The organism is Streptomyces griseus, from assembly GCF_900460065.1.
In the GTDB taxonomy this organism is placed as follows: domain Bacteria; phylum Actinomycetota; class Actinomycetes; order Streptomycetales; family Streptomycetaceae; genus Streptomyces; species Streptomyces griseus.
This window is the reverse complement of record NZ_UAVD01000033.1, coordinates 55622-113292: the sequence shown is the minus strand read 5'-3', so window position 1 is coordinate 113292 and position 57671 is coordinate 55622. Positions and strand designations below refer to the sequence as shown.

At 72.7% G+C, this 57671-nt stretch carries 41 protein-coding genes and 1 pseudogene (2 of these 42 running past the window's edge); 15 read left to right on the top strand and 27 right to left on the bottom strand.

The window, feature by feature from the left end:
* From DTB53_RS24875 to DTB53_RS24840, 8 genes are all read right to left on the bottom strand, one after another.
* A protein-coding gene (locus tag DTB53_RS24875) for an ABC transporter ATP-binding protein (protein WP_012382154.1) crosses the window boundary here: on the bottom strand, positions 1-140 show its beginning. It extends 1561 nt beyond the left edge of the window; only the first 140 of its 1701 coding nucleotides appear in the window; it begins with the start codon at positions 138-140; its stop codon lies beyond the left edge, outside the window.
* A gap of 5 nt (positions 141-145) precedes the next feature.
* Positions 146-11044 (bottom strand): non-ribosomal peptide synthetase, encoded by a 10899-nt coding sequence (locus DTB53_RS24870; RefSeq protein WP_012382153.1) that lies wholly within the window; start codon positions 11042-11044, stop codon positions 146-148.
* Positions 11045-11103: 59 nt separating this feature from the next.
* Positions 11104-12891, bottom strand: a complete 1788-nt coding sequence (locus DTB53_RS24865; RefSeq protein ID WP_012382152.1) for an ABC transporter ATP-binding protein — start codon at positions 12889-12891, stop codon at positions 11104-11106.
* A 49-nt stretch (positions 12892-12940) separates the two neighbouring features.
* Positions 12941-13990: an iron-siderophore ABC transporter substrate-binding protein gene (locus tag DTB53_RS24860; protein WP_012382151.1), complete on the bottom strand. Its 1050-nt coding sequence runs from the start codon at positions 13988-13990 to the stop codon at positions 12941-12943.
* A 145-nt stretch (positions 13991-14135) separates the two neighbouring features.
* On the bottom strand, positions 14136-14996 hold the full coding sequence (locus tag DTB53_RS24855) for an ABC transporter ATP-binding protein (RefSeq protein WP_003971031.1): 861 nt from the start codon (positions 14994-14996) through the stop codon (positions 14136-14138).
* A gap of 37 nt (positions 14997-15033) precedes the next feature.
* Positions 15034-16116 carry a FecCD family ABC transporter permease gene (locus DTB53_RS24850; RefSeq protein ID WP_236586349.1) on the bottom strand — a complete coding sequence of 361 codons (1083 nt, stop codon included), beginning with the start codon at positions 16114-16116 and terminating at the stop codon, positions 15034-15036.
* Positions 16117-16133: 17 nt separating this feature from the next.
* The gene (locus DTB53_RS24845; protein ID WP_012382149.1) at positions 16134-17192 is read right to left on the bottom strand and encodes a FecCD family ABC transporter permease; all 1059 of its coding nucleotides are present in this window, start codon (positions 17190-17192) and stop codon (positions 16134-16136) included.
* Between the two features lie 103 nt (positions 17193-17295).
* Positions 17296-18654: a lysine N(6)-hydroxylase/L-ornithine N(5)-oxygenase family protein gene (locus tag DTB53_RS24840; protein ID WP_012382148.1), complete on the bottom strand. Its 1359-nt coding sequence runs from the start codon at positions 18652-18654 to the stop codon at positions 17296-17298.
* Between the two features lie 247 nt (positions 18655-18901).
* Here DTB53_RS24840 and DTB53_RS24835 point away from each other — a divergent pair, with 247 nt between their 5' ends.
* Positions 18902-19849, top strand: coding sequence for a methionyl-tRNA formyltransferase (locus DTB53_RS24835; RefSeq protein ID WP_012382147.1), 948 nt, complete (start codon positions 18902-18904; stop codon positions 19847-19849).
* A gap of 22 nt (positions 19850-19871) precedes the next feature.
* Here the strand turns inward: DTB53_RS24835 and DTB53_RS24830 are convergent, their stop codons facing one another.
* Both DTB53_RS24830 and DTB53_RS24825 read right to left on the bottom strand, forming a co-directional pair.
* Positions 19872-20471 (bottom strand): hypothetical protein, encoded by a 600-nt coding sequence (locus tag DTB53_RS24830; RefSeq protein ID WP_012382146.1) that lies wholly within the window; start codon positions 20469-20471, stop codon positions 19872-19874.
* A 126-nt stretch (positions 20472-20597) separates the two neighbouring features.
* The gene (locus DTB53_RS24825; RefSeq protein ID WP_012382145.1) at positions 20598-21128 is read right to left on the bottom strand and encodes a MarR family winged helix-turn-helix transcriptional regulator; all 531 of its coding nucleotides are present in this window, start codon (positions 21126-21128) and stop codon (positions 20598-20600) included.
* Positions 21129-21285: 157 nt separating this feature from the next.
* On the opposite strand from DTB53_RS24825, the gene DTB53_RS24820 reads away from it, so the two are divergent.
* The 5 genes from DTB53_RS24820 to DTB53_RS24800 all read left to right on the top strand — a co-directional run bounded on the left by DTB53_RS24820 (position 21286) and on the right by DTB53_RS24800 (position 25847).
* Complete coding sequence (locus DTB53_RS24820; protein WP_012382144.1) at positions 21286-21798, top strand: nitroreductase family deazaflavin-dependent oxidoreductase; 513 nt, start codon at positions 21286-21288, stop codon at positions 21796-21798.
* Positions 21799-21885: 87 nt separating this feature from the next.
* Positions 21886-23004 carry an NAD-dependent epimerase/dehydratase family protein gene (locus DTB53_RS24815; RefSeq protein ID WP_012382143.1) on the top strand — a complete coding sequence of 373 codons (1119 nt, stop codon included), beginning with the start codon at positions 21886-21888 and terminating at the stop codon, positions 23002-23004.
* 517 nt (positions 23005-23521) lie between these two features.
* The gene (locus DTB53_RS24810; protein ID WP_042497777.1) at positions 23522-24325 is read left to right on the top strand and encodes a glycosyltransferase family 2 protein; all 804 of its coding nucleotides are present in this window, start codon (positions 23522-23524) and stop codon (positions 24323-24325) included.
* On the top strand, positions 24322-24969 hold the full coding sequence (locus tag DTB53_RS24805) for a TIGR04282 family arsenosugar biosynthesis glycosyltransferase (RefSeq protein ID WP_012382141.1): 648 nt from the start codon (positions 24322-24324) through the stop codon (positions 24967-24969). The genes DTB53_RS24810 and DTB53_RS24805 overlap by 4 nt, the downstream gene beginning before the upstream one ends.
* Positions 24966-25847 (top strand): class I SAM-dependent methyltransferase, encoded by an 882-nt coding sequence (locus DTB53_RS24800; RefSeq protein WP_012382140.1) that lies wholly within the window; start codon positions 24966-24968, stop codon positions 25845-25847. Before DTB53_RS24805 ends, DTB53_RS24800 begins: the two co-directional genes overlap by 4 nt.
* Positions 25848-26232: 385 nt before the next feature.
* Here DTB53_RS24800 and DTB53_RS24790 read toward each other — a convergent pair whose 3' ends face one another.
* On the bottom strand, positions 26233-27504 hold the full coding sequence (locus DTB53_RS24790; RefSeq protein ID WP_012382138.1) for a molybdopterin-dependent oxidoreductase: 1272 nt from the start codon (positions 27502-27504) through the stop codon (positions 26233-26235).
* A gap of 197 nt (positions 27505-27701) precedes the next feature.
* Here DTB53_RS24790 and DTB53_RS24785 point away from each other — a divergent pair, with 197 nt between their 5' ends.
* Positions 27702-29141, top strand: a complete 1440-nt coding sequence (locus DTB53_RS24785; RefSeq protein WP_012382137.1) for a hypothetical protein — start codon at positions 27702-27704, stop codon at positions 29139-29141.
* A gap of 28 nt (positions 29142-29169) precedes the next feature.
* Here DTB53_RS24785 and DTB53_RS24780 read toward each other — a convergent pair whose 3' ends face one another.
* Together DTB53_RS24780 and DTB53_RS24775 are read right to left on the bottom strand one after the other, a co-directional pair.
* The gene (locus DTB53_RS24780) at positions 29170-30831 is read right to left on the bottom strand and encodes an ABC transporter permease (RefSeq protein WP_012382136.1); all 1662 of its coding nucleotides are present in this window, start codon (positions 30829-30831) and stop codon (positions 29170-29172) included.
* Entirely contained in the window at positions 30828-31808 is a 981-nt protein-coding gene (locus DTB53_RS24775) for an ABC transporter ATP-binding protein (RefSeq protein WP_012382135.1), read from the bottom strand. Before DTB53_RS24775 ends, DTB53_RS24780 begins: the two co-directional genes overlap by 4 nt.
* A gap of 123 nt (positions 31809-31931) precedes the next feature.
* Here DTB53_RS24775 and DTB53_RS24770 point away from each other — a divergent pair, with 123 nt between their 5' ends.
* Positions 31932-32441, top strand: coding sequence for a GbsR/MarR family transcriptional regulator (locus DTB53_RS24770; protein WP_012382134.1), 510 nt, complete (start codon positions 31932-31934; stop codon positions 32439-32441).
* A 42-nt stretch (positions 32442-32483) separates the two neighbouring features.
* Here DTB53_RS24770 and DTB53_RS24765 read toward each other — a convergent pair whose 3' ends face one another.
* The 7 genes from DTB53_RS24765 to DTB53_RS24735 form a co-directional block, all read right to left on the bottom strand.
* Complete coding sequence (locus DTB53_RS24765) at positions 32484-33362, bottom strand: phosphotransferase (protein WP_236586348.1); 879 nt, start codon at positions 33360-33362, stop codon at positions 32484-32486.
* Positions 33363-33444: 82 nt separating this feature from the next.
* Positions 33445-34653, bottom strand: a complete 1209-nt coding sequence (locus DTB53_RS24760) for an esterase/lipase family protein (protein ID WP_012382132.1) — start codon at positions 34651-34653, stop codon at positions 33445-33447.
* A 260-nt stretch (positions 34654-34913) separates the two neighbouring features.
* Positions 34914-35921, bottom strand: a complete 1008-nt coding sequence (locus tag DTB53_RS24755; RefSeq protein WP_012382130.1) for a DNA polymerase Y family protein — start codon at positions 35919-35921, stop codon at positions 34914-34916.
* Positions 35918-39385 (bottom strand): DNA polymerase III subunit alpha, encoded by a 3468-nt coding sequence (locus DTB53_RS24750; RefSeq protein ID WP_012382129.1) that lies wholly within the window; start codon positions 39383-39385, stop codon positions 35918-35920. The genes DTB53_RS24755 and DTB53_RS24750 overlap by 4 nt, the downstream gene beginning before the upstream one ends.
* A 558-nt stretch (positions 39386-39943) precedes the next feature.
* The gene (gene ligD / locus DTB53_RS24745; protein WP_003971009.1) at positions 39944-40906 is read right to left on the bottom strand and encodes a non-homologous end-joining DNA ligase; all 963 of its coding nucleotides are present in this window, start codon (positions 40904-40906) and stop codon (positions 39944-39946) included.
* 20 nt (positions 40907-40926) lie between these two features.
* A complete protein-coding gene (gene ku, locus DTB53_RS24740; protein WP_012382128.1) occupies positions 40927-41925 on the bottom strand; it encodes a non-homologous end joining protein Ku in 999 nt (332 codons plus the stop codon).
* A gap of 170 nt (positions 41926-42095) precedes the next feature.
* A complete protein-coding gene (locus tag DTB53_RS24735) occupies positions 42096-42842 on the bottom strand; it encodes a phosphotransferase family protein (RefSeq protein WP_012382127.1) in 747 nt (248 codons plus the stop codon).
* 201 nt (positions 42843-43043) lie between these two features.
* Between DTB53_RS24735 and DTB53_RS24730 the strand changes: the two genes are divergently transcribed.
* The 4 genes from DTB53_RS24730 (at position 43044) to DTB53_RS36925 (ending at position 45687) form a co-directional block, all read left to right on the top strand.
* Positions 43044-43880, top strand: coding sequence for an AraC family transcriptional regulator (locus DTB53_RS24730; RefSeq protein WP_012382126.1), 837 nt, complete (start codon positions 43044-43046; stop codon positions 43878-43880).
* A gap of 82 nt (positions 43881-43962) precedes the next feature.
* Complete coding sequence (locus DTB53_RS24725) at positions 43963-44430, top strand: cupin domain-containing protein (protein WP_042498942.1); 468 nt, start codon at positions 43963-43965, stop codon at positions 44428-44430.
* A gap of 330 nt (positions 44431-44760) precedes the next feature.
* Positions 44761-45417, top strand: coding sequence for a snapalysin (gene snpA / locus DTB53_RS24720; RefSeq protein WP_012382124.1), 657 nt, complete (start codon positions 44761-44763; stop codon positions 45415-45417).
* Between the two features lie 123 nt (positions 45418-45540).
* Positions 45541-45687, top strand: coding sequence for a hypothetical protein (locus DTB53_RS36925; protein WP_003971003.1), 147 nt, complete (start codon positions 45541-45543; stop codon positions 45685-45687).
* 122 nt (positions 45688-45809) lie between these two features.
* On the opposite strand, the gene DTB53_RS24715 is transcribed toward DTB53_RS36925, so the two are convergent.
* Positions 45810-47015 carry a PP2C family protein-serine/threonine phosphatase gene (locus DTB53_RS24715; protein WP_012382123.1) on the bottom strand — a complete coding sequence of 402 codons (1206 nt, stop codon included), beginning with the start codon at positions 47013-47015 and terminating at the stop codon, positions 45810-45812.
* The gene (locus DTB53_RS24710) at positions 47012-48619 is read right to left on the bottom strand and encodes a sensor histidine kinase (RefSeq protein WP_012382122.1); all 1608 of its coding nucleotides are present in this window, start codon (positions 48617-48619) and stop codon (positions 47012-47014) included. Before DTB53_RS24710 ends, DTB53_RS24715 begins: the two co-directional genes overlap by 4 nt.
* A 113-nt stretch (positions 48620-48732) precedes the next feature.
* Between DTB53_RS24710 and DTB53_RS24705 the strand changes: the two genes are divergently transcribed.
* Complete coding sequence (locus DTB53_RS24705; RefSeq protein ID WP_172595291.1) at positions 48733-49503, top strand: response regulator; 771 nt, start codon at positions 48733-48735, stop codon at positions 49501-49503.
* 181 nt (positions 49504-49684) lie between these two features.
* Here the strand turns inward: DTB53_RS24705 and DTB53_RS24700 are convergent, their stop codons facing one another.
* Positions 49685-50566: an alpha/beta hydrolase gene (locus DTB53_RS24700; RefSeq protein ID WP_012382120.1), complete on the bottom strand. Its 882-nt coding sequence runs from the start codon at positions 50564-50566 to the stop codon at positions 49685-49687.
* A gap of 167 nt (positions 50567-50733) precedes the next feature.
* Here DTB53_RS24700 and DTB53_RS24695 point away from each other — a divergent pair, with 167 nt between their 5' ends.
* Both DTB53_RS24695 and DTB53_RS24690 read left to right on the top strand, forming a co-directional pair.
* Positions 50734-52815, top strand: a complete 2082-nt coding sequence (locus tag DTB53_RS24695) for an AfsR/SARP family transcriptional regulator (protein ID WP_012382119.1) — start codon at positions 50734-50736, stop codon at positions 52813-52815.
* An 87-nt stretch (positions 52816-52902) separates the two neighbouring features.
* On the top strand, positions 52903-53217 hold the full coding sequence (locus tag DTB53_RS24690; protein WP_106431737.1) for a hypothetical protein: 315 nt from the start codon (positions 52903-52905) through the stop codon (positions 53215-53217).
* Positions 53218-53399: 182 nt separating this feature from the next.
* Here DTB53_RS24690 and DTB53_RS24685 read toward each other — a convergent pair whose 3' ends face one another.
* The 4 genes and pseudogenes from DTB53_RS24685 to DTB53_RS24665 form a co-directional block, all read right to left on the bottom strand.
* On the bottom strand, positions 53400-54437 hold the full coding sequence (locus DTB53_RS24685; RefSeq protein ID WP_042497771.1) for an RICIN domain-containing protein: 1038 nt from the start codon (positions 54435-54437) through the stop codon (positions 53400-53402).
* A gap of 563 nt (positions 54438-55000) precedes the next feature.
* Positions 55001-55600: a flavodoxin family protein gene (locus DTB53_RS24675; RefSeq protein ID WP_003970995.1), complete on the bottom strand. Its 600-nt coding sequence runs from the start codon at positions 55598-55600 to the stop codon at positions 55001-55003.
* A gap of 46 nt (positions 55601-55646) precedes the next feature.
* Positions 55647-57155, bottom strand: a pseudogene (locus DTB53_RS24670) (aminotransferase class I/II-fold pyridoxal phosphate-dependent enzyme).
* A gap of 64 nt (positions 57156-57219) precedes the next feature.
* A protein-coding gene (locus tag DTB53_RS24665; protein ID WP_012382114.1) for a TIGR03557 family F420-dependent LLM class oxidoreductase crosses the window boundary here: on the bottom strand, positions 57220-57671 show its final stretch. The gene runs 529 nt beyond the window's last position; only the last 452 of its 981 coding nucleotides appear in the window; the start codon falls outside the window, past its right edge — the gene reads right to left on this strand; the stop codon is at positions 57220-57222.

The following is a 57671-nucleotide window of genomic DNA, read 5'->3' as shown; positions in this document are numbered from 1 at the left end:
GCGATGGGGAACGCGGTCTCGGCCGCCTGGTACAGGCCCATGAGGACGGTGCCCGCGATCATGGCGCCGACGTTGCGGCGCAGTGCCGTCCGCAGGATGGCGGCCCCCGGGCGGGGGCTCTCGGTGTCAGGAGTGTTCATCGGTTTCAGGAGTTCTCATCGAGGTGGCGGGCGACGGCTTCCGGGGTGCGCAGGGTGAACAGGTCGCGGATGGTGATGACAGGACCGTACTCGCGTCGGAGGAGTCCGATCAGCCGCACCGCCAGCATGGAGTGCCCGCCGAGGGAGACGAAGTCGCCGACCGCGCTGACCTCGTCGTCGTCGAGGTCGAGCGCCTCGGCGAAGAACTCGCAGACGGCGATCTCCGTCCCGGTCTCCGGGCCGCGCTCCCCCGCCGTGGTCAGCGCGCCCAGCGGCCTGGCCTCCGGCAGCGCCTTCGTGTCGGCCTTGCCGTTCACGGTCAGCGGGATGCCGTCCACCCGGGCGTAGTGCGTGGGGCGCAGGAAGTCCGGCAGCCCGCCGCCCACCTCCTCGGCGACCCGCGCCAGGTCCGCGGAGTCGGCGAGGACCAGATAGGCGGCCAGGCGGTGGGCGCCGTCCACCCCCGGGTCGGGCTGGGCGACGGCCGCGACGAAGCGGACCGCCGGGTGGGCCGCGAACACCGCCTCGACCTCGCCGAGTTCGACCCGGTGGCCGCGGATCTTGACCTGTTGGTCGGTGCGGCCGAGGTAGGCGATGTTCCCGTCGGGCCGGCGGATCACCAGGTCCCCGGTGCGGTACATGCGCTCCCCGGGGCGGCCGAAGGGACAGGCGACGAAGCGGTGCGCGGTCTGGGCGCTCCGGCCCAGGTAGCCGCGGGCGATGCCGACGCCGGCCACGTACAGTTCGCCGGGCACTCCGGCGGGCAGTGGACGCAGCCAGGGGTCCAGGACGTACACGTCGGTGTTGTCGATGGCCACGCCGACCACCGGGTCCTGGCATTCGAAGGTGCCGACGCCGAGGGTGTTGATGGTGTACTCGGTCGGCCCGTACAGGTTGTAGCCGACCGTGCCGTCGGTCTCCGCGAGCCGTTGCCACAGCGTCGGGGTGACCGCCTCACCGCCCAGCAGGACCAGTGCGGGCCGCCTCCCGGGGTCGTCCAGCAGCCCCTCCGCCACCAACTGCTGGGCGTAGGTCGGCGTCACGTTGACGACGTCGATGCCGTGCTCGACGCAGTACGCGACCAGCCGGGGGGCGTCACGGCGCAACTCCTCGTCGCAGATGTGTACTTCATGGCCGTCGGCCAGCCACAGCAGCTCCTCCCACGACATGTCGAACGCGAAGGACACGGTGTGCGCGATCCGGAACACCCGGTGACCGTGTTCGGCGAGGACGGGCGCGAAGATCCGTCGCTGATGGTTGATCAGCATGTTGGTGAGGCCGGCGTACTCGGTCACCACGCCCTTGGGCTTCCCGGTCGAACCGGAGGTGTAGATCGTGTACGCGGGATGGCGCAGCCGGTCCGGGTCGTCCGGCGCGAACGTGGTGTACGGCTCGGCCTCCGGCAGCGGACGGTCCAGTTCGATCAGTTCGCCGTCGAGCCGGGGCGACACCGCGCTCACGGTGAGGATCACCTCGGGGCGGGCGTCCTCGACGATGGCGGCGATCCGCTCGTCCGGGTGGTCCAGTTCCAGCGGCACGTAGGCGGCCCCGACGCGCAGCACCGCGAACAGGGCCGCGATCCAGTCGAGGGAGCGCGGGATCGCCAGACCCACGGTCGTCTCGGGTCCGATACCGCGCCGGGCGAGGACGCCCGCCACGGCCCGGCTGCGCTCCCGGAGTTCGGCGAAGGTCATGGTGGCGCCGTCGGCGACGAGCGCGACACGGCCCGGGTCACGCTCGGCCGCCAGGTCGAATCGGTCGACGACGGTGTCCGTGCCGACCTCGGTGCGCACGGCCGGTTCGGGGTCCGGGCCCAGGCCGCGCAGCGCGCCCAGCGGCCCGGTGGCCCGCGCGAGGTCCTCCAGGACGCGCAGGTAGTCCTCCAGGAGTCGGTGTGCGCCGTCGGGGTCGCCGTGGCGGTGCTCCAGCTTGACCGTGAGCCGGTCGCCGGGGGTGATGACCCAGGTGTAGGGGTAGTGCGTGGAGTCGTCGGCCCGGACCTCGGTGATGCCGTGGCGGGCGTTCATCTCGGCGAACGCTTCCGGGTCCAGGAAGTTCTGGAGGACGAACAGGTTGTCGAACAGGGTGTCGTGCCCGCCGGCCCGCTGGATCTCGCCGAGCCCCAGGTGCTCATGGTCCATCGCCGCCACCCGCGCAGCCTGTACGGACGCGAGGTAGGCGTCGACCGAGTCGTCGGGCCGGGCCCGGGTCCACAGGGGGACGGTGTTCAGCAGGACGCCGACGATGTCGCCGTGCCCCTCGCCCTCGCGGCCCGACACGGTCACGCCGAAGACGGCGTCGCCGCGGCCGGTTCGGGCGCCGAGGAGGAGGCCGAAGGCGCCGGTCAGGACCGTGTTCAGCGTGACGCCCCGGGTCCGCGCCGCTTCGCGCAGCAGCTCGGAGAGTTCGGCGGACAGGGTGCGTACGAGCGGTCGCGGCAGTTCCTCGGTGAGGTCCGGGGCCGGTCCGGCGAGCAGCGTCGGTCCCGGCAGGCCCGCCAGGTGCTCGGCCCAGAAGCGCTCGGAGGGCGCCGGGTCCCTCGCGGCGAGCGCGCGGGCGTACTCCTCGAAGCCCGGCGCGGCCGGCGTCGTGTCCCACGGCCGGCCCGCCACCACCGCCTCGTACGCGTCGAACAGGTCGCGCAGCAGGATCTCGCGGGACCAGCCGTCCCAGAGCAGCAGGTGGTAGCTGAGCAGCAGGCCGTCGCGGCCGTCGGGCAGCCTGACGACGGTCAGCCGGAGGAGCGGCGGCTCGCCCGGGTCGAAGCCCTGCTCGCGGTCCCGGGTGCGCAGGGCCTCGGTCTCGGCCTCGGTCGCCGGCTCGACGGTGCGGACGGCGACCCGCCGGCCGGCCCGGAGGACCTGGACCGGGTTGCCGTCGTCGTCCGTGGTGAAGCCGGCGCCGACGACGGGGTGGCGGGTGATGACGTACGCCATCGCCTCGGCCAGCGCGTCGGCGTCCAGGCGCCGGTCGAAGGCGAAGTAGCTCTGGGCGACGTAGTGTCCCGCCGGTCCGGCCAGTTGGGCCTGGAAGAACAGGCCCCGCTGGAGCGGGGTGACCGGTGCGGTGCGCTCGGCCGTCCCGGAGGCGTTCCCGATCTGTTCGAGTGCGGCGAGCCAGTGCTCGGTGATCGCGTCCGGGATGCCGTCGGCGAGGGTGAAGGCCGCGTGGAGGCGGCCGGTGGCCGCATCGGTCCAGGCGTTGACCTCGACGGCGTAGGGGCTGCTCCGGTCGCCCACGGTGATCGGCAGGGCGTCCGACTCGCCGCCCCGGCCGAGGTAGTTGAACAGGACCTGCGGCTGGGCGGTGAGCAGGGGTGAGGTCTGCGGGTTGAGGTACCTGAGGCGGCCGTAGGCGACGTGGCCGTCCTCGTCCGGCTGGCGTTCGGTGATCTCGCGCGCCGCGGCGACGGGGTCGGTGTGGGCGGTGAGGCGTACGGGGGCGATGGAGGTGAACCAGCCGACGGTGCGGGAGTAGTCGTGGTGCTCGGCGGCCGGGACCCGGCCGTGCCGCTCCAGTTCGACGGCGAGGTCGGTGGGTTCGGTCTGGATGCGGGTCAGCGCGGTGCGCAGGGCTCCGCACAGCAGCTCGGTGAGTCCGAGACCGAGCGCGCCGGGTGCGTCGCGGGTCACCCGGTCGCTCGCGTCGGGCCGGAGGACGGCCGTCCGCTCACGGTGGCCGCGGACGGTGCCCAGCAGGGCCGGGGCCCGGAGGGCGGTGATCCAGTGGCCGAGGTCGTCGGTCTGTTCGGCGGTCCGTACGGCGAGGGCTTCGGCGTAGGCGGCGTAGGGGGTGGTCGGCTCCGGCAGGGCCGCCCCGGTCAGGGCGGTGGCCAGGTCGTCCAGGAGGATCAGCCAGGACACCGTGTCCACGGCGATGTGGTGGACGGTGACGACCAGGGTGCGGTGCGCCGCCAGCCAGGAGAACGCGATGACGTCCCCGGTCTCCGGGTCGAGCCGCCCGGCGGCCTCGTTCGCCGCGGTGGCGGCGTCGGAGGCGTCCGGGGTGTCGACGCCTGCCTCGCGGGCGGGTTCGGTGCGCAGGGCCCACACGCCGTGCTCGACGCGCAACCGCAGACGCAGGGCCGGGTGCGCTGCCACGAGGGCGTTCGCCGCGCGCCGGATGTCGTCGAGTCGGGTGCCCGCGGCGACCGTCACGGCCCTGGCCTGGGCGAAACCGGAGAGCGGTGCGCCCAGCTCCCGCCGGCGCAGGATGATCGGCGTGGGCGGCAGGGGTCCGTCCGCAGGGCGGGACGGCGGCGTCGGCACGGCCGGGGAGTGGTCGGCCACCCGGCCGGCGAGGGCGCGGGGCGTCCGGAGCAGGAAGACGTCCCGGGGTGTGATCCGCAGGCCGAGCGCCCGGGCCCGGTTGATCACGGTGATGGCGACGATGCTGTCGCCGCCCGCGCCGAAGAAGTCGGTGTCGGCGTCCACGGTGGCGCCGGGGAGCGTTTCGGCGAAGATGCCGGTCAGGGTGGTGAGTGTGGAGCCGTCGGTGGGCCGCGGAAGCTCCCGCGGGCGATCGGCGTGCTGTGCGGCCCGCTCTCTCAGCGCCCCGCGGTCCAGTTTGCCGTTGACGGTCAGCGGCAGGGTGTCTGTCGGCAGCACCAGGCCCGGCACCATGTGCGCGGGCAGCTTGGCGGCGAGCAGCCGGGTGAGGTCGGCGGGCGGGACGCCGACGACGTGGGCGACCAGGTGGTCGCCGCCGTCCGCCACGGTGACGGCCGCGTCGACGACGCCGTCGAGCTCCCGTACCGCGCTCTCCACTTCGCCCGGCTCGATCCGGAAGCCCTTCAGCTGCACCTGGTCGTCGGCGCGCCCGACGAACTCCAGCTCGCCGTCGAGCGTGCGGCGGGCGAGGTCGCCCGTGTGGTACATGCGGGAGCCGTCGGAGGCGAACGGGTCGGCCACGAACCGCTCCGCGGTGAGTCCGGGGCGCCCGAGGTAGCCGAGGGAGAGTTGCCCGCCCGCGACGTAGATGGCGCCCACCCGGCCCGGGGGCACCGGTCGCAGCCGGTCGTCGAGCAGATGGACGGTCAGGCCGGGGACCGGTCGTCCGATGGGGCCCGCGTCGTCGCCCCGGGTGAAGTCCTCGTCCGTCAGGACCCGGTGGGTGACGTGGACGGTGGTCTCGGTGATGCCGTACATGTTGACCAGTTCGGGCGCGCTTGTCCCGTGCCGCTCCACCCAGCCGCGGAGCCGGCCGAGGTCGAGCGGCTCGCCGCCGAAGATGACGCGGCGCAGCGTCGTGACCGGCTCGTCCGCGTGCAGGTCGGCCTCGATGAACCGGTGGAAGGCGGACGGGGTCTGGTTGAGCACGGTCACGCCGCGTTCGCGGACCAGCCGGTGGAAGTCGACCGGCGAGCGGGTCAGCGCGTAGTCGGGGACCAGCAGTTCGCCGCCGTGCACGAGGGTGCCCCACAGCTCCCAGACGGCGAAGTCGAAGGAGAAGGAGTGGAACTGGACCCCGACGTCGTGCGGTCCGAACTCCACGTCGTCACGCGTGTTGGCGAGCAGCGTCGTCACCGCGGAGTGCGGGACGACGACTCCCTTGGGCCGCCCCGTGGAGCCGGATGTGTAGATGACGTAGGCGGGGTCCCCGGGAGCGACGGCGGGGAGGCTGCCGGTGTCCAGGGGGTGCTGGTCGCCCTGGACGAGCACCCGGGCGCGCACGCCCGCCCGGTCCAGCAGCCGGGTGAAGCGGGCCCGCTGCTCCGGGTCCACGAGGACGACCTGCGGGGCGGAGTCGGCGAGGACGTACTCCAGTCGCTCGTCCGGATAGGCGGGGTCCAACGGTACGTAGGCGCTTCCGGCGGTGACCGCGGCGAGCAGGGCGACGACCTGTTCCAGCGACGGCGGGACGGCGACGGCGACCCGGTGCCCGGGTCCGGCCCCGGCCGCGCGCAGTACGGCGGCCAGTTCGTCCTTGGCGTGGGCGAGTTCGCCGTAGTCGAGGGAGCGGGTGGTGCCGTCCAGCGCGCACTGGGTGACGGCGGTGGCCGTCGGGTCCCCGAGCGCGGCGGCGTCGAACAGCTCGACCAGGGTCGTCGATCCCTCGTGCGCCGGGGCGTTGCCGGGGGCGGCGACCAGCAGGTCGACCGGGTCGTCCGGGCGCCCGAGCAGCCCGGTGAGGTTCCGGGTGAACGTGTCGAGGATCGCCTCGGCGCCCTCGGAGCGCAGGAGGCCGGCGTCGTGGATCAGGTTGAAGCGCGTTCGGCCCTCCGGAGCGCGCTCCACGACGAGTGTCAACGGGTAGTGCGGAGCGCCCTCGTTGACGATCTCGGCGATGGTGAGGGTGTCGTCCGGGCGGCGCAGGGCGGCCACGTCGGTCGCGATGTCGAAGACGACCAGCGTGTCGAAGATCGGGCCCGTGCCGACCAGCCGGCTGATCCGGGCGAGGGAGACGTGCTGGTGCGGCAGGACCGCCCCCTGGTGACGCTTCACGGCGTCGAGCAGGTCGTACGCCGTGTCGTTCGTGGTCCAACGGGCGCGCACGGGAATGGTGTTGATGAGGAGGCCGACCATGTCGCGGATGCCGGGGACCTCGGCGTCCCGTCCGGAGACGGTGGAGCCGAAGACGACGTCCCTGCTGTGCAGGATGGACCCGAGGGTCGCCGCCCAGGCGCTGTGCACGGCGACGCTCAGGGACGTTCCGGCCGAACGTGCGGCGGCGTCGATGTCGTCGGCGGGTTCGGCCGAGACGTCGGCGAACCGCTCGGAGGGGGTGTGTCCCTCGGCGACCAGGGAGGGACCCGGCAGTCGGGCGAGTTCCTCACGCCATACGCGGTCGCTCTCGTCCTGGTCGCGTCCGCGGAGCCAAGCCACGTAGTCGCGGTAGCCGCCGATCGGGTACACCGATCCCGGCGCGTGGTACTCGGCGAGCAGGGTGCGGAGCATCGGCGGCACCGACCAGCCGTCGGCGATGATGTGGTGCACGGTCTGCACCAGGACGGTGCGGCGGTCTCCGGCGCGGACGAGCGTGTAGCGCGTCAGTGGCCCGGCGGCGAGGTCGAACCCGGCCCTGCGGTCCTGTTCGGCGAGGTCGCGGATCTCCTCGTCGGTGAGTCCGGGGCGGTCCAGGGTGGTGAAGGGCGCGGTCCTGCCGGTCTCGACGACGGAGACGACCCGGCCGTCGGCGAGCGCCGTGAAGCGGGCGGCCAGGTTGGGGAAGAGGGCGAGGAGCCGGGTGGCGGCCGCGGCGAGGCGGTCGGCGTCCACGTCGCCGTCCAGGGTCAGCACCTGCTGCTCGACGTAGGCGCCCGTGGCGTCGTCGTCGTAGACGGTGTGGAAGTAGAAGCCCTCCTGCAACGGGGTCAGCGGCAGGATGTCGTGGAGCGCCGGCCCGTCGAGGGCGTCGACGTCGGCCTGGGTCAGTGGCACCAGCGGGAAGTCGCTGGGCGTGTGGCCACCGTCGTCGAGCGCGGCGAGCGAGGTGAGGGCGGAGTGGAAGTGGTCGCCGAGTGCGGTGATGTCCTCCTCGGTGAAGAGGCCGTCGGGCCAGGAGATGGTGGTGACCAGTTCATAGGCGCCGCTCGCGTCGGGTTCGGCGATCGCGTTGAACTCCAGGGCGCGCGGCAGCCGCATCGACGGGTCGCGCCTCTCGCCCAACTGCGCTTCGGAGGTGCTGCGTTGCCAGTCGTCGGAGGCCCCGGCGGCGAAGCGGCCCAGGTAGTTGAAGAGGACCTGCGGCGCGGGGCCGACCGGCCCGTCCCCGGCCAGGTGGCGCAGGGCGCCGTAGGAGACTCCGTTGCTCGGTACGCGGGCGAGGTCCTCCTTGACCGCTTTGAGGGCGGCGGACAGGTAGGCGGGGTCGGTGGGGTCGGGCGCCGGTCCGGGATCCACGACCACCGGGAACAGGGTGGTGAACCACCCCACGGTGCGCGACAGGTCGGGATCGAATCCGGCGGCGGCCGCCACGGACTGTCCCTCGCGGCCGTGCCCTTCCAGCTCGATGTGGGCGAACGTCTGGTCCTGCCCCCGGTCGCGGCGCAGGCGGGCGAGGGCGACGGCGAGGGCGGTCAGCAGGACGTCGTTGACCCCGGCGTGGAACTTCGCGGGGATCTCGCCCAGCAGCGCGGCGGTGGTCTGGGGGCCGACGGTGACGGTGCGGGTCCGCTCCCGTGCGACGGTGTCGGCAGCCGTGAGCGCACGCCTGCCGATGGGCGCGTCGGCGGCGGGCAGCGGTGCGGCGTAGTGCGCGCGGTCGGTGTCGAAGGACGTGCGGCCCAGCAGCTGGGTCCAGCGCCGGAACGATGTGCCGACCGGGGGCAGGTCGACGGGTGCGCCGGTGGAGTGCTGCTGCCAGGCCGTGGCCAGGTCGTCCATCAGGATGCGCCAGGAGACCCCGTCGATGACCACGTGGTGGGCGACCAGCACGAGTTGGCGTGCCGCGCGGCGCCAGACGGCGCGGAGCATGACGCCGTTGTCCGGGTCGAGCGCTTCGGTGGCCAGGGCGACGCACTCCGTCGGCGGGGCGTCGCTCTCCTCCCAGCAGGGCGGTGTCTTCCCGGCCGGCGGGATGTCGAAGCCCCAGCGTTCGCCGCGGACCAGCTTGGCACGGAGCATGTCGTGCCGGGTGAGCACGGCGGTGAGCATGGTGTCGAGGGCGTCGGCGGTCAGCTCCGCCGGGGTGTTGAGGACGACCGACTGGACGAAGCCGTCGATCGCGTCGGTGGTCCGGCCCAGCCACTGCACGATGGGCGAACCGACGACGGTGCCGGTCGCGACGTCCCCGTGGTCGACGGCGGCGACGGACTCGGCGCTCGCCACCGCCGCCAGCGCGCCGACGACGGTGTGGGTGAAGATCTGTCGCGCGCTCACATGGAGGCCGGCCTCGCGCAGGGCGCTGAGGAGGGAGATCGCCAGGATGCTGTCTCCGCCGAGCTGGAAGAAGTCGTCGTCCGCGCCGACGCTGTCCAGCCGCAGCACCTGGGCGACCGCCTCACGGACCAGGCGCTCGTTCTCGGTGGCGGGCGCCACGAAGGCCCCGGTGCCGACGGCGGGTTCCGGCAGCGCCCTCCGGTCGATCTTGCCGTTCGCGGTGAGCGGGAACTCCGTCAGTACGACGAGGTGGGCCGGCACCATGTACTCGACCATGGCCTCCGCGGCCCACGCCTTGACGTCGTCCGCGCTCAGGTCCTGGTGGCCGCCGGACGGGATGACGTATCCGATCAGGTAGGTGCCGCCCACCGAGTTCTTCCTCGCGACGACACAGGTGTGCCGTACGCCGGGGTGTTCGGCGAGGGAGGCCTCGACGTCCTCCAGCTCCAGCCGCATGCCGCGGATCTTGACCTGGTTGTCGGCGCGGCCCAGGAAGTCCAGCGAACCGTCCGGGGCGTAGCGGGCCAGGTCGCCCGTCCGGTACAGCCGGGAACCGTCCGACGCGAAGGGGTTGGCGACGAAACGGGAGGCGGTGAGGCCCGGCGCGTTCACGTATCCGCGGCCCAGGAGGAATCCGCCCGCGTACAGCTCGCCGCCGACGCCGACCGGCACGGGCCGCAGTTCGTCGTCGAGCACGTACAGCTGGGTGTTGGGGTTGGCCCTGCCGATGGAGGTCGACAGGCGTGTCGCGACCCCCCGGTAGATGACGTGGGAGACGCCGATGGTCGTCTCCGCGGGGCCGTAGCCGTGGTAGAGGGGGATGCCGAGGCGGTCGCGGAACCGCTCGTACAGCTCGGGGGTGAGCACCTCGCCGCCGCACCACACGTGCCGCAGGCAGTCGAGGCGGCCGGAGTCGCCCGCGATCTCCAGGAGGACGTCCAGCATGGACGAGACCAGGTAGGTGAAGGTGACGCGCTGCTCGGCGATGACGGAGAGCAGGTGGTGCGGGTCGCGTTCGCCGCCGGGGCGCAGGACCACGAGCCTGCCGCCGGTGACGAGGGGCAGGAAGATCTCGTTGACGGAGATGTCGAAGGAGAGCGGGGCCTTGAACAGCGACGCGTCGTCATGGCCGAAGTGCAGGATCTCGGCGGACTGCCACAACAGGCGTTCGCTGATCGCCTCGTGCCGGATCATGGCGCCCTTGGGCCGCCCGGTGGAGCCGGACGTGAAGATCACGTAGGCCAGGGAGGCCCCGGGGACGCTCACCTCGGGCGCGTCCCCGGGGTGGGCCCCGTACGTCCAGTCGCCGAGGTCGACGCGGACGGCGTCCGGCTCCCCCGCTTCGGCCTTGCCGGTGGAGTTGAGCTGCAGCACGGCCCGGGCGTCCTCGACGACGACGCTCCTGCGGGTCGCGGGCCACTGGGGGTCGAGGGGCACGAACGCGCCCCGGGCCTGGAGCACGGCGAGGAGGCCGACGACCATCTCGGCGGATCGGCCGAGGGAGATGCCGACGACCTGTTCGGCGCTCAGGCCCCGTTCGATGAGATGGTGCGCCAACTGGGCGGACAGCCGGGCCGCTTCGCGGTAGGTCAGCGTTCGGTGCTCGTCGACGACGGCGACGGCGTCGGGCCGCAGGCGCGCCTGTTCGCGGAACATCTCCATGACGGTCGGTCGGACCCGGTCGGCCCGGGTGTCGTTCCAGCGGGCCAGTTCCTCGGCCCGGGCACGGGGGTCCGACGGGCCTATGGTGCCGAGGGGCCGGTCGGGGAAGTCGGCCAGGTCGTCGAGGGCCCGCTGGGCGCCGGCCGGGTCGGCCCCGGCCGGCAGGACGACCGCCGGACCCGCGGTGTCCGCGGGCCCGCCGCTCCTCGGACCGGTCCTGTGGTGGATCCGTTCGAGGACGTCGGGAAAGGGCGTGGCGGGTGTCAGCTCCAGGTCGTCCGGGGCGATGCCGGCCGCCCAGTACGCGAGGGCGACGGTGCACGCTTCGACGATGGTCGGGTCGCTGTAGTCGCCGAGCCTTCGGCGTACGGCGGCCAGCCGGGTGGGGGAAAGTTCCAGGCGAGAACCGTTCGGTTCGGACATCGAAGTCTCAGCACCCTTCCGCGGTATGCGAATCGACCCGGCTCCCGGCCGGAATGCGCTCAACTGCCCTCTCGCCAGGCACGCCACAGCCGGGCGTACTGGCCGCCCAGCTCGACCAGTTCGCTGTGCGTTCCCTCCTCCACCACGCGCCCCGCGTCCAGCACGGCGATCCGGTCCGCCGCCATCGCCTGGGTCAGCCGGTGGGCCACGAACAGCGTGGTCCGGCCGGAGCAGGCGGCCAGTACGGCGCGTTCCAGTTCGGCAGCGCCCTCGCTGCCCGCCTCCGCGGTCGACTCGTCGAGCACGACCACGGGCGACCGGCCGAGCACCAGCCGGGCCAGGGCGATCTGGGCGACCTTGGTGACGTCCAGGCGTTCGCCGCCCTCGCCGACCGTGGTCTCCAGCCCGTCGGGGAGCTGGTCCAGCCATCCCCCGGCGCCGACCGTGCGCAGCGCGTTCCGCAGTTCGTCGTCGCTCGCGTCGGGTGCGGCGAGCCGCAGGTCGTCGGCGAGCGGTCCGGAGAAGACATGGGTCTCCTGGGTCAGGATGCTGACCAGGGCGCGCGCGCCGGCCTCGTCCGTCGCCGCGAGGTCGTGCGTCCCGATGCGCACCGACCCCGCCTGTGGCCTCCCGATGCCGGCGACGAGCGCGGCCAGGGTCGACTTGCCGGCGCCCGTCGCCCCGACCAGGGCGAGGGAGCCGCCGGCCGGGATGGTCAGGGAGACGCCCCGCAGGACCGGGTCCTCGGCCCCCGGGTAGGTGAACGTCAGGTCCCGCACGGCGACGGCGTGGGGCGCGTCGCCGGCCGCGGCCACCGAACCGTCGCCCACCAGCCGGGGCTCGGAGGGCTCCGAGAACACGCCGACCAGCCGGGTGAGGCTGGCGCCGGACTTCTGGGCCTCGTCGAAGGTGAACATGATGGCGCCGAGCGGGGTGAACAGGCGGTGGAACATCAGCGGGGCGGCCGACACCTCGCCCAGCGTGGCGGCGTCCGCCTCCAGCAGGGCGTAGCCGACGACCAGGATGAGGACGAGGCCGATGAACTCGGCCCGGTTCTCCCGGCCGACGAACCGTCCGAAGAAGCGGAACACCTCGACGCCGAGATTCCGCACCCGCCACGACTGGCTGGTGACCTGCTCGCGTACGGAGTCCTCCATGCGGTAGGCCCGGACCGTGTCGATGCCGTTCAGTCCGCTGATCAGGGCCTGCGCGCGATCGGCCTGGGCCACCCGCTGCTCGCGGTAGAGCGGCGCCGAGCGGGGCAGGTACCAGCGGAGCGCCAGCGCGTAGGCGGGGAGGGCGCCGGCTCCCGCGAGGCCCAGCCGCCAGTCGAGACCGAACATGCCGATCGTCGCGATGACCACCAGGACCCCGGCCGAGAACACCGTGGGGATGGCCGTGCGGATGCCTTTGGAGATCACGGCCACGTCGTCGCCGACGCGCGAGAGCACGTCCCCCCGCCCCACCTGCTCCACGCGTGCGCTCGGCATGCCCAGAACCGCTCGCACGGCTTCCTCGCGGAGGCCTGCGAGCAGCTCGGCGCCGAGTCTCCCGATCAGGTAGGTGGAGGCCGCGGAGGCCGCCGCGCCCAGGAGCGCCGCCCCCACCATCAGCACCCCGACGGTGAGCAGTATCGAGCGTGGCTCTCCCCCGACCACCCCGTCGACGACCCGGCCGAGGAGCAGCACCGGGAGGACCTGGAGCGCGGCCCCCGCCACCGTGGTGAGCACGGTGGCGGCGGTCAGCCACGGCGCCCGCCGGCAGTGCTCGACCACCCAGTGGGCGGCCTGGCGTCCGGTGGCCGTGCGCAGGGTCGTCCCGGCGACGGGGGTTGCGGTGACCGTCACCCGGATACCACCGGTCCGCGTCGGGGAAGGGAGCCTCGGATCGTCATCGCTACTTGACCGAGGCGACGAGTTCGTCGATCGCGTACGGCAGCGAGAGCAGGGTGCCCTGGGACATCGCCGCGCCGATCGCCGGGCCCTCGCTGTCCAGCAGGTAGGAGACCTTGCCGTTCTTGACGGCCGGGAGGTTGTTGAACAGCTCGAACTTCTTCAGCGCTTCGGTGTCGGCCTTGTCGTTGATGACGAAGATCCGGTCGACGTCGATGAGGTCGATGCGCTCGGGCGAGAGCTCGGTGGAGAATCCGCCGTCCGCGATCTTGTCGATCTCGCCCTGGTAGGTGAATCCGGTGCCCGTGATCAGGCGGCCGCGCACGTCCGTTGAGGTGAACGCGGAGATCGAGTCCTTGTACCAGGACAGGGCGACGGCCTTCTGTCCGCCGAACTCGGGGTGCGCCTTCTTGGCGGCGTCCAGCTTGGTCTGGATGCCCTTGACCAGTTCGGCGCCCTCCTTCTCCTTGCCGAGCGCCTTGGCGATGTGCACCGCGTTGTCCTGCCACGGGGCGCTGAAGAGTTCCTTCTCGCCCTTGGTGCGGCCCACGGTCGGGGCGATCTTGGAGAGCTTCTCGTAGGCCGCCTTGTCGACCTCGGAGTAGACCGCGATGATCAGGTCCGGCCGCAGGGAGGCGATCTTCTCGAAGTTGGGGCCCGCGTCGCCGTTCTTCATGACGACCTCGGGACGGGTGTCGCCCCACTGGTCCTTCACCCAGGGCCACTGGGTGTTGATGTCGGGTGTCTGACCGGCCGGGTTCGGGTACTGGTCGACCATGCCGACCGGCTTGACGCCGAACGCCAGGACGGCCTGGTCGTCGGTGTAGCCGACGGTGACGACCCGCTCGGGGGCCTTGCTGACCTCGGTGGATCCGAACGCGTGCTCCACCGTGACGGGGAACGCGCCCCCGGCGGCGGGGGTGTCGTCGTTCTTCTTCTCGTCCGCCGCATCGGTACCGCAGCCCGCGAGGAGAGCCACGCCGAGGGTCGCGGCGGTCACGGTCGCGGCCAGCCGCTGCCACGGCTTCACCAGCGTCGTTCGATGGAGAGACATCCGGATTCCCTTGCTTTCGCACTGTCCACTGCGCCCCGGTTCGAGGGCAGCCAGACTGTACCCCGAGCAAGTGAGGCCAGCCTAGCCTAACCGTCTAACTTTCCACCGGTCAGGACGAGTTGTGTCCGTCGGCCGGTCAGCGGCCCTACCGGGCAGGCCCGTTGCACGGATCGTGCCGCACATGTGTGCGGCCGATCGGCACGATGAGCGGGCGGTCCCCCACCGGATCCTCGATCACCTCGGCCCGCAGCCCGAACGCCTCGTGGAGCAGTTCGGCGGTGATCACGTCCCGGGGGTGTCCCTGCGCCAGGACGGCTCCCGCCCGCATGACGACGAGGTTGTCGCTGTAGCGCGTGGCCAGGTTGAGGTCGTGCAGGACCATGACCACGGTGCGCCCGGACTCGTGCAGGTCGTCGACCAGGTCGAGTACGTCGATGGCGTGGGCCAGGTCCAGGTAGGTGGTCGGCTCGTCGAGCAGCAGCAGGTCGGTGCCCTGAGCGAGGGTCATCGATATCCACACGCGCTGGCGCTGGCCGCCGGACAGCGAGTCGACGGGCCGGTCGGCCAGCTCCGCCACCCCGGTCATGGCCAGCGCGCGCCGCACCACGTCCGCGTCGTCCGACGACCACTGCCGCAGCCAGCTCTGGTGCGGGTGGCGCCCCCGGGCGACCAGGTCGGCGACGGTCAGCCCCTCCGGCGCGACCGGCGCCTGCGGCAGCAGTCCGAGCTTCTTCGCCACGTCCCTGGTACGGAGCCTGCCGATGTCCTCGCCGTCCAGCACGACGGAGCCGCCGGCCGGTTTGAGCAGCCGGCTCAGGGTCCGGAGCAGGGTGGACTTCCCGCACCCGTTGGGGCCGATGATCGTGGTGATCACCCCGGGGGGAACGGTGACGTCGAGCTGGTCGATGACCGTGCGGTCCCCGTACCCGACGGTGATGCCCCTGGCCGCCAGCCGGGGGACGTCCTCGACGCCCGCTGCGGTCCGGGCGGTGAACTGAGCTGCCACTGGGCCCCCTTGTTGAGGTCAGCCTTACTTCTACCATCTACCGGAGGTTCGCCCGTACCAACAGGTAGACGAGGAAGGGCCCCCCGATCACCGCGGTGACCACCCCGACCGGCAGACCGATCGGCAGCGCCGCGCGGGCGATCAGGTCGGAGCCGATCAGCAGCAGCGCGCCCACCAGGCCGGAGGCGATCAACGGGGGTGTGGGCCAGCGCGCCAGACGCATCGCCACCTGGGGTGCCACCAGGGCGACGAACGGCACCGGACCCGCCGCGCTCACGCCCACCGCGGCCAGCAGGACGGCGCTGAGCAGCAGGACGGCCCGGACCCGCGCGAACCGTACGCCCAGCCCGGCGGCGACGTCGTCCCCGAGGTGCATGGGCTTGAACGGGAAGGCCACCGCGGCCACGACGGCCAGCAGGACGAGCGTGCCCCAGAACGCCACCCGGACCTCGTCCCAGCTCCGGGCGTCCAACGAGCCGATCAGCCACACCTGGGCGCGCGCCACGTCCCGGATGTCGGCGGAGGCCAGCAGCCAGACCGTGACGGCCTGCATCATCGCGGTGACCGAGATGCCGATGAGGATGAGCCGGAAGCCGTCGATCCCGCGCCGCCAGGCGAGGAAGTACACCAGCAGCCCCGTGCCGAGACCGCCCAGGAGGGCCGCCGAGGACAGCCCGAGCGAACCGGCGATCGCCGCGGCGGTCCCGCCCGTGGTCGTCACCAGGAACACCGCGACGGCGCCGGCGCCGCTGGTGATCCCCAGGATGTCCGGGCTGGCGAGCGGATTGCGCGCCACGGACTGGGTGATGGCCCCGGAGACGCCCAGGGCGATGCCCACGATGAGGCCGGCCAGCGCCCGGGGCAACCGGAGATCCATGATCACGAACTCGTCGACCTGTTCGCCCCGGCCGAAGAGGGTGGCGACGACCCGGGAGAGTCCGATGGGGAAGTCGCCGACGGCGATGGAGAGGCAGAAGACCAGGAAGGCCGCCGCCGCGAGCACCAGCGTGACCAGGACGAGCCAGGGGCGCCAGACGAACGACACCTGGCCGAGCCGTACGCCCGGCGGCATCGACGCCCGCACGTCGGTTCCGCGCCCGGGCTCCTGGACTTTCCTCATGCGCTCATCGACCCGCCTCATGCGTTCCTGAACTTTCCCCGCCACACCAGGATCGCGAAGAACGGGGCTCCGAGCAGGGCGACGACGACGCCCGACTCCAGCTCCGCCGGCCGCACGACCAGGCGGCCCACGATGTCGCAGACCAGCAGTACGCCGGCGCCGAGCAGCCCCGCGTACGGCACCAGCCAGCGGTAGTCGGGCCCGGTCAGATAGCGGGCCACGTGCGCCACCATGAGCCCGAGGAAGGCGATGGGGCCACTGGCCGCCGTGGCGGCCCCCGCCAGCAGCGTGATGGCGACGATGCCGATGGTCCGGCTCACCGCGATGTTCACCCCCAGGCCGCGCGCCACGTCGTCGCCCAGGTTGAGCAGGTTGAGGGCGGGCAGCACGATCAGCGCCAGGACCAGCCCGACGGCGATGAACCCCGACACCGGGCCGATGACGTCGAAGCCGACGCCGGCGACGGAACCGGCGTTCCAGAAGCGCAGCGCGTTCAGCGACTTCTGGTCGGACAGGGCCACCGCCGTGGTCATCGCCGCGAGGAACACCGTGACGCCCTGCCCGGCCAGGGCGAGGGTCAGCGGATTGCCCGCGCCCCTGCCGATGCTGGCCAGGCCGAAGACGACGACGCCGGCGATCCCCGCGCCCACGAAGGCGAACCAGACGTACTGCAACGGGTCGGCGAACCCGAACAGGGCGATGACCGACACCACGGCGAAGGAGGCTCCGGCGTTCACACCCAGCAGCCCCGTGTCGGCGATCGGGTTGCGCGTGTACCCCTGGATCAGCGCGCCGCCCACGCCCAGGGCCAGGCCCGCCACGATCGCGAGGACCGTGCGGGGCACCCGCACGGTCTGCACGATGAGCCGGATCTCGGTGAGCTTCTGGTCCGGCTCGGGGTCCGCGAACAGCCCGTGCCAGACCTCGCCGGGGCTCAACGCGCGCGCCCCGACGGCCAAGGACATCGCTGCCGCGATCACCAGCGCCGCCGCGAGGACGCCCAGCCCGACGACCCGCCGTCGGCGGGTGTCGCTCGTCCCCCCGGGCACGGGGCGCTCCACCTCAGTCGTGAACATGTCGAGGAACGATATCCCTTTGATCGGAGCGGTTCGGCGGGGCCCGCCCGGCAGGCCGCCGGGCGGGCGGAACGCCGAACTCCTGGCGTTTCGAGGACAGTCCTCAGCGGGGGGCGGCCCCGCCGGAGCCCTCGGCCACCGGCCGGGACTCGTCGGAGGTGGACTTGACCCGGCGGTCCAGCAGGGAGTCCAGGATCTCGCCGACCCGTATCGCGGTGTTGGAGAGCAGCGAGGTGGTGATGCCGTGCGTGTGCTCCGTACCGCCCTGGAGGTAGATGCCGCAGCGCAAAGCGGGGTCGGTCACGATCCGGTAGTCGCGCTCGACCCGCACGCGGCCGGCCTCGTCACGCCGGCAGCTCCCACCGACCTCGCCGAGGACGCCGAGCGGGTCGGCGGGGCTGTATCCGGTGGCGAACACCACGACGTCGGCGTCCAGTTCGGACTCCTCGTCGGTCACCAGGGATCTCACGGTCGCCCGGACCCCGTCGGCCGTCTCCTCGACCCCGGTGACCCGGGACACGTTGAGGAAGCGCAGCCGTTCGGTCCCCAGGACCTTCTCGCGGTACATCTGGCGGTAGAGGTCGTCGATCAGATCGATGTCCACCACGGAGTAGTTGGTGTTGCCGTGGTAGGCCATCAGGCGGCTCTTGACCTCCTCGGGGGCGGCGAAGTAGTCGTCGACCGCGTCGGGGTCGAAGATCCGGTTGGCGAAGCTGCTGTCGTCGGCGGGGCTGTAGCCGTAGCGGGAGAAGACCGCGCAGACCTCCGCGTCCGGGAAGCGGCGGTGCAGGTAGGCGACGTTCTCGGCGGCGCTCTGGCCGGCGCCGACGACGACGAACCGCGAGGGCGAGCCGCTCTCCAGGCCGTCGACCTTCCGCAGCAGGTCGGAGTTGTGCCAGACGCGTTCGCCGCGTTCCACGCCCTCGGGCATGAGGGGGCGCAGACCGGTTCCGATGACGAGGTTGCGGGCCCGGTGGACAGCCACTCCCGCGCCCGACCGGACGGTCACGTCGAGGTACTCCACCGTCCCGTCGTGCACGTACGGTGCGACGGCGACGACCTCGTGGTCGTAGGAGACCAGGTCGTCGACCTTGGCCGCGGCCCACTCGAAGTAGTCGTGGAACTCCACCCGCAGCGGGAAGAGGTTCTTGTGGTTGATGAAGTCGATCAGCCGGCCCTTGCTCTGCAGGTAGCAGAGGAAGCTGAACTCGCTGGCCGGGTTCCGCAGCGTCACCAGGTCCTTGAGGAAGGAGACCTGCATGGTGGCGTCGTCGATGAGCATGCCGCGGTGCCAGCCGAAGCTCGACTGCTGCTCGAAGAAGTGGGCGGTGACCGAATCCTGCCTGCCGACTTTGCTGTTGTGCTCGCTGAGCGCGATCGCCATGGCCACATTCGACGGGCCGAAGCCGATGCCGATGAGGTCGTGGACCAGTGGTGTGTCGCCAGGAAGAACCTGTGACATGTCACTCCCATTCGTCTGGGAAAGTCGCCTGTCAGGCGTGTGGTTGATGGCGGAAGGAGGGCAGGCCGACGGAACTGCCCTCCTCGACTTAGGTGAGCCTAAGCTGGCCAACAAGCCTTGTCGATAGGGCAAATGAGGTGACTGATTACTGACGGCACGTCATGCATGGCCGACGGTATGCGGTGTTGCCGACTCAGGTGAGGCTTGCTTTACTTGCCCGGCCCATCCCTGCCCCGAGGAGGAACCCATGCGGGTCGTCATGTTCGGTTACCAGACCTGGGGACACCGCACCCTGCAGGCCCTCCTCGATTCCGAGCACACGGTGGTGCTCGTCGTGACGCACCCCAGGAGCGAGCACGCCTACGAGAAGATCTGGAGCGACTCCGTCGCCGATCTCGCCGAGGAGCACGGGGTCCCCGTCCTCACCCGCGAACGGCCGGACGACGAGGAGCTGTTCGAGCGTCTCAAGGAAGCGGACGCCGACATCATCGTGGCCAACAACTGGCGGACCTGGATACCGCCGCGCATCTTCGGCCTCCCCCGCCACGGCACCCTGAACGTCCATGACTCGCTGCTGCCGAAGTACGCCGGATTCTCACCGCTGATCTGGGCGCTGATCAACGGCGAGAGCGAGGTCGGCGTCACCGCGCACCTGATGGACGAGGAGCTCGACGCCGGGGACATCGTCCGCCAGGAGGCCATCGCCGTCGGTCCGACGGACACGGCCACCGACCTCTTCCACCGGACCGTCGACCTCATCGCCCCGGTGACCATCGGCGCCCTCGACCTCATCGCCTCCGGACAGACGGAGTTCACCCCGCAGGACCGGTCGCGGGCGACCTTCTTCCACAAGCGGGCCGCCGAGGACATCCGCATCGACTGGAACTGGCCCGCCGAGGATCTCGAACGGCTGATCCGCGCCCAGTCCGCCCCCTACCCCAGCGCCTTCACCTTCCACCGGGGCCGGAGGCTGGAAGTCCTCTCCGCCGTCGTCTCCCAGAACCGCTACGGCGGCACGCCCGGCCGGGTGTTCTACCGGGAGGGCGAGGGCGTGGTGATCGTCGCCGGCGCCGACGCCCGCACCGGCCGCAACCACGGTCTCGCGATCACGCGCGTACGGACCGAGGACGGCCGCGAGCTGCCCGCGACCGAGTACTTCACCTCGATGGGCGGCTACCTCACCGCCCGCCCCTGATCCGGGGGACGGCTGCCGCCGCTCAGCGGACCGGGTCGGAGCGCCGAACCGCCGGGGAATCGAGACGGACCAGCCGGTACCCCTTGAGCTCGGCCTTCTTCTTCCGGCCCGGCGACGTGGTCCGACGCCGCGCGTTCTGCGCCGCGCCGAACAGCGCGCCGAGCCGGGGGTTACCGCGCCTGAGGCGGTAGAAGGCGTCCCGCTTCGCCCCCACCAGAGCACCCACCGCGACGAACGGCACCCCGTCCAGGATGGCGTCCAGCGCCATCCTGAGCACGGCCGGGTTGGCCGTGACGTCCGGCACCACGTCATGCACGTGCGCCAGGGACCTGGCGGCCGAGAGTGCGGCGTCGAAGACCGGGTCCTCGGCCCGCCAGGACGCGAGCAGCCGCTCGGAGATCCCGGCCGCGGCGGCGCAGCCCTCGGCTCCGAGCCCCATGGCCGCGGCCCGGACCGCCTCGGCCCGCCGTTGCGCCTTCTCCTCCTTCAGGGACATGCCCGGCCGCAGGGCCTCCCCGAGAGCACGCTCCGCGGCCCGCGCGGCTTCCAGCCCGGCCACCACGGTCTCGGCCCAGCCATCCGGCCGCTCGCCCGCCATGTCGCCCACCGGTCGATCGCTCAAGGGACCGCTCCTCTCTCACGACATGAGTTGTTTAAGGTGCAACCTTATGCGTGGAGTCCGCGGCGAGAGCGGCGGGGATGCCCGGGCGCGCGGGACCGGTCGCCGACGGGTCTCCCCGGCGCCCGATCAGCCCGCCGTCGCCGCCTCGCCCCAGCCCAGGGGGTGCGGTGCCCCACCGCCGTCCGGCAGCGGGGCGGGCGGCTCGCCTCCCGCCCGGTTGAAGTCGGTGAGCGCTTCGATGAGCGCCGTCCGCCGGAGCGGGTCCAGGCGTTCGACGATCGCCGCGATCTCCTGACGTCGGCGCGCGGTGACGTTCCCGACCGTGCGGCGGCCCTCCTCCGTGAGCCGGAGCAGCGTCTCCCGGCGGTTGTCCGGGTTGGTCTGCCGGTCCGCGAGGCCCGCCGCGATCAGCCGGTCGACCATGCGCATCGCCGTGGACGGCGCCACGCCCAGCGACTCCGCCAGCGCCACGAGCTTGGTGTCCCCCCGCGAGGACAGCACCACCAGCATCCGGAACTGCGGCAGCGTCACCCGCTCCTCGACGTCCGCCAGCGAGCGCGCCGAGACCGCGACCAGCAACCGCGACGCCGTCAGCACCGCCCCGGTCACGGCGTCCACATCGTCCATGTGCTCCGCGGGAGCCGCCTTCCTGGCCATGGCACCTTTCTACCCTGCTCCCGGTGGGGCGCGCCCCGCCCCCTCGCCCCCGCACTTCTCCAATTTTTAGCCTGTGCAAAGCTTGCACAGACGAAAAGTCGAACCGGGGTCCGCCGTGCGCCGTCGGCTCCCGTTCGCGTTCGGAGGAGGTGTGGTGATGACGCCAGGACACCGGGGCGGTCGCAGCCGCCCGCCGCTGCCGCGCGGCTGGCGGCGCCGCCTGGCCCGGCTGCCCCTGTCCTTCTACCGGGTGGGCCTCGGACCGGTGTTCGGACGACGTCTGCTGCTCCTGCGCCACACCGGCCGGAACAACGGCCTGGACCGTCGGGTGGTCCTGGAGGTCGTCGCGCACGACCGCGAGGAGGGGACCTGGTTCCTGGCTTCCGGTTCCGGTCCCGGGGCCGCGTGGTACCTCGATCTGCGCGCCTCGCCGAAGACCACGATCCAGTTCGGGAACCGCCACTACGCCGTCACCGCCCACTTCCCGAGCGCGGACGAGGGCGGCGAGATCATGGCCCGCTACGCCCCGGCCCACCCCCGCACCGCCCGCCGGCTCCTCGCCTTCACGGGGCTCGACGTCGCCGACGGCAGCACCGACGCCTATCGGCGGGCCGGGCGCGCCATCCCCTTCGTGCGCCTCGACGCCGCGCCCGGCCAGCGGGTGCGCTGACCGGGACGGCTGACACGCCCTCACGGACCCGTGACGTGTGCGCGCCGCGCCCGGCCCGACGGCTCGCCGGGCCCTAGCGTGGCGGTCATGCGCGTACTGGTCACCGGCGGAGCCGGGTTCATCGGGTCACATGTCGTCGCCGCACTCACCGCCGCCGGGCACGAGAGCGTGGTGCTGGACGCCCTGCTGCCCTCGGCCCACCCCGGCCCGACACCCCCAAAGCCGCCGGCCGACCGGGTGGTGGTCGGGGACGTCCGGGACCGGGAGGCGGTGGCGGACGCGCTGGCCGGGGTGGACACCGTGTGCCACCAGGCGGCCATGGTCGGCCTCGGCAAGGACTTCGCCGACGCCCCCCTGTACGTCGGGTGCAACGACCTCGGTACGGCGGTGCTGCTGGCGGAGATGGCGACCGCCGGGGTCCGGGACCTGGTGCTGGCGGGGTCGATGGTGGTCTACGGCGAGGGCCGCTACGCCTGCCCCCGGCACGGCACGGTCCGCCCCGGACCGCGCGCGGAGGCCGATCTGCGGGCGGGGAGCTTCGAGCCGCGCTGCCCGGACTGCGGGGCGGAACTGACGCCCGGTCTGGTGGGCGAGGACGCGCCCGCGGATCCGCGCAACGTGTACGCGTCGACGAAGCTGGCCCAGGAGCACCTGGCCGCCGCGTGGACCCGCGCGACGGGCGGCCGGGCGGTGTCGCTGCGCTACCACAACGTGTACGGGCCGGGGATGCCGCGCGACACCCCGTACGCCGGTGTCGCCTCGTTCTTCCGCTCGGCCCTGGCACGCGGCGAGGCCCCCCGGGTCTACGAGGACGGGGCGCAGCGGCGCGACTTCGTCCACGTCCACGACGTGGCGTCGGCGAACGCGGTGGCCCTGGAGGCGGTACGGGAGCGCCGGCCCGCGTCCTTCGCCGCGTACAACACGGGCAGCGGCGAGCCGCACACCATCGGCGAGATGGCCTCCGCGCTGGCCCGCGCGCACGGCGGGCCGGACCCGGTGGTGACCGGGGAGTACCGCCTCGGCGACGTCCGCCATGTCACGGCGGACTCGCGGGCGCTGCGCGAGGAGCTGGGCTGGCGGCCCCGGGTCTCCTTCGCCGAGGGGATGAGGGACTTCGCCGCGGCCCCGCTGCGTGGTTCGGCGGGCCAACAAGAGGAGTCGGCGGCCCGCCGCGGGGCGAGCGCCGTGACGCTGTCGGGAGCATGACCGGAAACGCCGTCCCCCGGTCCGGGGCGTGACGGAGAAGGGCCGCCGCCCGGGACGTCGCGCGCCACACGGCACGCCCGGCGTGCGCCTCGACGATGCCGCCTATGACGGCGGGCCGGGGCCCGCCCGGACGGGCGGGGTTGCCCCGCCGACCGGTGCCGGAGACCCGGGCGGGTCCTGCTCCGGGGTGCCGGCGCGGTCCTCGGTCACCGACAGCACCGCACCGCCGCCGGAGCGCCGCGCCGCGACGGGCCCGGTGCCGTCCGGCGGGAGCGGACCAGGGCGGCGATCGGGAGACGCCCCAGGACCCGGGCCCGTCCGGGTCCCCGTCCACGACGTGGACCCGGACGAGCACCTGCTGGGCGGGCGCCGGAGGCCGGGCGGGCGGGTGTTCTCCCTGGCCTCCGCCGGGGCACCCGCGCCCCGGCACACCCGGGGCCGACCGCCCCCATCCGGCCGATGTCCATGTTTCGTACGAACTTGATGCCCTGAATGCCGGAGTTGTCTCCGTAGGGTGATGCAGGTGACCGATTCTTCTGCCGCCCTTCCGTCCCCGCCCGCCCCGCACCCTGGCCGGCCCGTGGCCGACCTCGTGCTGCCCTGCCTCGACGAGGCGGCCGCGCTGCCCTGGGTGCTCGACCGCGTCCCCGACGGCTGGCGCGCGATCGTCGTCGACAACGGCTCGACCGACGGTTCGGCCGAGCTCGCCCGGTCCCTCGGCGCGACCGTCGTCACGGAGGAACGCCGGGGGTTCGGCGCGGCCTGCCACGCCGGGCTGCTCGCCGCCGAGGCCGAGTTCGTCTGCTTCTGCGACTGCGACGGCTCGCTGGACCCCGCGCTGCTGACCGGCTTCGTGCGGCGGATCGCGGACGGCGAGTGCGATCTGCTGCTCGGCCGCCGCCGCCCCGAGGGCCGGGGCGCCTGGCCGACGCACGCGCGCGCCGGCAATCTGGCGCTGGCCCGGATGCTGCGCCGCCGCACCGGTCTGCGCCTGCACGACCTCGGCCCGCTGCGGGCGGCCCGCCGGAGCGATCTGCTCGCCCTGGACCTGACCGACCGACGCAGCGGCTATCCGCTCCAGATGGTGGTCCGGGCCTCGGACGCCGGGCTGCGGGTCGCCGAGAGCGACGTCCCCTACCGGCCGCGCACCGGGAAGTCCAAGGTGACCGGCACCTGGCGCGGGACCTGGCAGGCGGTGCGCGACATGCGGGGCGTGCTGCGGGAGCCACCCGCGGACCGGGCTGCCGACCGGACAGCGGACGGGACTCCAGGCCAGGCTTCAGACCTGGCCCGGTCCGCGGAGACGGAGGTCGTCCGATGAGCGCGTACGGACCGACGGAGCTCCTGGTCATCGCGAAGGAGCCGGTGGCGGGTCGGGTCAAGACCCGGCTCTGCCCGCCCTTCTCCCCCGCCGAGGCCGCCGAACTCGCCGCCGCGGCCCTCGCGGACACCCTGGACGCCGTGCTCGCCCTGCCCGCCCGGCGGCGCGTCCTGGTCCTCGACGGGCGGCCGGGCCCCTGGGTGCCCCCGGGCTTCGAGGTGGTTCCGCAGAGCGCGGGCGGCCTCGACGAACGGCTCGCCGCCGCCTTCGGCGGGTGCACGGGTCCGGCTCTCCTGGTCGGCATGGACACCCCGCAGATCGGCCCCGCGCTGCTCGCCCCCGCCCTCGACCCGGCCGCCTGGGAGGGCGTCGGGGCCTGGTTCGGTCCGGCCGAGGACGGCGGCTTCTGGGCCCTGGGCCTGGCCGATCCCGATCCGGCCCTGCTCCGCGGGGTGCCGATGTCCGTCCCGGAGACCGGCGCGGAGCAGCGGCGCAGGCTGGTGGAGGCGGGGCTCGCCGTGCGCGACCTGCCGGTACTGGTCGACGTGGACACCGCCGCCGACGCCCACCGGGTCGCGTCGGCGGCGCCGGGCGGCCGGTTCGCCGCGGCGCTCGGGCGGCTGTCCGGGGCGGGGGTGCGATGAGTACGACCGTGCCCTCGTCAGGACTCGCCGCACCGGCCCCGGCCGACCCCGCCGAGGCCCCGGACGCCCACGGAGCGGCGGCCGTCGGCTCCACGGAGACCGGGCCCGGTGCCGCGCCGACCCGCGCCGCTCCCTGGGGCGCCGATCCGTACGCCAACGCGCTGCGCACCGGGCGCGGTCCGCTGTTCCTGCGCCGCAACGACGGCTGGCTGCTGCCCCTGGACGTGGAGCGCTGGTGTTCCGACGCGGGCTCCGCCGACCTGTCCGCGCTGCACCGGTGCGAGGGCCCGGTGCTGGACATCGGCTGCGGGCCGGGGCGGCTGGTGGCGGAGCTGGCGTCGCTCGGGCACCGGGCGCTGGGCATCGACGTCAGCGAGGCGGCGGTGGCCCGTACCCGCGGGCTCGGCGGCGCCGCTCTGGTCCGCAGTGTGTTCGACCCGCTGCCCGGGGAGGGGCGTTGGGGCACCCTGCTGCTCCTGGACGGCAACATCGGGATCGGGGGCGATCCGGCCGCCCTGCTGGACCGGGCGGCCGGTCTGCTCGGCGTCGGCGGGCTGCTGATCGCCGAGACCGCCCCGGTCGACGTGGACGAACGGGTCCGGGTCCGTCTCGACGACGGCCGGGACGGCGCGGACGGCGGGACCGCCCCCGCCGCCGCGCACGACGCCGAGCCGTTCCCCTGGGCCCGGATCGGGACGCCCGCTCTACTGCGCCACGCCCGCGCCGGCGGCTGGCTCACGGCCGATCAGTGGGGCGCGGAGGGGCGGACCTTCGTCTCGCTGCGCCGGCCCGGACGGGAGCGGAGCGCCCGGAACAGCAGCCAGAGCGCGGAGAGCGCGAACAGCGCGCCGGTGATCAGCAGCCAGTTGCCGAAGTAGACGTCCGGGGAGGTGCCGGCGGCGGCCTCGTACCGCCGTTCGGTGCGCCGGGCGATCAGCGGGAACCAGATCAGCAGGAGCAGTCCGGAGAGGAACACCGGCACCCGGACGAAGTTCACCAGGGCCGGCCGGGGGCCGAGCGCGGCGCGCAGCGCCCGGTCGGCCCCCGCGTACACCGGCAGCAGCACCAGGTCGTGCAGGACCGCCGCCCCGGCGAACCAGAGCAGCACGCCGACGGTGTCCCCGTCCAGCAGCCGTACGCCCGCGTAGCCGGCCAGGCAGAACGTGGCGGCGAGCAGCAGCAGATGGAGCGGGCCCTCGCCGTACGCGCGGCGCGGCGAGAAGCGCGGGCGGCGGGCGGCGGGCGGTACGGCTCGGGTGGACATCACAGCTCTCCGAACGTCAGGGTCTCGACCCACTTGGTGTTCAGCACCCCGGGCGCGGCGGGGACGATGATCCGGGCCGGGTATCCGTGGTCGGCCGACAGCGGGGCGCCGTTCACCTCCAGGGCCAGCAGGGAGCGGCCGTCGCGGACCTGGTTGTCGCGCAGCGCGGCCTTGCGGAACGAGCCGCCGCGCTGGAGCGACTCGACGAACACGCCCGGGGGCCGGTCCGGGTATCCGGCCAGCGCCGCCAGGTCGAGGAGCCGCACCCCGCGCCACTGCTGGTCCGAGGTCGACCAGCCCTCCACGCAGGCGATCGGGAGCGCCGCACTGTGCAGGTCCATGGCGAGCAGTTCGGCCCGGGAGAAGCGGAACTCCCCGGCCGGACCCCGTACGGTCAGCCGCCAGCGCTCCCCCGTGTCGGCGGGCCTGATCCGTACGGCGGCGGCGGTCTTGTTGATCTGGAACGCGTTCGGCCCCGGCCCCGGGTCGGTGCCGCCGCGCGGGGTGAGGAGCGCGATGCGGCGCAGCGGGCCGTCGAAGCTGCGGCCGGCCGAGGTGACCAGCAGGAGGAGCGAGGCCGCCCCCACGAGGGCCAGCGCGCCGCGCCGGGACAGGGTGGCGGGGAGCGGGTCGGGGGCGGCGAGGGTGTCCGCCTCGCCGCGCGGGACGCCGGCGCGCAACACCCGTACGGCCCGGGGGGTCTTGAGGGCCACATGGGTGATGAAGCCGGCGAGGAAGACCCAGGCCCCGTAGAAGTGCAGGGTGTAGAAGGACCCGGGGAAGAGGTAGTCCAGCTGGATGTTGAGCAGCCCGGTGACGAACTGGAACAGCGCCCCGCCCACGAGCAGCAGCAGCGAGAGGCGTTCCAGGGCGTGGCCCGCGGAGCGGGCGGGCGGCAGGGCGAAGAGGCGGGGGACCACCGACCAGAGCTTGGCGAGCAGGACGGGCACGAGGACGATGCCGACGGTGACGTGCAGGCCCTGGGTCAGCCGGTAGAGCCAGTGCGGGCCGGTCGGCCAGGAGAACAGGTAGAAGCCGAGCAACCCCTTGTCCGGGGTCTTGTCGTTGACCCGGTTCAGGTCGGGGTTGTAGGCCGCGTACGAGAGCAGACCGGTGACGAACAGCAGGGTGAGCCCGGCGAGCAGGATGACGCCGAGCACGGCGGTGAAGCGCGCTCCGCGCACGGGGCTGCGCCAGAATGCCGGATCGGCGGGGGTGCGCGCGGCGCGGAGGGAATCGGGGAGGGAGCGGAGGCGACGGCGTTCGGGCATGGGGCCGACGCTAAGCGGGGACGGGCGCCGAGGGGTGGAGGCGGCTCCTGACGGAATTCTGACGTCGCGGCGGCGGGGCGCCGGGAACCGGACCCCCCGCCGATCGGCCGTCGCCGCCGGCCGGGTGAATCCGGCGGTTCGGTGACGCGGCCCTGCCGTACCGCCCGATCGGCCTCCGGTGTGCATAGCGTGCCAGCGTGAAGACCGAGGACGCCACCCCCACGAACACCGCCGGCGGCACGGGGCACGGCCCGCCCGCGCCGCCGGACCACGACCACGACCGCGCCCGGCGCGCGGGGCGGGCCGACCTGGTCGCCGCCGCCGGCGGCGGGCTGCTGGTCACGGCCGCGGTGGTCGTCGGCCGGGTCATCCAGAACCGGGACGGGAGTCTGCGCGCCCAGTGGCCGCCGCTGCTGGCCTCCTGGGATCCGCACCTGGGTCCGGGCACCCCGGCGGCCCTGGTCATGGCGGTCCTGGTGGTCGCCTACGGCCCGCCGCTCGCCACCAGGCTGCCCTGGCGCGGGCTGCTGGCGGCGGCCTGGGCCGGGTCGACGGCCTGGGTCCTCTCGATGGCGCTGATCGACGGCTGGCACCGGGGCGTCGCGAAGCGGCTCACCACCAAGCACGAGTACCTGCGGGTCATCGACCGCTTCGAGGACATTCCCGCCACCCTGCGCGGCTTCACCGACCACATCGTGATCGGCGAGCCCGGCAACTGGCCCGCGCATATCGCCGGACATCCGCCGGGCGCGACGCTGACCTTCGTGTGGCTGGACCGCATCGGTCTCGGCGGCGGCGCCTGGGCGGCCGTCTTCTGCGTCGTGGTGGGCAGTTCGGGGGTGCTGGCCGCCCTGATCACCGTGCGGGTGCTGGCCGGGGAGCGGCCGGCCCGGCGTGCCGCCCCGTTCCTCGTCCTCGCGCCGGCCGCCGTCTGGGCGGGCGTCTCCGCCGACGGCTACTTCACGGCCGTGGCCGCCTGGTCGGTGGCGCTGCTCGCGCTGGCCGCCACCCGCCGGGTCCGCTTCCCGGCCGGGGCGGCGGCCGGCGGGGGTCTGCTGTTCGGGTGGACCTGCTACCTCAGTTACGGGCTGGGGCTGATGGCGGCCGTCCTGCTCGCGGTGCTGGTGCTCGCCCGGACCGCCCGCCCGGTGCCGCTGTTCCTGCTCGGCGCCCTCGTGGTCCCGGTGGCCTTCACGCTCACCGGGTTCAACTGGTGGACCGCCTACCACCTGTTGGTCGAGCGCTACTACCAGGGCGCGGGCGGCGTCCGCCCGTACGGCTACTGGGTCTGGGCCAATCTGGCCTGTGCGACCCTCGCGGCCGGACTCGCCGCCGTCGCCGGAGTGCGCCGGAGCGCGGTGGCCGCGCCCGGCGCCCTACGGGCGCTGCGGGGCGGTTCCGTGGCGGCCTCGCCGGAGGCGAAGGTGGCACTGCTCGTCCTGGCGGCGCTGGCGGCGCTGCTCGCGGCGGACCTCTCCGGCATGAGCAAGGCGGAGACGGAACGCATCTGGCAGCCGTTCCTGCTGTGGCTGCTGCCGGCGACGGCACTGCTCCCCCGCCGGGGTGTCCGGTGGTGGCTGGCCGCGTCGGCGATTCCGGCGCTCCTGATCAACCATCTGCTGTGGACGGGATGGTGAGGAGAGGCCGGCACGGAGCGTGGGGCGGTCACGTGGCCTCCAGGTCCCGGCGGCGGAAGCCCAGCAGCCCCAGCAGGATCAGCCCGGCGGCGACGGCGGTCAGGGCGAGCAGGGGGGTCCAGTCCATCCCGGCGGCGGGGAGCCGCGGCACATGGCCGAAGGGCGACAGGTTCATCATCCAGTCCGGGAGGCGGAGGATCGGCCCCAGGTATCCGGCGAGGAACGCGTACGCGGGCACGATCCACGCCACCGCTCCCGCACGCGGGAACCAGCCGAAGACGAGGACGGCCACGCCGGCGGTCACCCAGAGGGCGGGGGCGTACGCGGCGGCTGCCGCGACCAGGTCGAGGACCAGGTCCCGGTCGCCCGCCGACGCCGCTCCGGAGAGACCGAAGCCCAGCCCGGCGACGACCAGCAGCGCGGTGCCGCCGCCCAGGGCGACGGCGACGTGGCTCCCGAGCCAGCGGGTCCGGGAGAGACCGGTGGCCAGGAGCGGTTCGGCCCGGCCGGCGCTCTCCTCGGCACGCGGTCGCAGCGCGGCCATCACCACGTACACCGCGGCGGCCACCGCGACGACCACCATCACCATGGACGCGAACGACTCGGCCACGGTGCTGCCGCCGATCCTCGCCAGTGCCTCCTGGACCTGTTCGATGTCCTTCACCATGTCGGCGGCCTCGCCGAGGATCGAGCCGTACATGACGCCCATCAGGCACAGTCCGGCGCCGAAGCCCAGCAGGGTCGCCCGGTGCAGCCGCAGGGCGAGGCCGAGGGGCCGGGTGAGGGCGTCGGACGCCGTGGGCCTGCCGAGCCGGGCGGGGCGCAGGCCCGCGCCGACATCGCGTCGGGTGCTCAGGACGCATCCGTACGCCGCGGACAGCGCGGCCAGGACCAGGCAGAGCGCCAACGGCCACCACCGGTCGTCGACGAAGACGTAGGTGCGCTGGATCCAGCCGATCGGGCTCAGCCAGGACAGGGCGTCGTTGCCCACGTCGCCGGAGGCCCGCAGCGCATAGGCGGCGCCGACCACCGCGAACGCCATGCCCGCGGCGCCCCGGGTGTGCGCCGTGACCTGTGCGGTGACCGCGGCCACCCCGGCGAAGACGAGCCCGATCGCGGCATGGGCGAGTCCGTACAGCAGTGCCCCGCCGGGGCCGATTCCGTCGATGTCCAGCGCGGTGAGGCCGAGGGCCAGCAGCAGGGCGAGCGCGAGGTCGGCCACGACGGCGAGCGTCAGTGCGGAGGCGAGGTGGGCGTGGTGCCCGACGACGGTGGAGCGGACCAGCTCGGCGCGGCCGGTCTCCTCCTCTTCACGGGTGTGGCGGGTGACGATCAGGATGCTCATCAGGCCCACCAGGACGGCCATGAAGCCGAGCAGTTGGTGACCGAGCATCGCTCCGGCGGTGTAGTCGGAGAGATAGTGGCGGGGGCCGGTCATGGCGAGCGCGGCCGGGCTGTCCATGGAGCCGACGGCAAGGGCGCGTTCTCCGGGGGTGGAGTACAGCTCCTTGTACTCGGCCGCCGTCGCCAGTGTGCCCAGGGTCAGGGCGAGCAGCCACACGGAGAGACGGACCCGGTCCCGGCGCAGACCGAACCTGACCAGGGTCCCGGTGCCGGTGAAGGCGCCGGAGGCGGTCCTGGTGGGGGCGGACCTTCCGGAGGCGTCGAGCGGCGCGAGGGTGCTGGTCATCGGGGTGCGCCGCCCTTTCGGCCGGTGGAGGTGGAGGGGGCCGCGTCGGAGGGCTGGGCGGGCTCGCCGTTCCCCGTACGGCCGTTGGACGCGAGCTCGTCGCCGTAGTGGCGCAGCATCAGTTCCTCGAGTGTCGGCGGGTGGCTGGTCAGGCTCCGGATGCCGAACTCCCCGAGCCCGCTCATCGCGGCGCCGAGGTGTGCTCCGTCCACGGCGAAGCGCACTCTCCGGCCCGTCACCTCCAGTCCGTGCACTCCGGGCACGGCGTCGAGTCCGGTGGCCGGGCGTTCGGTCTCGGCCTCGACGGTCGTGCGGGTGAGGTGGCGCATCTCGCCGAGCGTGCCCGACTGCACGGTGCGGCCCCGGCGGACGATGCTGACGCGGTCGCAGAGCTTCTCGACCTGGGCCAGGATGTGGCTGGAGAGCAGCACGGTCTTCCCCGCCGCCTTCGCCTGGAGGACGACGTCCTGGAAGACGACCTCCATCAGCGGGTCGAGGCCCGTCGTGGGCTCGTCGAGGAGGAGCAGTTCGGCGTCGGAGGCGAGCGCGGCGACGATGGCGACCTTCTGCCGGTTGCCCTTGGAGTAGGCGCGGCCCTTCTTGACCGGGTCGAGGTCGAACCGTTCGACGAGTTCGTCGCGCCGTCGCCGGTCGAGGCCGCCGCGCAGCTTCGCCAGCAGGTCGATCGCCTCTCCTCCGGTGAGGCCCGGCCACAGCTCGACGTCCCCGGGAACGTAGGCGAGCCGCCGGTGCAGCTCGACGGCGTCCTTCCACGGGTCCTTGCCGAGGAGCCGGACCCCGCCGGAGTCCGCGCGCAGCAGTCCCAGCAGGATGCGGATCGTCGTGGACTTGCCGGCCCCGTTGGGCCCCAGGAAGCCGTGGACCTCACCCGCTTCGACAGCGAGGTCGAGACCGTCGAGGGCGTGCGTCCGGCCGAACGACTTGTGCAGTCCGGCGATGCTGATGGCCTTCTTCATATTCCGAACGTACGCTGTTTTCAGAAATGTGTGAAGTTAAGAAACTGTATGAATCGCTCGTAGACTGACCGAGGGCACGGGCGCAACGCGGTCGTCAGGAACCACAGAGACCGGGGTCGAAGCATGGATGAGCGGCGGGAAGAGAGCCGCGTGGACGGCGGCGACGACGAGGCGACCGTCTCACGGTTCGTGGAGCGCTTCGCCGCCCAGCTCGTCCAGGCGGGCATGACACGCATGCCGGCCAGGGTCTTCGCCGCCCTGCTCTCGTCGGAGCGGGGAGCGCTCACCTCCGCCGAACTGAGCGAGCAGCTGAAGATCAGCCCGGCCGCCGTGTCGGGCGCCGTCCGCTATCTCGCCCAGGTCAACATGGTCAGCCGCGAGCGGGAGCCCGGGTCCCGGCGCGAGCGCTATCGCGTGCAGGGCGACCAGTGGTACACCGCGCTGCTGGAGCGGGACACCATGATGAAGAACTGGCAGGCCACGATGCAGGAGGGCGTGGACCGTTTCGGCCTCGACACCCCGCAGGGACGCCGGATCAACGACACCCTGGAGTTCTTCCGGTTCCTGGACGAGGAGCTCGGGTCGCTGATGCGGCGTTGGAACGCGCACCGGGCCGAACGCCTCGACGGCTGAGGAAGCGCACCGCCGGGAGGCGTTCTCGCCCCCCAACGCCCATCAGTTCAAGCGCTGTTCGGCGAGGTCGAGCCAGTGCTCCACGTCGGACGGGGCGAAGTGCCTGATGGCCCAGTCGACCATGCGGAGGCTCATATGGGCCCACGCGGGCCGCAGAACGTCCTCGGGGACCTCGTCGAGGACGGTGTCGAGGTGCCGCGTCACCCCCGGGTCCGCTCCCCCGCCGTGGACGCCGAAGCGCAGGGTGACCAGATCGAAGCGGTGGTCGCCGCGGGCGGCCCCGTCCCAGTCGACGACGCCGGTGATCGCGCCGCCGGCCGCCAGGAGGTTCCCGGGGTGGAAGTCCATGTGCACGGCGTCGTCGCCCACCAGCCGGTCGGGGTGGACCGCGCCGATCGCGGCGACCCGGTGCTCCAGGGCGGCGCTGCGGCGTCCGTGCCGGCGCAGGGGTTCGTGCAGGCAGTAGCCCGGGCCGTCCTGACGCAGGAACAGCTCCGCGGCGGGGACGCCGGGGTGGCCGGCGAGCCGGCCCGCCTGCAACCGGTTGAGTTCGAGGGCCCGGACCAGGGAATCGTGGTCGAGGTGGTCGATCTTCGCACCGGGCAGAAGCTCCTGGACCATGACGACCGCGTGGCCGACCTGGGCCACCAGTTCGGTGTCCGGGGCCGGACAGCCCGCGTGTCGCATCACCCGGCTGACGGTGAGCGGCCCTGCCTCCAGATCCGCCGCGCGGCTGTGCGGTCGCCACTTGAGCACGGAACGCCCGCCGTCCGGCCGGCGCACATAGGCGGTGCCGACCTGACCGCCCGGGCAGAGGCCTTCGAGGGTCAGCCGGACACCGGTCACCTCCTGAAGGGCGTCGAGCGTCCTGGCGGCATCGAGGCGCTCGGCCCGCGCCCAGCGTTGCGGCGGAGAAGTCATGGTTCCCATGATGGCCGCGCGCCCGGGGGCCGCCGCCCGCCGGGGCGGCCGGACGGCGGCCCCGGCGGGCGCGGGACGGGGATCAGTCGGGAAGCCGGTCCATGATCCAGGTGCACAGCTCCTCGGTGATGGCCGTGTGCGCGGTGGTCGTGGACGAGCAGAGGAAGTCGTCCAGCTCGCTCTCCTCCGGGGCCAGCTCGTCGACGTTCACGTACAGGTCGTCCTGCTTCCCGATGTCGCGGACGGCGACCGCGCTGACCGTGGGAACGAAACAGACGTCCTCGTGCCGCAGGTCGATCTTGCCGCCGAGCTTCTCCATCGCCCCGGAGAGGATCTTGTACGTGTGCAGGGTCCCGCCCGGCGCGCCGTCCAGTTCCGGGAAGTCGTCGGTCGCGACGGTCCTCTCGGCCTTCGGGAACCTGCGGTTCAGGTACGCGGCCGTCACGTCGGCGCCCTGGGCCTGGGTGTAGAAGGTGGTGCCGGGGTAGATCCGGTCGATCCGCAGCGCGACCTCGCCGGGCTTCACGTCCGGCAGACCGATGGCGTCGCCACGGCCGTTGGCCACGCCGATGATCCTGGGAATCCGCGGCCAGGTGCCGACCCGCTCCAGCGCGTCCAGGAACTCCGCGCGCTCCGGGGCGACCGTGATCTTCTCGGTGTCCTTGTCGTAGTGCTGCCACAGCATCTGGCGTGCGGCGGGGCTGTTCATCTGCCGCGCGAAGTCGTTCGGGAACGGGATGAAGTGGGAGAACGCCTGCACGCCCACCGGGATGGAGGCGCCGCGGTGCGGGCTGTCGTAGGAGAAGTACAGCGCGGTCCGGTGGTCCATCCGCTGCGTTTCGAGCTTGGCGAGTGCGTAGCGGGTGACGATGCCTCCCATGCTGAAGCCGCCGACGGTCAGGCGGGCGTCGCCCAACTGCTCGGCGGATGTGCGCAGGATGGCGGCCACCACCGTCTCCGCGTTCTCCAGGATCGACGCGCTGCGCTCCTCGAAGCCGACGAGGATCACGTCCCGGCCGCGCCGGCGCAGCTCGCTGATGAACGGGAAGCCGCCGGCCTCCAGCCCGTGGTAGAGCACGTCGAGCTTGCTCCGGCCGAGGCTGAAACCGTCGGCCATGATCACGGGCCGGACGATGCCGCCTCGGTTGCCCTCGCCGGGAAAGACCCACGCGAAGCCGTTCGGCAGGGGCCACTCCTCGTGCTCCGGCACATCGACGGGCCCGGCCGGTTCGACGGCGAGCGGGCCGCCGAGGGTGAAGGCGCCGACGTTGGGCTCGGACGTCTCTGACATCGTCGTACTCCTGAGGGGAAGCGGGGCGGGACGACCTCATCATGGTGGGCGAAATGGATGTATCACCCCTGGGAGCCCGGAGGTTCACCACATCTGATGATCATGAACGGAAAAGCGCGTCCGGTCCGTCCGGCAGGTGCTCGTGAACTCCCGCCCGGCGGGCGGGTGCGCGATCAGCCGGTGGCACTGGCCCGCCCTCCCGGTCCCCGTGGTCCGACGGTTCGGCTCCGGCCGCCGCCGGATCGGCCGGAGGGCCGCGGTCACCGCCGCGGCCGGGCGAGGGTTCCCGGGCGGATCGCCTGATCGCCGAAGCGGGTCCGCGCCCGGTCGGCTGCTTGCTCGATGCGGCGCCGTTTGCCGTCCGCCGGGTCCAGGAGCAACTGCTGGACGGCGTACCGGGCATCGGTGAGTTCCGCGCGAACGGTGATCGTACGGACCCGGGCGCGCTGCAGCCCGAAGCGGGAGTACAGGTCGTACGCGGCAGTGCTGAGTGCCGGGGTGTGAGCGGTGTACTCCTCCAGCGTGCGCGAGCGCTGGGTCGTCGCGCCGTCGGCGTACGAGATGTTCAGCGCGAGCCGCACGGCGACCTGGCCGGTGGTGCGCAGCCGCAGCCCGAGACGTTCGCAGAGGTCGAGCAGGGCCCGGCGGTGTGCGGCGGGGTCGAGCTCGTCGTGACCGAACTCGTGGGAGAAACCGGTGGACCTGGGCGCCGCGTCGGAGGTGACCGGGCGCGGGTCCAGACCGCGGGCCCGTTGCGACAGCGTCAGGGCCGTGGCCCTGCCGAGGATGCGCTGGAGCGTCAGCAGCGGAACGTCGAGAAGGTCGCCGACGCGGTGGAGCCCGTACTCCCCGAGCGTACGGGCGGTGGCCGGGCCGACCCCGTGGAGGGCGTCGAGCGGCTTGGGACGGAGGAACGCGGCGACCGCCCCGGGGTCCGGGGCGACGACGGTGACCTGACCGGGAGCGCTCGCGTCGGCCGCCATCGCGGCCAGCATCCGGTTCGGGCCGGCGCCGATCGTCGCGCGCAGCCCGAGGTGCGCGGCCAGGCGGAGCGCGGCCATGGCCGCAAGACCGCCCGTGTCCCGGTCGAAGAACCGCAGGGCACCGGTGACATCGAGGTCGGCGGCGTCCGGCGGGAGTGCCTGCACCAGCGGGGTGAGGTCACGCAGCAGCGCGAGGGCCTGCTCGTACCTCTCCTGTCCGGCCGGGCCGAGGCCGTGGAGCTGGACGCGCAGGACGCTCCGGGCTCGGGTGGTCACGGCGCTCACCCCGCCGATCCGGGCGAGCGATGTCCCAGGCGCCGCAGGTCGGCGGAGCGGGATCCGGCGGGCCGCAGATCGCTCCAGGCGTTGAGCTTCGCCCCGGCCGTTCCGTCTTCGAGCGTCCGGCCCGGACCCGGCGCGCCGTCACCGCGGGCAGGTGTGGGGGCGGGTGCGGTGCGGCCGAGCAGGCCGAGGGCGGCCTCGGGGCCCAGGTCGCGGCGGGTGGTGGCGACTTCCTCCAGGTCCCAGGCCATCTGCCCGACCACGGTGCGCCGGGGGCCGCGTTCCTCGACGACTCCGCGGACCAGGAGCAGGCCGGAGTGGAAGACCGTGTGCGCGCAGGCGTCGTGGGAGTCCTCGAAGAACGCGAGGTCCACGAGGCCGGAGCCGTCCTCCAGGGTCACGAAGATGACCCTCTTGCCGGACGGGATCGGCGGTGTCTGGGTCGATGCCCGCACGCCGGCGACCAGCACCTGCTCCCCGCGGCGCATCGCCTGCAGGTGACGGGCGTCGGTCGCGCCGAGCTCGGCGAGCAGGCGGTGGTGGTGTTCGAGCAGATGGCGGCTGACGTCGATGGAGAGCACGTCGATCTCGGCGCTCATCACGTCGCGGCCGGTCATCTCGGGCAGCCCGGCCGGCTCGCCCGCGTGCGTCTCGTCGCCGAGCGGCAGTTGGCCGTCGATCGCGGTCCGGTTGCGTGCGGAGCGGTGCAGTTCGGTGGCCTGCAACAGCAGATCCCGCCGGGTCAGCCGGCCTTGCAGCGGAGCGAGGGCTCCGATCCTGATGAGGCGTTGGACGAGAGGCAGGGACGGGCGGGCGCGCAGCCACAGGTCCTGCAGTCCGGTGTACGGCTGCCCGGCTTCGATGCGGGCGCTCTCCGCCTCGGTGATTCCGCGCACCGTGGACAGCGCGAGCCGTACGCCCCAGCCGTCCGCCGTCGGCTCGACGCTGTGTGCGCCGCGGGAGGTGTTGACGTCGACCGGCAGGATCGCCACGCCGAACTGCTTCGCGTCCTGGACCAGGACGCGGGGCGCCCACATGCCGGGATCGTGCTGGAGCAGCCCGGCGAAGAACGCCGCGGGGTGGTGCGTCTTGAGCCACGCCGACTGGACGGCCGGGACCGCGAAGGCCACGGCGTGCGCGCGGCAGAATCCGTACGCCCCGAACTCCTTGACGATGTCCCAGACCTCATCGATCACGTCCGGGGTGTAACCGCGCTCGCCGGCGCAGCGGCGAAACCACACCTCCACCTTCGGCAGCCGCCCGGCGTCGGCGAGGGCGCGGCGGGCGACGTCCGCGGCGGCACGGTCGCAGCCGGTCATCGTGGCCAGGATCATCATGATCTGCTCGTGCCAGATCACCACCCCGTACGTGTCATCCATGATCGGCACGAGGTCGGGGTGGGGATAACGGGGCTCCTCGATCCCGTGACGGGCGGCGATGAACCTCGCGGGCATGCCCCCGGCGACGGGCCCGGGCCTGAAGAGGCTGATGTCGGCGATCACGTCCTGCATGTGCCGCGGCTGGAGCCGCGCGATGAGGTCCTGCTGCCCCGAGCTCTCCAGCTGGAAGCAGCCCAGCACCTTGGTGCTGCGGATCAGTTCGAAGGTGGGCTCATCGGCGAGGTCGACGTGGTCGGGGCTGTCGAGGTCGATGTGCCGGCCGGTGGTGCGACGGATCTCGGCGACCGCGTGCGCCATCGCCGACTGCATGCGTACGCCGAGGACGTCGAGCTTCAGCAGGCCGAGGTCCTCGACGTCGTGCTTGTCCGCCTGCACCGTCGGGTACGCGCCTCCCGGGGCGGGCTGCACCGGGAGGCGACCGAGCAGGCTCGCGTCGGAGAGGATCACGCCGCACGGGTGCATGGCGAAGCCGCGCGGCAGGGCGTCCAGGCCCTCGGCCAGCTCCCACAGCGGGCCGTACTGGTCGGCCTCGGCCGCGAGTTGCCGCAGTTCGGGCAGTTCGGACAGCGCGGAGCCGATGTCGCACGCGCGGATGTGCGGAAAGCTCTTGGCGATCCTGTCGACGGTCTGGGGTCGGATCCCGAGCGCGAGCCCCGTGTCGCGCAGGGCGTGACGGGCGCGGTAGGTCTCCGGCATCCCGGTGACCGCCACGCGCTCGGAGCCGAACCGTTCGAAGATCCGGTCGTAGACCTCCAGGCGTCGGTCGGACTCGACATCGAGGTCGATGTCCGGCAGGGCGGTGCGGCGCTCGCTGAGGAAGCGTTCGAACAGGAGCCGGTGCGAGAGCGGGTCGGCCGTGGCGATGAAGAGGCTGTGGTTGACCATGGACCCGGCACCGGAGCCGCGGGCGGCGACCCGGATCCCCATGGACCGCACGTCCGCGACGACCTGGGCCACCGCGAGGAAGTACGCCTCGTATCCGAGGCGTTCGATCACCCCGAGCTCGTAGCCGAGCCGGTCCATCGCCCGTACGTCCCGGTCGAGGCCGCGGGCGGTCATCCCGGCCTCGCTGCGCTGGCGAAGCAACCGCATCCCGTCCCCCGGCCGGGTGCCGGCCCCCACCACGTGCGGCTCGGGGAAGTGCGCCCGCCCCAGGCCCAGGTCGCGCACCGGATCGACCGCGCACTGCTCGGCGGTGGCCGCCGTCTCCTCGATCAGACGCCGCCCCCGGCCGGCCGGGGCGCTCGCGGCCGCGGCCACCCGCTCCGCCACCTCGGCCATCTCGGCTCCGGACTTCAGATACCGCTCGCCCGGGTCGAGCGGTCCGCGCCGCGGGACCGGACGCAGCAGCCGGGCGGCGTCCAGCACGTCGGCCAGGCGGTGCTGCTCGCGTCGCTCGTACCGCACCGCGTTGGTGAGCACCGTCGGGACGCCGAGCCGGTCGCCCAGAGCAAGGGTGTGCGCGGCCAGCCGCACCGATCCCGCGCCCAGCCCGGACAGGCCGTAGGCGACCGCCTCCAGCCGGAGGAGCCCTTCGCCCGCGATCTCCCGCCACGGGACGAGCAGCTTCTCCGCGATGTCCGGCCGCCCGGCGGCCAGCGCGCGTACGGGCTCGGAGGTGGGGCCGAGGATCGCCACCACATCCTCGCCCAGGCCCTCCCGCAGCGCCTCCCACGAGGCGACCGGAAAGCCGTCGACGGGATGTGCGTGGGCCGCGGAGACCAGACGGCAGATACGCGCCCACCCGTGCACGGAGCCCGCCAGCAGGGTGATTCTCAGGCGCGGCTCCGTCACGTGCCCACCGCCGCGGACCGGTGTGCGCGGGCGGTGGGGCGCCCTTGCCGAGTCGAACGCGGGGACGGCGAGATCCACCCCGAAGATCGGGCGTACCCCGGCGCTCAGACACGCCTTCGCGTGCCGCACGGCGCCGGTGACGCTGTCCCGGTCGGTCAGCGCGAGCGCGCCCATGCCGAGCTCCGCCGCCCGGCGCACCAGGTCCTGCGGATGGGAGGCCCCGTAGCGGGCGGAGAACCCGGAAGCGACGTGGAGATGCGTGAAAACACCCATCGCGCACCTCCGAATCTGCTCTGGCACCCCCTGCTCTCCGTCGTCCTGCGACCAGGACGCTGCAATCCATCCATTAGCACAATAGTTCGATAGAACAGTTTCAGCCAACCGATCTTGAGTGGCGAGAACCTGCCCCCCGAGGGGTGCAGGTTGATCACGTGGAGCCGGCACGACGGGGCGCCGGCACCGACTCCGGCGGCGTGGCGAGCACGTGGACCGCACGCGGCCCCTGATCACCCTCCACCAGCCGGGTGGCCGGATTCGCATCCTCCCGAACAGCGGGCCGACGGACCGGGAAGCGGGGGCGCCACCGCGCCGACCACCACACCTCACCCCTCGACCACCTGCGAACCTGTCCACACTCTTCGATATTCGCTCGAACGTTCGAATAATTCAAGCCAGACGTTCCGCGACGGGGCAGGGCCGGGCAGAGGAAGCGGCCTGGGCGCGAAGCAGCCGTCGAGGCCAACCCGGGCGGGAACCGGCAACCGTCACGACGGCCACCCCGCTCGACGCCGCACGTGCCGACGCCCCGGCCCCGTTCGGCCCCTCCGCGGCTCAGCGGAGGTCATCGGGGGTGAGGTCGGGGCGCAGGCGGTGCCAGGAGGGCTGGCGCAGCCGTCCGGCCCTGGTGCGGGTCGCGTAGCGGACCTCTCCCACCAGCCGGGGCTCCACCCACCGGGCGCCGGTCACCGCGGGCCGCTCGGTGAACGGGCAGGTGTCGGTCGCCGAGGCGTGGAGGAGGGCCCCGAGGGTGGTGCGTTCGTCGTCGCTCCAGCCGGTGCCCACGCCGCCGACGTAGCGCAGTCCCCCGCCGGGGGCCGGGCGGCCCATGAGGAGGGCGCCGGGCAGCGAGGTGAGGCGGCCGTGGCCGGGCAGCCAGCCGCCGACGACGACGTCCTCGGTCCGTACGTGCCGGATCTTGATCCACGCCCGGGAGCGGACACCAGGCTCGTAGAGGGAGGTACGTCGCTTGGCGACGAGGCCCTCGAAGCCGGCGGCCCGTGTCATCTCCAGCGCCTGCCGCCCGTGGCCGACGACCGCCGCCGGGGTCGACCACGCGGGCCCGCCCAGCTCCAGGGACTCCAGGACGGCGCGGCGTTCGGAGTACGGGGTGCGGGTGAGCCGTTCCGTGCCGAGGAACACCAGGTCGAACAGCATCAGGTGCACGGGCGTCTTCGCGGCCATGCGGGCCGCCCTGGCCGGAGATCCGGCCAGTCCCATCCGGGACTGGAGCCGCTGGAAGTCGCCGCGCCCCTCCTCGTCCGGGGCGACGATCTCCCCGTCCAGCACGGCGGGGCGGGAGCCCAGCGCCGTTCCCAGGCCCGCGAGCTCGGGATAGGCGGGGGTGATGTCGGCGCCGGACCGGGAGCGCAGTTGTACGGACCCGTCGCCGGGAAGGTAGACCACGCACCGCTGCCCGTCCTGCTTCACCTCGTACGCGTAGGCGGTGTCCTCGGAGGGCGGCGGCAGCCGGCCGGGGGTAGCGAGCATCGGTGCGATGCGGGGCAGCCGCGCCACGGGTTCGTCCCGGTCCTCGGTCAGGAGGCGCTCCGCTTCCTCGCCGTGCGTTTGGTTCCGGTCGTCTTCTTCGCCGCGGCCGTCTTCCCGGCGCCCGCCTTCCGGCCGGCGGCCTTCCCGGAGGCGGCGGCCTTCTTCCGGCCGGTGGCGGAAGTCCCGGACGAGGCCGTCCTCCTCGGCGCGGTCTTCTTCCGGGGCCGCATCTCATGCACCGTGGCCTCCCCTCCCCCGTCCTCCCCGCGGCTCTCCCTCGCCGCCTCGACCGACGCGTTCAGCGCGGCCATCAGGTCCACGACCTTGCCCTCCTCCTGCTCCGCGTCCTCGGCGGGCTGAGGAATCTCCCTGCCCTCCGACTTCGCCGTGAGCAGTTCCTCCAGGGCGTCCCGGTAGGTGTCCCGGAACCCGGCGATGCTGTCCAGAGCCATGGTGTCGGTGAGCTGGACGGCCCGCTCGATCTCCTCGTCGTCCAGTTCGACCTGGCGCGGGGCCAGGGACTCGGGGCTGCGGACCTCGTCCGGCCAGCGCATCGAGTGCAGCACGATCGCCCCTTCCCTGACCCGCAGCAGCCCCAGCCGCTCACGGTTGTGCCAGGCGAACTTCGCGACGGCCACCTTGTCCGAGCGCTCCAGCGCCCGGCGCAGCAGGGTGTAGGGCTTCTCGGCGACCTTGCCGTCGATCGCGAGGTAGTAGGAGTCGCTGATCCGGATGGGGTCGACGCTGCCGGCGTCCACGAAAGCGACGATCTCGATGGCTTTCGCGGTGGGCAGGGGAATCCGGTCCAGTTCCTCGTCCGTGATCGGCACCGTCTGCTCCTTGGAGAGCTCGTACCCCTTGCCGATCTCGTCCTGCGACAGTGCTTCGCCGTCCAGTTCGCAGACCTTCCGGGTGCGGACCCGCCCGAGATCCTCCAGGTGGACCTGGCGGAAGTGGATCGAGTGGTCCTGGGTCGCGGAGACGACCTTCACCGGGATGGTGACCAGGCCGAAGCTGATCGCACCGGTCCACAAAGGCCTCGGCATACCCACCTCCACGCCCGCCGGCCGAGCCGCCGGTCGGGCTCTCACGACCCCCCACCACATTCTCAGCACCATTCGGATACCGGCGCCATTCGTGGTGCCGCGCCGGAGCGGTGGAGCGACGAAGGCGGCGGCCCGGTCGTTCCACTCCGTGGCGAGGGGGGCCGGTCGCCTCACATCCGGGATCTCAGCACGTCGACCTCGCAGCCCGGCGCGAACGGATCGAAGCCGTGCTCGGTCAGCCAGCGGACCGCCAGCAGGCTTCGCAACGACCACCACGCGTGGATCACGTCCAGGTCGACGGCGGCGCCGTAGCCGGCGAGGACGTCGTCGAGATGCTCCTCGTGTCCGAGCGTGAAGGTCGCGAGGTCGTACAGGGCATCGCCCCGGCCCGCCTCGGACCAGTCGATGACGCCCGTGACCTCGTCGCCGTCGAGGAAGACGTGCGCGATCTGCAGGTCGCCGTGTGTGAACGCCGGAGTCCACGGCCGGAGCGCGGGCTCGGCGACCCGGCGGTTGCGGGTGACCAGGTCGGCGGGCAGGAGCCCGTCCGCCACGAGCGACGCGCACGCGGCGTCCAGCTCCGCCGCCAGCGCGTCAGCGCTCCGGCCGGCCCTACCGGGCCAGGGCGGCGGCGGGGCGTCGTGCAGCTTCCGGACGGCGGCGCCCGCCGCGGCCCATGCCGCCGGCGAACCGGTCGACGGCCCGCCGAGCCGCCCGAGCGTTCTTCCCGGAACTGCGGCGATCGCGAGCACGGGCGGCTTGCGCCACAGGAGCCGCGGGGTCGGGACCGGCGCGAGGGACATCGCCTCCACCTCGACGTCGACACGCGCCTGATCGGCGTCGACCTTCAGGAACACGTCGCCGACGCGCAGGGTCGCACGTTCGGAATGGGCGACGACGACTTCGACTTCTTCCATGGCCTACCACTGTCCCGGGGATGATCGCCGATGTCGCCGGAACAGGGGATTCCGGCGGGTGCCACCGGTCCCGCACGACCGGGGACGGGACGCTCCCGGCTGTGCGCAGGCGTGCGCCGACGGCCCGTACTCCCCGGTGGAACGGCGGCAGTTGAGCACTGTATATCCCGTCCGCGGACCGCCGGTCCGTACACTCACGAGGTGGACGACCACAGGGCTACCAGGATCGAAGCACGTCCGGCGCCCGCCTTGCGGCGGTACGTCAGTTCGTATGTCGGTTTCGACCTCCGCGGGTTCCCGGCGGGGGTGCACTGCGGGCCTCCGGGCCGGGTGCTCACCGCGGTGATCAGCCTGTCCGGCCCTCTGGAAGTGGCGACGGGCGTCGACGACGGGTCACCGGTCACTCGATTCGACAGCGTGGCCGGCGGTCTGATGTGCCGGTCCGTCGCGATCCACCACGACGGACACCAGCAGGGCGTGCAGCTGTCGTTGACACCGCTCGGGGCCCGGGCCGTCTACGGCCTGCCCGCCGCCGCACTCGCCCACCGGCTGGTTCCGCTCGACGAGCTTCTCGGCGCGCTCGGCGTCGAGTTGGTCGACCGGCTCCGCACGGCGACGGGCTGGGCCGCACGGTTCGCCGCGCTGGACGAGTTGCTCCTGCGGGCCGTCGGCCGCGGCGCGGGCGGCGACCCCGCCCCCCGGGTACGCCCCGAGGTGGCCGAGGCCTGGCGCCGCCTCGTGGCCGCGCGCGGCCGGGTCCAGGTCGGGGCGGTCGCCGCGGAACTGGGCTGGAGCCGTCGGCATCTCACCGAGCGGTTTCGCGGCGAGGTGGGCCTGTCGCCGAAGACCTTCGCCCGAGTCCTGCGCTTCGAGCGCGCGCACGAACTGGCGACCGCGCACGCCCCGCTCCCGTGGGCCGATGTGGCGACCCTCTCCGGCTACGCCGACCAGGCCCATCTCATCCGGGACTGGGGCGAGTTCACGGGCCGGTCACCGACCGCCTGGCGACGCGGCGAGGTCCTCCTCGGGACCGCGTAGCCGCCGATCGGCTCCCGTCGCGCCCGCTTCCGTTCCGTTTCGTTCAAGACCCTCCGGCGACCGCCCTGTGACGATCCTCGGCATGAGACTCATCGACGACGAACGCAACGCCATCGACCTGCGGACCACCCCGGTGCACCTCGGACTGGGATCGAGAGCCGCATCCGTCGAGGGCTTCGCCTGGGACCCGGAGGTGCTCCAGGCCTACAGCGCCGCGGTCGCGGCGGACGGCGCGGAGGGCCGGCTGGTCACGATCTTCGACGGCGACGGCCCCGGCGACCACTGGGAGCGCCACCCCGCCGGCGACGAACTGGTGGTCTGCCTCAGCGGGTCGGTGACGGTCACGCGGGACATGGACGGGGTGCCCGACCGCGTCACGCTCCGGCCGGGCGAGGCCACCGTCAACCCGGCCGGGACCTGGCACGCGGTCGACATGGCGGGGCCGGCGTCCATCCTGACCATCACCGCCGGGCTCGGCACCGACCACCGCCCCCGGACCGGCACCCGCCCGGACGAGCGCGTCGGCACGCCCGGCCCCCCGGCGCCGTAACACGGGCCGCGCTCCTCCAACTCGCCGCGGCACGGGTCGGCGACACGGTTCGGGCGCGATCGCGGTACGTGCCCGGAGCGAGGCGGTCACGTGGGCGCCCCGGGCGGCAGGGAGGTGGGGCGGGGGGGCTTCTCGGACGTGCGGCGGCCTGGGCCGATGCCGTGGTGGCGCGGCCCGGGCGGGCGGGGATAGGGCGGTGCAATCACGAGTTGGCATCATTCCCAGCGGGTGTCCGCTCCCCCCACACTCTCCCCGTACCGCTCCGCGCCCCGTCCGTTCAGCGGACAAACTCCCGGGTGCGGCTTCATCGGACCGTAGGAGAAATCCCCCATGAGACACCTCCCGACCGCCCTCGCCTCCGCCGTCGCCGGCCTCGGCCTAGTCGCCGCGCTGGGTTCGGCTCCCGCGGTCTCCGCCGCTCCTGCTCCCGCCACCTCCACCCCCGCCAGCATCGCCGCGTACAACGGGTCGGGCGAGAACGCCGCCGCGAACCGGGCCTTCTTCGACGCGGTCATGAAGTCGGTCGCCGAGAAGCGGGCCGCCAACCCGGGAGCCCAGGCCGTCACGGTCACCTACAGCGCGGCCTCCGCCCCGAGCTTCCGCACCCAGATAGCCAACAGCACCCGCATCTGGAACAGCTCGGTCTCCAACGTCCGGCTCCAGGAAGGCTCCAGGGCCGACTTCACGTACCGCGAAGGAAACGACCCGCGCGGATCGTACGCCTCGACCAACGGGCACGGCCGTGGCTTCATCTTCCTGGACTACCGGCAGAACCAGCAGTACAACTCGACCCGCGTCACCACGCACGAGACCGGACACGTGCTCGGCCTGCCGGACAACTACTCCGGACCGTGCAGCCAGCTGATGTCCGGCGGCGGCCCCGGCCCCTCCTGCACCAACGCCCAGCCGGACGCCAACGAGCGGGCCCGGGTGAACCAGCTCTGGCAGAACGGCTTCGCGGCCGCGTCGGTCCCGGCCGGCTCCTGACCGGGAGCTGATCGCTCCACCCGCATGAGTGGGGGGCCGTTCCGGGCAGGAACGGCCCCCCACGCCGAGCATTCTCGCGTCCTCGCGGGGTAGGCGGACGGCACGCCCTTCCGAGGAGGAACCATGTCCGGACTGATCACCCGCCTCACGCGATTCACCCGCAGCCCTCGTGGCCGGCGGACCATCGAGTCGGCCCGACGTGCCGCGGCCGACCCCCGCAAGCGCGCCCAGGCTCGCGGTCTGCTGGGCCGACTGCGCGGACGCCGGTGACCCCGGCGCTCCGCGAAGGGGGACCGCCGTCGGCCGTTCCGGCAGCGCCGAGCAGGCCGACGGCGGTACGGTCCCCCCGTGGACCGGGGACGCGCGCGGTCGTGGACCGCGGCGCCGACCGCTCAGGAGGGGGACGTCAGGTCGCCCCAGTCGAGGCGGAGTACGGCCAAGTCGTCGGAGTGCCGTCCGGCGTTCAGCCGGTGGGTTTCCCTGATGAGCCGGTCCACGTGGGCAGCCGGTTCCGCGGGAGGCAGGTTCTCGATCAGGGTGAGGAGTCCTTCCACGCCGAGCCGCTCCCGGTCCGCACCGCCGTGCCCCTCGGTGAGTCCGTCGGTGTAGAGGGTGAGGGCTCCGCTGGGCGGCAACGGAACGGTGGTGGAGGGCCAGGAGCGGAGGCCGGGGACGATCCCGAGCGCGATGCCGTGTGCCGCGGTCACCTCATGGGTCCCCTCCGCTGTGGTGAGCAGCGGTTCATGGTGACCGGCGAGGTGGAAGGTGATCGTGGGGGCGTGCTGGTCCAGGGTGAGAACGGTGCACGTCGCGAACAGGGAGAGGCTGCCCCGTTCGGCGATCAGGATGCGTTCCATCAGGTGGAGCAGGTCCTCGCCGCGATGTCCGCCGAGAACGAGGGCGCGCCAGGCGATGCGCAGGAAGACACCGAGTGCGGCGGCGTCGGGGCCGTGGCCGCTGACGTCGCCGACGACGGCATGGAGCAGGCCGTCGTCGCCTTCGACCACGTCGAGGAAGTCTCCGCCCAGCAGAGCGAGTTCGGCTCCGGGCAGGTAGCGGGAGGTCACTCTTATCGATGAGGTGTCGAGCAGGGGCTGAGGGAGCAGGCCGCGTTCCAGGCGGGCGTTCTCCTCGGCGCGCTGGCGGGCCGTCTGGGCTTGGACGTTGGCGCGCTCGGTCTGGCTGCGGTGGACGGCGTAGCGGACCGTACGGTGCAGGAGGTCGGGTTCGACCTTGCCTTTGACGAGATAGTCCTGGGCTCCGGCGGCCATCGCGTCGCTGCCGGCCTGGGCTTCGGAGAGGCCGGTCAGGACGATTACGGCGGTGTGCGGGGCCAGGGTTCGTACGGCGGTGAGGGCGTCGATGCCCGACACGTCCGGCAGGTGCAGGTCCAGAAGGACGCAGTCGGCCCGGTCCGCGGTCAGTTCGGTGCGTGCCGCGGTCAGGGTGGTCCGGTGGGTGAGTTCGAAGCTCAGTCCGGAGTCGTGGAGGAGTTCCTCGACGAGGACGGCGTCGCCCGGGTCGTCCTCGATCAGGAGGATCCGGTAGTGGGACGGGTCCGGGGCGGCCTGCGGGGTGCCGGGCCCGGCCGCGGTCATCGTCTCCGCTCCGCGTCCGGGCCCGTCGCCTCGGACGGTTCGGTGGGGCCGGAGACCTGCGGCGGTTCGGGTGCCAGGGTGAAGGTGATGCGAGCGCCGTCGCGGTAGTCCGGGTCGATGGTGATGGTGCCGCCGTGGAATTCGACGATCTTCTTGCACATCGCCAGGCCGATGCCGCTGCCGCTGTAGGTGTCCTTGGTGTGCAGCCGCTGGAAGATGACGAAGATCTTTTCAGCGTACTCGGGCGGGATCCCGATGCCGTTGTCGGTGACCGTGAACCGCCACAGCCCGGACTCCGCCGCCGCCGTGACGTGAATCCTCGGAACCTCTCCCGGGCGGCGGAACTTGACGGAGTTGCCGATCAGGTTCTGCCAGAGCATGGCCATCTGGCTGGGGTCGGCGACCAGGGCGGGCAGCGGATCGTGAGTGATCGTCGCACCGGTCTCCTCGATGGCCACGCTCAGCGCCGACAGGGTCTCTTCCAGCACCGTGTCCAGCTCGATGCTCCGGTGGGCGTTGTGCACCCTGCCCACGCGGGAGAAGTTGAGCAGATCGCTGATGAGGGTCTGCATGCGGTTCGCGCCGTCGACGGCGAAGTCGATGTACTGGTCCGCCCGCTCGTCGAGCTGCCCCCCGTAGCGGCGCTGCAGGAGCTGGGTGAAGCTGGAGACCTTGCGCAGCGGTTCCTGGAGGTCGTGCGAGGCCACGTAGGCGAACTGCTCCAGCTCGGCGTTGGAGCGCTGGAGGTCGGCGGCCTGCACGTCCAGACGCAGCCGCGCCTCCTCGGTGAACGCCAGCTCCCGTACGAGGCGTCGTCGCATGGACTCGATCTCACCGCTGAGGCGTCGCAGGTCGGCCGGGCCGGTCGGGGTGATGGGATGGCCGAAGTCACCTGCGGCGATGATGCGCGCCTCGGCGCCCAGATGGTCCAGGGGCCGGTTGATGCCACGGCGCAGCCCCTCGAAGACGAGAGCGGCCAGAACGGCGATCAGCAGCGCGATGGCGCCGAACACCCAGTTCCGCAGGGTCACCGTGGACTCCAGGTCCGCACGGGCGTGGACGCGGTCCGCGCGCAGCCGCTCCTGCTGGTTCTCCAGGGCGACGCGTACGTCGTCGAAGGCGGCCTTGCCCTCGGCGACCCGCTGCGTGATCAGCGAGGAGGGGGCGCCGGGCGGGGCTGCGGCGATGGGCTCGGCCGTGTTCTCGTGCCACGTGTCCACGGCGTCCCGCACCGCTTCGAGGTCGTTCAGCCGGGCCCGGTCGTCGTGGAGCAGTTCCTCGAGCGACCGGGTGTGCGTCCTCTGGTCCGCGAGTCCCTGCCGATAGGGGGCCAGGAAGTCCGGCATGCCGGTCAGGCCGTAGCCGCGTATGCCGGTCTCCTGGTTGACCAGGGACGTCTCCAGGCGGAACGCGGTCGCGAGGGAGGGCGATCTCACGTCGGTGAGGTTGTTGCTGATCGTCTGGGTACGTTCGAGGACCCAGGCTCCCGTGACCCCGAGCAGACTCAGGATCACCAGCGCGCCCGTCATTCCCACGCGGAGCCAGCGGCGAGTCGTCCAGGTGGGCGTTCTCCGCGTGCGCGGTCGCCGTTCGTCGCCGGTCATCCTGGGTACTCCTTGCTGGGGCAGCCCTTCTGGTTGGCTGCGGCCAGCACACTCTAGACCCGATCGACAACGCATGTTGTCGCAGGTCTGTTCGGGGGCCTACAGTGCCGGGTATGCCCGGCAAGAACTTCGCACTGCGGACCACTTCCGAGGAGACGGCTGCCATCGCGGACGCGAGGATCAGCGATCTCGCGCATCGTCTTGCCCGCCAGTTGCAGGAAAGCCCGGCGCCTCCCGTGTCCGGTGATCCCGCGTACCCGCTGACCCTGCTCCACGTGCTGGACCAGTTGCAGCAGGCCTCGGAGAGGCTCCAGCGGCAGGCGGCCACGGACGCCGCACGCGCCGGGGCCGGCTATCCGCAGATCGGCGCCGCCTGCGACATGACCCGCCAGGGCGCCCGGCGCCGCTGGCCGGGACTCTTCCACCACTCGAACGAAAAACCCACGGAGCACCCGACGATGACCAGCCCCGCCCGCCCCTTCGACGTCCTGCTCGTCGAGGACGACATCGCCGACGCCATGCTCATCGAAGAAGCCCTCTCCGAGCGCGGGACCCGCAACCTGGTCCAGGTCACCGACGGAGTCGCCGCCCTGGAGCACCTTCGTGCCCCCGGCGCGGTCCGGCCCGACCTCATCGTCCTCGACCTGAACATGCCGCGCATGAACGGCCAGGACCTGCTGAAGGTCCTGAAGACCGACAACGACCTGCAGACCATCCCCGTCGTCGTGCTCACCACGTCCACCGCCCCGGACGACGTCACCGGCGCGTACACCAGCCACGCCAACGCCTACGTGACCAAGCCCGTCAACCTCGACGAGTTCGAGCAGGCCGTCCAGAGCATCGACGCCTTCTACCTCGACACCGCCACCCGGCCCCGCCCCTGAGCCGACCGGTTCCTCACCCAGCGGCCGACCCGTGCCGTCACCGCCGGGTCCGGGGATCGGCGGTGCACCGGGGTTCCCGGGCGGGCGGCGTGGCGGCGTGCCCCGGGAGCTGTGGCCGGCGCCTCTCCCCCGCCGGGCCCCGGATCGGCGAGGCGGGAGAGGGGCTCCGTTCGGGGATCACTCAGCGGTCGGCGAGGGCCCGGATCTCGGAGGCGATCAGCCGGGGGTCCTCCTCGGCCATGAAGTGACCGCAGGAGACGGTCCGGTGGCGCAGGTCCTCGGCCCAGGCGCTCCAGAGACCCTGGGCGTGGTAGCCGAGGGCGGCGCCCCAGTCCTGCTGGAGGACGGTCACCGGCATGGCCAGCGTGCTGCCCGCGTCCTTGTCGACGGTGTCGTGGTCGACGTCCACACCGGCCGAGGCGCGGTAGTCGGCGACGATCGAGGGCACGGCCGCCGCGGAGGCGGCGAGGTAGTGGGCACGGACGTCGGCGGGGAGGGCGTCCGGATCCTTGGTCCAGGCGTCGAGGAAGTAGCCGAAGAAGACGTCCGCGGCACCCTGGATCATGTCCTCGGGCAGGCCGGGCGCCTGGGCCATCAGATAGAGGTGGAAGCCGACCGCTCCGTTCACGCCGCGCAACGCGTCCCACATGTCGAGGGTGGGCAGGACGTCCAGGAAGAGGGCACGGGCGACGGCCTGCGGGTGGTCCATCGCGGCGCGGAAGGCGACCAGGGCGCCGCGGTCGTGCCCGGCCAGGGTGAAGCGGTCGTGACCGAGTGCGGCGGCGAGGCGTACGACGTCGCGGGCCATGGTCCGCTTGGCGTAGACGTCGGGTCCGGATGCGACGGGCTTGTCGCTGGCGCCGTAGCCACGCAGGTCGGGACAGATCACGGTGTGGTCGGCAGCGAGGTCGGCGGCGACGTGCCGCCACATCAGGTGGGTCTGCGGGAAGCCGTGCAGCAGCACCACCGGGGTGCCGCTGCCGCCGACTGCGGCCTTCAGGGTGACGCCGTCGTCGACGCTCACGCGGTGCTCGGTGAATCCGGGGATGGTCGGGGTTGTCACAGTGGGTCCTGGGGTTCGTGGGAGAGTGGACGGCCTGGACCTCTTCTTCGTCGGTCCGGGCTGTTCGTGGACGTCACCCAGGTTGCGGGCCGCGGATCAGCGATCGATGAGTGCCGACGCCGCACTCTCCGGCGGCGGCACCGCCTCGTCCGCGAAAGGACTCCGCCGTGAGTGTGCGATTCGGACTGCTGGGACCGGTCACGGCCTGGGACACGGACGGAGCGCTGCTGCTGGGTGCGCCCAGGCACCGGGAAGTCCTCGGGCGGCTGCTGATCGCCCGCGGCCGGGTGGTCCCGGTCGGCCGGCTGGTGGCCGACCTGTGGGAGGAGGAGGCCCCCGCGGGCGCGGTCGGCGCCGTCCGTACCTTCATCGCGGCCCTGCGGCGTGTGCTGGAACCCGGGCGCCCTCCCCGACAGCCGGGACGGCTGCTGGTCACCGAAGGCCCCGGGTACGCCCTGCGGGCGGGCCGCGAGGCGGTGGACGCCTGGCGGTTCGAGGACGCCGTCGCCCGGGCCGGTCAGGCCCCGCCCCGGTCCGCGGTCGAACTCTGGGACGAGGCGCTCGCCTGCTGGAGGGGGCCGGTGCTCGCTGATTTCCCCGCTGCCGCCTGGGCCGCTGCCGAGCGGGTACGCCTGGACGCGCTGCGCCTGGACGCGGTGGAGCGGCGAGCCGACGCCCTGCTGGCGACCGGCGCCGCCCGGGACGCCGTGGTCGACCTGCGCGCCCATGTCTCCGAGCACCCCGGCCGGGAGGACGGCTGGGTGCTGCTGGCCACCGCGCTGGACCGCGCCGGGCGGCGCGGCGAGGCTCTGCGGGCACTCGCCCAGGCCCGTGCCGCCCTGAGCGGAGGCGGGGGCGCCCTGGCACGGACCGAGGCGCGCATCCTCAACACGCGAGCGGACTCTCCGGCCGAACCGGCCGGGACGACCGACAGCATCTGGGGCCGGGCGGCGGCGTCCTGGGACCGCTCCGTGCCCGCCAGGTCCCGGGCGCGGCTGCACGCCACCGCCGGCCTCCTGCGTGACCTCGCGGTGACCGGCCCCGACGGGCTGGAAGAGGCGCACCGGCACCGGCGCGATCTGGTCGCGGCGGCGGAGACGACCGGCGATGCGGAGTTGGCCGCCCGGATCATCGGTTCCTACGACGTCCCAGCGGTGTGGACCCGTGCCGATGATCCCGAGGGCGCCGGTGAACTGTCCCGGGCCGCTGCCCGGACTGTGGCCCGGCTCGGCCCGCAGGGGCCGCCCGCCCTGCGCGCCCGGCTGCTGTCGGTGGTGGCGGTCGAGTCCCGGGGCGACGCTGCCGCGGACACCGCGCTCCCCATGGCCTCGGGCGCCCCCGCCACCGAGCCGTGGCGTCTGCGCGCCGAGCGCGCCGCGGACGAAGCCGTCCGGCTCGCCCGGCGTCTCGGCGACCCCGCGCTCCTGGCGTTCGCCCTCAACGGTGCCTTCATGCAGGCGTTCGCCGGTTGCGGGTCCGCCGCCCGCCGGGACACCCTCGGCACCGAACTGACCCGGCTGTCCGTCGACCACCAGCTCCCCGGGCACGAAGTGCTCGGCCGCATCATCCGCCTCCAGGCACGCGCCGGACTCGGCGACTTCACGGAAGCGGACACCGAGACCGAGGAGATCGACCGGCTCGCGGACCGCAACGAAAGGCCACTGGCCGGCGTCTTCACCGCCTGGTACCGGGCCTTGCGGCTCAGCGAGACGGAAGACTGGCCGGCCGCCCGCCACCGGTACGCACGGGTCCTGGCGGAGACCGCCGACTGCGGCATGCCCGGCCTCACCCAGGGGGCCGCCGCCCTGGTCGCGCTGGTACCCGTCATGCGGGGTGACGCCTTGCCCCACCCCGGCGACTTCGACGGCCTGGACCCGGGACCGTACCGGCTCTGGCTCGACCCGCTGTTGCTGGCCGCCAGCGGAGACACCGAGCGAGCCCGGCAGGCTCTCAGTACCGTCCCCCGGCCGCCGCACGATCTGCTCCAAGAGGCCCTGTGGTGCGTGCTGGCCCGAGCCGCGGCGTCCGTGGGGCACCTGCCGGTACTGCGCCGCGCCCGCAAGGAACTCGCCGCCGCCGGAACCGAGTACGCCGGCGCGGGCAGTGGCCTGATCTCCTTCGGCCCGGTCCTCCAGCACCTCGCCGCTGCCGACGCGGCCATCGAGACGCACGCCGGGCGCACCACCCGCGTGCCGGGCGTGTCCGGGACGCGTGCGGGCCCCGTACGGGACACGTCCCGGACGGAATAGGTCTTGAGCGGCTCCTCGACGGCCGGGAAGAGTGGCACCCCGTCAGGCCCAGGCATCGTCGGGCCCATCTTCGGTAGAGGAGCCTTCATGCGCATCCGTATGCTCGCAGCGGCTGGAGTTCTCGTCGGCATCGCGCTCACCGGGACCACGGTGGTCCCCGCCCATGCAGTGCCCACCCAGCCCGCGGCTGTCACCGAGGCGGCGGCCGGCTGGGCCATGTCGATCGGCGGACCTATCAGGAGCTGTGCTGCCGCCAGTTGCGGCGTTGTCTACCAGACGTCGTACGGGCAGGACGTCTACTGGGACCGCAGCCAAGTCAACTCCGCCGGCAACCGCTGGTACCACGTGACGTCCCCCGCCACCGGCTGGATCTACTGCGGGAACATCAGCGCTCCCTGCTGAGCGCACAGCGTGCTGTTCGCCTGGATTGATCGCACGGTTCCCGGGGCTCCGTGGAGGAACCCCGGGAACGCCCATGTCGTCAGCAGGACAGGTTCGCGGTCACCGCGCCCTCCAGACCGCTGGCGGGAAGGACCGGCTCCGTATGCGCCAGCGACCTGAGAACTGGACACGGCAGTCCGCGTTCAGTTCGCGCCGGACCCGCTCGGTGCGGCAGCGGTTCGCGGTGGCGGAACCAAATCGATCAGGAAGTCCTGGTCGGAAGCGCCGGAACAACGGCCCTGGACGACTTCCGTGCCCTCTTCGGTGTCCTGATCGCGCAGGCTCAGGCACTGACCGGTACTTACCGGGCGGATGAGGAAGCGGGCGGAGGCACGTGAGCCCACGTGGTCTACGCGGAACTGTTGGGCGCGGTTGCTGTCGGCACAGTCGTCTCGGGGTTCCAACAGGTTGCGCGCCGACCCCTTCGACAGGACGGTGAGGCAGCCGATTCCGTACTTCGGATGGTGCCACTGGATCTGCACCGTGTCCTTGCCCACTGGTTCGAGATACACCTCGGGCAGGCCGGCCGCCGTGCAGGACCGCTGGACGGCGACCGCGGTCGGGTAACGTCCCGTGCGGTCCCTGCCCTCGGTGAGACACCGTTCGGGTGTGCGAGCGGGATGGATCCGCACCCAGCTGCCCACGGCCAGCATGCGCAGCCCGTTCACCGGCGTCGCGGGCAGGTCGGCCGGCGCCGACGCGTCCTGGGACTGGCTGATGACACCGAGCGCGCTCGCGGCGCCGAGGAGAGCGGCACCGAGGAGACCGGCCGCGTAACGCGACCGCCGGGCACGCACTGCGACGGACGTGTCCGTGATCGGCACAGGTATGTCGCGATCATCATGTGTCTTCTGCTCAACCGGTACGGCCCAGTGAGTCGCGATGCGGCCGCGCACCTCGAGCCACTCGTCTGTCTCTTCATCCGTGAGACCGCAGGCGCGGGTGAATACCTCGACGAAACGTTCACGAGGAAGGGTGGAGCGGCCGAGGGCGCTCGCGGTCGTGCTGGTCGGAAGGGAGTCGCCGTGCGCGGCGGCTTTGGCTTCGAGGTGACGGTAGGACAACCCGGACCGGATGCGCAGTGTGCGAAGGGCCTCGATAAATTCGGCCGGTGACCTGGCCTGCGCCGGCTGTGGCAACTCTTGCTGCGAGCTGACGAAGCCGCCCCCTCCGTGGTCCATGGTTTCAGCATGGCCCCAGGGTTGGTAGTTGGGAACGTCGGAATCAGCCTCGTGCTGACCCTCGCTTTGCTGCGCCGGGGTTCTCACGAGACGCGCGTCGGTCGTCTCGTCATATGCCGAGGAAGGACCGCGCAGAGCCCGCGTCCGGGGACACCGGAGCAGGAAGGCTCTCGAGCACGGAACGAGAGTCAGCAACCGTGGATCGATAGCACCGCCGGCCGGCTGACCGAAGCAAGCCGTAGACCGCGGACGTCAAGGCGTGTCGCCGGAGTGGTGGAAGCGGCACAAGGCTCCGGTCCGCTCGCGTGGCTCGGTGGGCCGGCCACGCTCGGCCGGGCGGACAGCCCGGGTCCGTCAGAAACTCGGTTGGTTGCCTCCTCTGGGAGCGTGGCTCAGGTCCACCACGCAGAAGAGGTTGTCATCCGAGTCGGCCAGAACCGGCCGCGCGGGCAATGTCTGTGACGCCCAGGACAGGAATTCCGATTCTCAGCATGGGAGAGTCCGCGGTCGTTCGCTGGCTGAGGCGTTGGTTGCACAGCCTGCCGATGTGCGAGCCAGGGCGGTCAGGCTGCCGGGTAGGAGCTGTCGGCGAGAAGGCGCGCCAAGTGCGTGGCGTTGGCCGCGAGGGCCTTGGTGGTGGAGGCGACGGCGTCGGGGGTTTCGTCGAGGTCCTGGTAGTCGCTGCCGTGCATGGCTTCGCCGACCCAGTACGTGACCGCGCCGGGCGCGAGGGAGAAGCCGACGTCGTTGAGCCCCTGGAACACGTCCGCGCTGACCTTGTGCGCGCCGTCCTCGTTACCGACGACGGCGACGGCGGCGACCTTGCCGTAGGTGTGAGGGCGCCCCTGGTCGTCGGTCTCGGAGGACTCGGCGTTGAGGCGTTCCAGGACCCGCTGGCAGACGCTGGAGGGGTGGCCGAGCCAGATGGGGGTGGCGATGAGAAGGATGTCGGCGGCCAGGACCTTCTTCCGCAGGGCCGGCCAGGCGTCGCCGTCGCCCATGTTCACCCCGGTCCCCGGGCGGACGTCGTGGTCGGCGACCCGGACGATCTCGCCCTGTACGTCATGGCGTGCGAACTCGGCCATGACCTGCGTGGCGAGGTGCTGGCTGCTGGAGGGGGCGGGCGAGGAGTTCAGTGTGCAGACGAGAGCAAGAGCACGCATTGCGGAGCCTCTCCTTGATCTTGATGGGGGTGCGCGGGTATGGGCGTTACGGTGCGTGAGCGGAGAAATGCGGTGGCTTTCCGTGGTCCTCGGCGCGGACGCGGATGGTTGTGAGGGTGGGGTCGGCGGGGTCGGGAACGTTCGTGCCGGCCTCGACGCCGGAGCGCAGGTAGCGCAGGACGGGCTCGGTGATCCGCTCGCCGGGCAGCACGGCCGGGATGCCGGGCGGGTAGGGCGTGAGCATCTCGGCGGCGACACGGCCCACGGCCTTCACAGCGGGGACGTCCTCTGTCTCGGCGAAGAAGGCGTCGCGCGGCAGGCATACCTGGTCGGGACGGAGCTCGGCCGGTGCGGGCACGTGCACGGCGGGAGCGGGGCGGAGCGTGTGCGCGTTACGGGCCAGGTCCCGGAGAGCCGTCAGCAACCGGTCGGCGGTGGTGTGGTCGTCGGCGTGGGTGAACTGTGCGCTGATCCGGCGGTGGTCCACGAGGTGCATGTCGATGTGGTGGTGCTTGCGCAGCCAGTCGGCGGCCCGGTAGCCGGTGGTGCCCGTGGCCTCGATGTCGATGATCACGGGCAGCGGGTCGAATTCCGCGGCGGCGCCGGGCCCGCAGAAGTCGTCTGGCCCGTTGACGTGCATTCCCTCGATCTCCTCGATGCGTTGGCGCACCCTCGCTACGAGGTCGAGTGCTCGGGAGAGCAGGCGGTGGCCTTCCAGGACCATCTGTCGGCGCCAGCCGTCGATTCCGGCGTAGAGCAGCACGGAGGGGCTGGTCGTGCCGAGGAGGTCGGCCCGTGAGGCGAGCGTGTCGGGGTCGATCAGGTCGCCCTGGAGATGGAAGACGGAGCCTTGTTAGAGGCCGCTGCCCATTTTGTGGATGCTGGTGACGCAGACGTCGGCACCGGCGTCCATGGCCCAGGAAGGCAGGTCTGCGTGGAAGGGCAGGTGGGCTCCCCAGGCTTCGTCGACGATCAGCGGCTTGGAGCGCCGGTGGCAGATGTCGGCCATGGCGCGCAAGTCGGCCGCCGTGCCGTACGGAGTGGGGCTGGTGATCAGGGCACCACGTGCGTCCGGGTGGTCCGCGAAGGCTTTCTCCAGGGTGGCTGGGGAGGGTGGGTGGGCGAGGTGGCGTTCCGCATCCCACTGAGGTTCCAGCCAGACGGGCTCGATGCCGCAGAGGATGAGGCCGGCGATGACGGACTTGTGCGCGTCCCTGCCGACCAGCAGCTTCTGGTGGGGTGCGGCGACGCTGAGCATGGCGGCCTTGACCGACAGGGAGCTGCCGCAGGTGGAGAAGAAGGTGTGCTCCGCGTGGACGGCGTCGGCCATGAGGGCTTCTGCCCGCTGTAGTACGGAGGACTTTTCCCGGCGGTCGTCCAGCCCTCCTGTGGCGAGGACGTCTCCGAAGAACACCGCGTCGCCCAGCACAGCGCGCACGTCCGGAGCGGCGCCTCGCGCTTGCTTGTGACCGGGTGGGGAGAACCCCAACTCGCCCCGGTCCCGGTAAGCGGCGACAGCTTCGAGCACCGGAGCTTCATGATGGTCTGTGGCCATGGAAAACGCCTTCCCGACTCGGACGTTCCTCCAGCACCGATGCAGGGGGTGTGGGCTGCGGTGGTCAGGCTCGCGCGTTGTTCGGCTTGAGCTGTCGGATGGGCCTGTCGAGCTCGCGCTGGTAGAAGTCGATGAAGCCGTCGGGGTCCGGGCCGGCGTTCTGCATGACCAGCCTGTCGAAGCCCGCGTCTACGTAGCTCTGGGCGACCTCGATGTAGCGTCCGGGATCCGCTCCGCAGGCGAACTTCTCCAGGATGTCCTCCTCGCGCACGGTGGTGGTCGCGGCATCGAAGTTGACCGGATTGGGCAGCTCGCTCATCACCTTCCACCCGGTCAGCGCCCAGCGTGAAGTCTCCAGAGCCGCGCGCGCGGCGGTGTGCGCGTCCGCCGCCCAGGCCATCGGGACTTCCCCGTAGCACGGGCCGGCGCCACCGGCGTCACGGTAGCGCCGGACGATGCTCGGTTTGTCCTCCGTGGCGAACAGGCCGTCGCCCAGTTCGGCGGCGATGCGGGTCG

Coding starts and splice junctions, on each gene's coding strand:
- DTB53_RS24690 (WP_106431737.1), top strand. CDS start 52,903: ATGCGCATCCGTATGCTCGCAGCGGCTGGAGTTCTCGTCGGCATCGCG.
- snpA (WP_012382124.1), top strand. CDS start 44,761: ATGAGACACCTCCCGACCGCCCTCGCCTCCGCCGTCGCCGGCCTCGGC.
- DTB53_RS24710 (WP_012382122.1), bottom strand. CDS start 48,619: ATGACCGGCGACGAACGGCGACCGCGCACGCGGAGAACGCCCACCTGG.
- DTB53_RS24765 (WP_236586348.1), bottom strand. CDS start 33,362: ATGACTTCTCCGCCGCAACGCTGGGCGCGGGCCGAGCGCCTCGATGCC.
- DTB53_RS24780 (WP_012382136.1), bottom strand. CDS start 30,831: ATGACCAGCACCCTCGCGCCGCTCGACGCCTCCGGAAGGTCCGCCCCC.
- DTB53_RS24850 (WP_236586349.1), bottom strand. CDS start 16,116: ATGAGGAAAGTCCAGGAGCCCGGGCGCGGAACCGACGTGCGGGCGTCG.
- DTB53_RS24840 (WP_012382148.1), bottom strand. CDS start 18,654: ATGTCACAGGTTCTTCCTGGCGACACACCACTGGTCCACGACCTCATC.
- DTB53_RS24735 (WP_012382127.1), bottom strand. CDS start 42,842: ATGGAAGAAGTCGAAGTCGTCGTCGCCCATTCCGAACGTGCGACCCTG.
- DTB53_RS24750 (WP_012382129.1), bottom strand. CDS start 39,385: ATGGGTGTTTTCACGCATCTCCACGTCGCTTCCGGGTTCTCCGCCCGC.
- DTB53_RS24770 (WP_012382134.1), top strand. CDS start 31,932: ATGGATGAGCGGCGGGAAGAGAGCCGCGTGGACGGCGGCGACGACGAG.
- DTB53_RS24790 (WP_012382138.1), bottom strand. CDS start 27,504: ATGCCCGAACGCCGTCGCCTCCGCTCCCTCCCCGATTCCCTCCGCGCC.
- DTB53_RS24815 (WP_012382143.1), top strand. CDS start 21,886: ATGCGCGTACTGGTCACCGGCGGAGCCGGGTTCATCGGGTCACATGTC.
- DTB53_RS24870 (WP_012382153.1), bottom strand. CDS start 11,044: ATGTCCGAACCGAACGGTTCTCGCCTGGAACTTTCCCCCACCCGGCTG.
- DTB53_RS24760 (WP_012382132.1), bottom strand. CDS start 34,653: ATGTCAGAGACGTCCGAGCCCAACGTCGGCGCCTTCACCCTCGGCGGC.
- DTB53_RS24820 (WP_012382144.1), top strand. CDS start 21,286: ATGACGCCAGGACACCGGGGCGGTCGCAGCCGCCCGCCGCTGCCGCGC.
- DTB53_RS24805 (WP_012382141.1), top strand. CDS start 24,322: ATGAGCGCGTACGGACCGACGGAGCTCCTGGTCATCGCGAAGGAGCCG.
- DTB53_RS24725 (WP_042498942.1), top strand. CDS start 43,963: ATGAGACTCATCGACGACGAACGCAACGCCATCGACCTGCGGACCACC.
- DTB53_RS24685 (WP_042497771.1), bottom strand. CDS start 54,437: ATGGACCACGGAGGGGGCGGCTTCGTCAGCTCGCAGCAAGAGTTGCCA.
- DTB53_RS24810 (WP_042497777.1), top strand. CDS start 23,522: ATGCAGGTGACCGATTCTTCTGCCGCCCTTCCGTCCCCGCCCGCCCCG.
- DTB53_RS24860 (WP_012382151.1), bottom strand. CDS start 13,990: ATGTCTCTCCATCGAACGACGCTGGTGAAGCCGTGGCAGCGGCTGGCC.
- DTB53_RS24825 (WP_012382145.1), bottom strand. CDS start 21,128: ATGGCCAGGAAGGCGGCTCCCGCGGAGCACATGGACGATGTGGACGCC.
- ku (WP_012382128.1), bottom strand. CDS start 41,925: ATGCCGAGGCCTTTGTGGACCGGTGCGATCAGCTTCGGCCTGGTCACC.
- DTB53_RS24835 (WP_012382147.1), top strand. CDS start 18,902: ATGCGGGTCGTCATGTTCGGTTACCAGACCTGGGGACACCGCACCCTG.
- DTB53_RS24800 (WP_012382140.1), top strand. CDS start 24,966: ATGAGTACGACCGTGCCCTCGTCAGGACTCGCCGCACCGGCCCCGGCC.
- DTB53_RS24705 (WP_172595291.1), top strand. CDS start 48,733: ATGCCCGGCAAGAACTTCGCACTGCGGACCACTTCCGAGGAGACGGCT.
- DTB53_RS24845 (WP_012382149.1), bottom strand. CDS start 17,192: ATGTTCACGACTGAGGTGGAGCGCCCCGTGCCCGGGGGGACGAGCGAC.
- DTB53_RS36925 (WP_003971003.1), top strand. CDS start 45,541: ATGTCCGGACTGATCACCCGCCTCACGCGATTCACCCGCAGCCCTCGT.
- DTB53_RS24675 (WP_003970995.1), bottom strand. CDS start 55,600: ATGCGTGCTCTTGCTCTCGTCTGCACACTGAACTCCTCGCCCGCCCCC.
- DTB53_RS24775 (WP_012382135.1), bottom strand. CDS start 31,808: ATGAAGAAGGCCATCAGCATCGCCGGACTGCACAAGTCGTTCGGCCGG.
- DTB53_RS24715 (WP_012382123.1), bottom strand. CDS start 47,015: ATGACCGCGGCCGGGCCCGGCACCCCGCAGGCCGCCCCGGACCCGTCC.